The 56324-nt window shown below is 74.5% G+C and carries 50 protein-coding genes and 1 pseudogene (1 of these 51 running past the window's edge); 27 read left to right on the top strand and 24 right to left on the bottom strand.

What is annotated here, in order from left to right:
* A protein-coding gene (lanKC, locus tag ACWENR_RS06860) for a class III lanthionine synthetase LanKC (RefSeq protein WP_452276100.1) crosses the window boundary here: on the bottom strand, positions 1 to 1026 show its beginning. Its footprint begins 1593 nt before the window's first position; 1026 of the gene's 2619 nt are visible here — the first part of the coding sequence; it begins with the start codon at positions 1024 to 1026; the stop codon falls past the left edge of the window.
* A 43-nt stretch (positions 1027 to 1069) separates the two neighbouring features.
* Positions 1070 to 2692, bottom strand: coding sequence for a cytochrome P450 family protein (locus tag ACWENR_RS06855; protein WP_452276099.1), 1623 nt, complete (start codon positions 2690 to 2692; stop codon positions 1070 to 1072).
* Positions 2693 to 3049: 357 nt separating this feature from the next.
* Here ACWENR_RS06855 and ACWENR_RS06850 point away from each other — a divergent pair, with 357 nt between their 5' ends.
* Complete coding sequence (locus ACWENR_RS06850) at positions 3050 to 4168, top strand: methyltransferase (RefSeq protein ID WP_452276098.1); 1119 nt, start codon at positions 3050 to 3052, stop codon at positions 4166 to 4168.
* A 61-nt stretch (positions 4169 to 4229) separates the two neighbouring features.
* On the opposite strand, the gene ACWENR_RS06845 is transcribed toward ACWENR_RS06850, so the two are convergent.
* Positions 4230 to 4631, bottom strand: coding sequence for a RidA family protein (locus ACWENR_RS06845; RefSeq protein WP_452276097.1), 402 nt, complete (start codon positions 4629 to 4631; stop codon positions 4230 to 4232).
* 114 nt (positions 4632 to 4745) lie between these two features.
* Between ACWENR_RS06845 and ACWENR_RS06840 the strand changes: the two genes are divergently transcribed.
* Both ACWENR_RS06840 and ACWENR_RS06835 read left to right on the top strand, forming a co-directional pair.
* Positions 4746 to 5744, top strand: a complete 999-nt coding sequence (locus tag ACWENR_RS06840) for a helix-turn-helix transcriptional regulator (protein WP_452276096.1) — start codon at positions 4746 to 4748, stop codon at positions 5742 to 5744.
* A 3-nt stretch (positions 5745 to 5747) separates the two neighbouring features.
* The gene (locus tag ACWENR_RS06835) at positions 5748 to 6743 is read left to right on the top strand and encodes a DUF1152 domain-containing protein (RefSeq protein WP_452276095.1); all 996 of its coding nucleotides are present in this window, start codon (positions 5748 to 5750) and stop codon (positions 6741 to 6743) included.
* An 85-nt stretch (positions 6744 to 6828) separates the two neighbouring features.
* On the opposite strand, the gene ACWENR_RS06830 is transcribed toward ACWENR_RS06835, so the two are convergent.
* Together ACWENR_RS06830 and ACWENR_RS06825 are read right to left on the bottom strand one after the other, a co-directional pair.
* A complete protein-coding gene (locus ACWENR_RS06830) occupies positions 6829 to 7284 on the bottom strand; it encodes a MarR family winged helix-turn-helix transcriptional regulator (RefSeq protein WP_452276094.1) in 456 nt (151 codons plus the stop codon).
* Position 7285: 1 nt separating this feature from the next.
* Positions 7286 to 8302 (bottom strand): aldo/keto reductase, encoded by a 1017-nt coding sequence (locus ACWENR_RS06825; RefSeq protein ID WP_452276093.1) that lies wholly within the window; start codon positions 8300 to 8302, stop codon positions 7286 to 7288.
* Positions 8303 to 8366: 64 nt separating this feature from the next.
* Between ACWENR_RS06825 and ACWENR_RS06820 the strand changes: the two genes are divergently transcribed.
* Positions 8367 to 8849, top strand: a complete 483-nt coding sequence (locus tag ACWENR_RS06820; RefSeq protein WP_452276092.1) for a cysteine hydrolase family protein — start codon at positions 8367 to 8369, stop codon at positions 8847 to 8849.
* Here the strand turns inward: ACWENR_RS06820 and ACWENR_RS06815 are convergent.
* A complete protein-coding gene (locus ACWENR_RS06815; RefSeq protein ID WP_452276091.1) occupies positions 8838 to 10256 on the bottom strand; it encodes a DJ-1/PfpI family protein in 1419 nt (472 codons plus the stop codon). The genes ACWENR_RS06820 and ACWENR_RS06815 overlap by 12 nt on opposite strands.
* Before the next feature lie 123 nt (positions 10257 to 10379).
* On the opposite strand from ACWENR_RS06815, the gene ACWENR_RS06810 reads away from it, so the two are divergent.
* Positions 10380 to 11372, top strand: a complete 993-nt coding sequence (locus ACWENR_RS06810; RefSeq protein WP_452276090.1) for a GlxA family transcriptional regulator — start codon at positions 10380 to 10382, stop codon at positions 11370 to 11372.
* A gap of 111 nt (positions 11373 to 11483) precedes the next feature.
* On the opposite strand, the gene ACWENR_RS06805 is transcribed toward ACWENR_RS06810, so the two are convergent.
* The gene (locus ACWENR_RS06805) at positions 11484 to 12107 is read right to left on the bottom strand and encodes a dihydrofolate reductase family protein (RefSeq protein WP_452276089.1); all 624 of its coding nucleotides are present in this window, start codon (positions 12105 to 12107) and stop codon (positions 11484 to 11486) included.
* A 223-nt stretch (positions 12108 to 12330) separates the two neighbouring features.
* Positions 12331 to 16065, bottom strand: coding sequence for a S8 family serine peptidase (locus tag ACWENR_RS06800; RefSeq protein WP_452276088.1), 3735 nt, complete (start codon positions 16063 to 16065; stop codon positions 12331 to 12333).
* A 121-nt stretch (positions 16066 to 16186) separates the two neighbouring features.
* Between ACWENR_RS06800 and ACWENR_RS06795 the strand changes: the two genes are divergently transcribed.
* Positions 16187 to 17155, top strand: a complete 969-nt coding sequence (locus ACWENR_RS06795) for a TrmB family transcriptional regulator (protein WP_452276087.1) — start codon at positions 16187 to 16189, stop codon at positions 17153 to 17155.
* Positions 17156 to 17318: 163 nt separating this feature from the next.
* On the opposite strand, the gene ACWENR_RS06790 is transcribed toward ACWENR_RS06795, so the two are convergent.
* The 3 genes from ACWENR_RS06790 to ACWENR_RS06780 all read right to left on the bottom strand — a co-directional run bounded on the left by ACWENR_RS06790 (position 17319) and on the right by ACWENR_RS06780 (position 20744).
* Positions 17319 to 18428 carry an L-dopachrome tautomerase-related protein gene (locus ACWENR_RS06790; protein ID WP_452276086.1) on the bottom strand — a complete coding sequence of 370 codons (1110 nt, stop codon included), beginning with the start codon at positions 18426 to 18428 and terminating at the stop codon, positions 17319 to 17321.
* 240 nt (positions 18429 to 18668) lie between these two features.
* Positions 18669 to 19382, bottom strand: a complete 714-nt coding sequence (locus ACWENR_RS06785) for a hypothetical protein (protein ID WP_452276085.1) — start codon at positions 19380 to 19382, stop codon at positions 18669 to 18671.
* 174 nt (positions 19383 to 19556) lie between these two features.
* Entirely contained in the window at positions 19557 to 20744 is a 1188-nt protein-coding gene (locus ACWENR_RS06780) for a sensor histidine kinase (protein WP_452276084.1), read from the bottom strand.
* Positions 20745 to 20779: 35 nt separating this feature from the next.
* Here ACWENR_RS06780 and ACWENR_RS06775 point away from each other — a divergent pair, with 35 nt between their 5' ends.
* The gene (locus ACWENR_RS06775; protein WP_452276083.1) at positions 20780 to 21460 is read left to right on the top strand and encodes a response regulator; all 681 of its coding nucleotides are present in this window, start codon (positions 20780 to 20782) and stop codon (positions 21458 to 21460) included.
* A 204-nt stretch (positions 21461 to 21664) separates the two neighbouring features.
* Positions 21665 to 22690: a glycerophosphodiester phosphodiesterase family protein gene (locus ACWENR_RS06770; RefSeq protein ID WP_452276082.1), complete on the top strand. Its 1026-nt coding sequence runs from the start codon at positions 21665 to 21667 to the stop codon at positions 22688 to 22690.
* A gap of 69 nt (positions 22691 to 22759) precedes the next feature.
* Here ACWENR_RS06770 and ACWENR_RS06765 read toward each other — a convergent pair whose 3' ends face one another.
* From ACWENR_RS06765 to ACWENR_RS06755, 3 genes are read right to left on the bottom strand one after another with little or no spacing between them, the layout of a single operon-like run.
* Complete coding sequence (locus tag ACWENR_RS06765) at positions 22760 to 23413, bottom strand: response regulator (RefSeq protein ID WP_452276081.1); 654 nt, start codon at positions 23411 to 23413, stop codon at positions 22760 to 22762.
* A complete protein-coding gene (locus tag ACWENR_RS06760) occupies positions 23410 to 24549 on the bottom strand; it encodes a sensor histidine kinase (RefSeq protein WP_452276080.1) in 1140 nt (379 codons plus the stop codon). Before ACWENR_RS06760 ends, ACWENR_RS06765 begins: the two co-directional genes overlap by 4 nt.
* Before the next feature lie 5 nt (positions 24550 to 24554).
* The gene (locus tag ACWENR_RS06755) at positions 24555 to 25049 is read right to left on the bottom strand and encodes a hypothetical protein (RefSeq protein WP_452276079.1); all 495 of its coding nucleotides are present in this window, start codon (positions 25047 to 25049) and stop codon (positions 24555 to 24557) included.
* Between the two features lie 118 nt (positions 25050 to 25167).
* Here ACWENR_RS06755 and ACWENR_RS06750 point away from each other — a divergent pair, with 118 nt between their 5' ends.
* Complete coding sequence (locus ACWENR_RS06750; RefSeq protein ID WP_452276078.1) at positions 25168 to 26034, top strand: ABC transporter ATP-binding protein; 867 nt, start codon at positions 25168 to 25170, stop codon at positions 26032 to 26034.
* On the top strand, positions 26031 to 27002 hold the full coding sequence (locus tag ACWENR_RS06745) for an ABC transporter permease subunit (RefSeq protein WP_452276077.1): 972 nt from the start codon (positions 26031 to 26033) through the stop codon (positions 27000 to 27002). The genes ACWENR_RS06750 and ACWENR_RS06745 overlap by 4 nt, the downstream gene beginning before the upstream one ends.
* Here ACWENR_RS06745 and ACWENR_RS06740 read toward each other — a convergent pair.
* Positions 26999 to 27367: a VOC family protein gene (locus ACWENR_RS06740; RefSeq protein ID WP_452276076.1), complete on the bottom strand. Its 369-nt coding sequence runs from the start codon at positions 27365 to 27367 to the stop codon at positions 26999 to 27001. The two genes, ACWENR_RS06745 and ACWENR_RS06740, sit on opposite strands and share 4 nt — an antisense overlap.
* A gap of 485 nt (positions 27368 to 27852) precedes the next feature.
* Here ACWENR_RS06740 and rph point away from each other — a divergent pair, with 485 nt between their 5' ends.
* A complete protein-coding gene (gene rph / locus ACWENR_RS06735) occupies positions 27853 to 30462 on the top strand; it encodes a rifamycin-inactivating phosphotransferase (RefSeq protein WP_452276075.1) in 2610 nt (869 codons plus the stop codon).
* A 228-nt stretch (positions 30463 to 30690) separates the two neighbouring features.
* On the top strand, positions 30691 to 31062 hold the full coding sequence (locus ACWENR_RS06730; RefSeq protein WP_452276074.1) for an ArsR/SmtB family transcription factor: 372 nt from the start codon (positions 30691 to 30693) through the stop codon (positions 31060 to 31062).
* Positions 31063 to 31209: 147 nt separating this feature from the next.
* Here ACWENR_RS06730 and ACWENR_RS06725 read toward each other — a convergent pair whose 3' ends face one another.
* Positions 31210 to 31827 carry a putative immunity protein gene (locus tag ACWENR_RS06725; RefSeq protein WP_452276073.1) on the bottom strand — a complete coding sequence of 206 codons (618 nt, stop codon included), beginning with the start codon at positions 31825 to 31827 and terminating at the stop codon, positions 31210 to 31212.
* A 236-nt stretch (positions 31828 to 32063) separates the two neighbouring features.
* Between ACWENR_RS06725 and ACWENR_RS06720 the strand changes: the two genes are divergently transcribed.
* From ACWENR_RS06720 to ACWENR_RS06710, 3 genes are all read left to right on the top strand, one after another.
* On the top strand, positions 32064 to 33224 hold the full coding sequence (locus ACWENR_RS06720) for an epoxide hydrolase family protein (protein WP_452276072.1): 1161 nt from the start codon (positions 32064 to 32066) through the stop codon (positions 33222 to 33224).
* Positions 33225 to 33404: 180 nt separating this feature from the next.
* Positions 33405 to 33884: a YcxB family protein gene (locus ACWENR_RS06715; protein WP_452276071.1), complete on the top strand. Its 480-nt coding sequence runs from the start codon at positions 33405 to 33407 to the stop codon at positions 33882 to 33884.
* Positions 33885 to 33996: 112 nt separating this feature from the next.
* Positions 33997 to 34194, top strand: coding sequence for a hypothetical protein (locus ACWENR_RS06710; RefSeq protein ID WP_452276070.1), 198 nt, complete (start codon positions 33997 to 33999; stop codon positions 34192 to 34194).
* 14 nt (positions 34195 to 34208) lie between these two features.
* On the opposite strand, the gene ACWENR_RS06705 is transcribed toward ACWENR_RS06710, so the two are convergent.
* The 3 genes from ACWENR_RS06705 to ACWENR_RS06695 all read right to left on the bottom strand — a co-directional run bounded on the left by ACWENR_RS06705 (position 34209) and on the right by ACWENR_RS06695 (position 38380).
* Complete coding sequence (locus tag ACWENR_RS06705; protein ID WP_452276069.1) at positions 34209 to 35546, bottom strand: nucleotidyl transferase AbiEii/AbiGii toxin family protein; 1338 nt, start codon at positions 35544 to 35546, stop codon at positions 34209 to 34211.
* Positions 35547 to 35850: 304 nt separating this feature from the next.
* A complete protein-coding gene (locus tag ACWENR_RS06700; protein ID WP_091105971.1) occupies positions 35851 to 36945 on the bottom strand; it encodes a winged helix DNA-binding domain-containing protein in 1095 nt (364 codons plus the stop codon).
* 451 nt (positions 36946 to 37396) lie between these two features.
* Positions 37397 to 38380 (bottom strand): NAD(P)-dependent alcohol dehydrogenase, encoded by a 984-nt coding sequence (locus ACWENR_RS06695; RefSeq protein WP_452276068.1) that lies wholly within the window; start codon positions 38378 to 38380, stop codon positions 37397 to 37399.
* A 100-nt stretch (positions 38381 to 38480) separates the two neighbouring features.
* Between ACWENR_RS06695 and ACWENR_RS06690 the strand changes: the two genes are divergently transcribed.
* The 5 genes from ACWENR_RS06690 to ACWENR_RS06670 all read left to right on the top strand — a co-directional run bounded on the left by ACWENR_RS06690 (position 38481) and on the right by ACWENR_RS06670 (position 43382).
* Positions 38481 to 39188, top strand: a complete 708-nt coding sequence (locus tag ACWENR_RS06690) for a TetR/AcrR family transcriptional regulator (RefSeq protein ID WP_452276067.1) — start codon at positions 38481 to 38483, stop codon at positions 39186 to 39188.
* 144 nt (positions 39189 to 39332) lie between these two features.
* Positions 39333 to 40871, top strand: coding sequence for a phenylacetate--CoA ligase family protein (locus tag ACWENR_RS06685; protein WP_452276107.1), 1539 nt, complete (start codon positions 39333 to 39335; stop codon positions 40869 to 40871).
* Positions 40868 to 41314, top strand: a complete 447-nt coding sequence (locus tag ACWENR_RS06680) for a DUF4188 domain-containing protein (RefSeq protein WP_452276066.1) — start codon at positions 40868 to 40870, stop codon at positions 41312 to 41314. The genes ACWENR_RS06685 and ACWENR_RS06680 overlap by 4 nt, the downstream gene beginning before the upstream one ends.
* Positions 41311 to 42471, top strand: a complete 1161-nt coding sequence (locus ACWENR_RS06675) for a hypothetical protein (protein ID WP_452276065.1) — start codon at positions 41311 to 41313, stop codon at positions 42469 to 42471. The genes ACWENR_RS06680 and ACWENR_RS06675 overlap by 4 nt, the downstream gene beginning before the upstream one ends.
* Positions 42468 to 43382, top strand: coding sequence for a hypothetical protein (locus ACWENR_RS06670; protein WP_452276064.1), 915 nt, complete (start codon positions 42468 to 42470; stop codon positions 43380 to 43382). Before ACWENR_RS06675 ends, ACWENR_RS06670 begins: the two co-directional genes overlap by 4 nt.
* Positions 43383 to 43461: 79 nt before the next feature.
* Here ACWENR_RS06670 and ACWENR_RS06665 read toward each other — a convergent pair whose 3' ends face one another.
* Positions 43462 to 45789 carry an FtsX-like permease family protein gene (locus ACWENR_RS06665; protein ID WP_452276063.1) on the bottom strand — a complete coding sequence of 776 codons (2328 nt, stop codon included), beginning with the start codon at positions 45787 to 45789 and terminating at the stop codon, positions 43462 to 43464.
* Between the two features lie 29 nt (positions 45790 to 45818).
* Positions 45819 to 46523: an ABC transporter ATP-binding protein gene (locus ACWENR_RS06660; RefSeq protein ID WP_452276062.1), complete on the bottom strand. Its 705-nt coding sequence runs from the start codon at positions 46521 to 46523 to the stop codon at positions 45819 to 45821.
* A 207-nt stretch (positions 46524 to 46730) separates the two neighbouring features.
* Here ACWENR_RS06660 and ACWENR_RS06655 point away from each other — a divergent pair, with 207 nt between their 5' ends.
* Both ACWENR_RS06655 and ACWENR_RS06650 read left to right on the top strand, forming a co-directional pair.
* The gene (locus ACWENR_RS06655; protein WP_452276061.1) at positions 46731 to 48071 is read left to right on the top strand and encodes a sensor histidine kinase; all 1341 of its coding nucleotides are present in this window, start codon (positions 46731 to 46733) and stop codon (positions 48069 to 48071) included.
* Positions 48068 to 48745, top strand: a complete 678-nt coding sequence (locus ACWENR_RS06650) for a response regulator (protein WP_452276060.1) — start codon at positions 48068 to 48070, stop codon at positions 48743 to 48745. The genes ACWENR_RS06655 and ACWENR_RS06650 overlap by 4 nt, the downstream gene beginning before the upstream one ends.
* Positions 48746 to 48821: 76 nt before the next feature.
* Here ACWENR_RS06650 and ACWENR_RS06645 read toward each other — a convergent pair whose 3' ends face one another.
* Positions 48822 to 49214: a MarR family winged helix-turn-helix transcriptional regulator gene (locus ACWENR_RS06645; RefSeq protein ID WP_452276106.1), complete on the bottom strand. Its 393-nt coding sequence runs from the start codon at positions 49212 to 49214 to the stop codon at positions 48822 to 48824.
* A gap of 113 nt (positions 49215 to 49327) precedes the next feature.
* On the opposite strand from ACWENR_RS06645, the gene ACWENR_RS06640 reads away from it, so the two are divergent.
* The 3 genes from ACWENR_RS06640 to ACWENR_RS06630 all read left to right on the top strand — a co-directional run bounded on the left by ACWENR_RS06640 (position 49328) and on the right by ACWENR_RS06630 (position 52604).
* Positions 49328 to 50431, top strand: coding sequence for a GNAT family N-acetyltransferase (locus tag ACWENR_RS06640; protein ID WP_452276059.1), 1104 nt, complete (start codon positions 49328 to 49330; stop codon positions 50429 to 50431).
* A gap of 254 nt (positions 50432 to 50685) precedes the next feature.
* Positions 50686 to 52062, top strand: coding sequence for a CoA transferase (locus ACWENR_RS06635; protein WP_452276058.1), 1377 nt, complete (start codon positions 50686 to 50688; stop codon positions 52060 to 52062).
* The gene (locus ACWENR_RS06630; protein WP_452276057.1) at positions 52053 to 52604 is read left to right on the top strand and encodes a glycosyl-4,4'-diaponeurosporenoate acyltransferase CrtO family protein; all 552 of its coding nucleotides are present in this window, start codon (positions 52053 to 52055) and stop codon (positions 52602 to 52604) included. Before ACWENR_RS06635 ends, ACWENR_RS06630 begins: the two co-directional genes overlap by 10 nt.
* A 109-nt stretch (positions 52605 to 52713) precedes the next feature.
* Here the strand turns inward: ACWENR_RS06630 and ACWENR_RS06625 are convergent, their stop codons facing one another.
* Complete coding sequence (locus ACWENR_RS06625) at positions 52714 to 53601, bottom strand: TetR/AcrR family transcriptional regulator C-terminal domain-containing protein (RefSeq protein ID WP_452276056.1); 888 nt, start codon at positions 53599 to 53601, stop codon at positions 52714 to 52716.
* A 100-nt stretch (positions 53602 to 53701) separates the two neighbouring features.
* Between ACWENR_RS06625 and ACWENR_RS06620 the strand changes: the two genes are divergently transcribed.
* Together ACWENR_RS06620 and ACWENR_RS06615 are read left to right on the top strand one after the other, a co-directional pair.
* A complete protein-coding gene (locus tag ACWENR_RS06620; RefSeq protein WP_452276055.1) occupies positions 53702 to 54883 on the top strand; it encodes a DUF418 domain-containing protein in 1182 nt (393 codons plus the stop codon).
* 443 nt (positions 54884 to 55326) lie between these two features.
* Positions 55327 to 56109: pseudogene (locus ACWENR_RS06615) on the top strand (AraC-like ligand-binding domain-containing protein); the annotation flags it as partial.
* Positions 56110 to 56200: 91 nt separating this feature from the next.
* On the opposite strand, the gene ACWENR_RS06610 reads toward ACWENR_RS06615, so the two are convergent.
* Positions 56201 to 56299 carry a hypothetical protein gene (locus ACWENR_RS06610; RefSeq protein ID WP_452276105.1) on the bottom strand — a complete coding sequence of 33 codons (99 nt, stop codon included), beginning with the start codon at positions 56297 to 56299 and terminating at the stop codon, positions 56201 to 56203.
* Positions 56300 to 56324: the final 25 nt, after the last annotated feature.

Genomic DNA, 56324 nt, shown 5'->3' with positions numbered 1-56324 from the left:
GGTGTACGCGGCGAGCGCCTCGGCGGTCGGGTCGGGGCCGACGAGCGGATACCGCGCGAACACCTCCTCCATCAGGGTCCTGCCCTCGACGTACTCCTGCACCAGGTAGTGGTGCTCCCACACCACGAGGTGGTCGAGGAGCCGGGGGACGCAGTCGAGGCCCCGCAGTCGCCGCAGGATCTCGCGTTCCCGGCCGAGCCGGGTGACGGCGTCCGCGCCGGTGCCGTCGAGCCCCGCGTGGGGGCGGGCCTCCCGCAGCACGACGTACCCGCCGGCGTCCCGGGTGCGGGCGAGGTAGACCCCGCCGCCGTTGGAGAAGTGCAGCGGGCGCTCGATCTCGAAGGGGAACTCGCCCTCGCCGCCCGCCTCCATCCGCGCCAGCGACGGCAGCAGCACCTCCGGCACGGTCACCCACTCCGGGACGGTGAAGAACGGGCTGCGGTCGTCGGGCACCAGGCGCCCGTCGGGGGCGCGGACGGCGTGCACGAGCTCCCCGTCCGGGGAGGTGTACGTCATCCGGCGGAACGCGCCGTACCGGACGTACACCGGCGAGTCCTCGTACCGCAGGTCGCTGAGCACGTACGGGCCGGTGAAGTCGCGCAGCAGCGCCGCCAGCTCCGGCAGCGCCTCGCCGAACCGGGCCTCGTCCGGCGGGTACACGGTGACGAGCTTGCCGCTGCCGCCCCGGTCGGCGTACTTGCTGTTGAGCAGCTCGTACGCGGCGCGGCTGCGCAGGTACTTCAGCGGGATCCCGCGGTCCAGGCAGAAGCCCACCACCAGGTCGCAGACCTCGTCGGCGGTGTCCAGGGCCGACGAGACGTGGATCTTCCAGCCCTGCTCGGGCAGGCGCGTTCCCGGCGGCTCCAGCACGACCCACAGGTCGCTGTCCCGGGCGCGCCACCCGTCGGGCAGCGGGCGGCGGTTCACCGCGAACCGGCTGCTCCGGTCGTCCATCCGCAGGGGCGACTCGAAGAACAGCGGATCGGCCTGGCAGTAGGCGAACAGTTGGGGAAACGCGGCGTCCATCGGTGCGACTCCTGCGGGGCGAGGGAGGGTGGCGGACCGGGCGTCACGCGGCGGTCGCCGCGACTGGGCCGGCGGGCCGGAGGACGATCGGGAGTTCGAGGAGGTAGCGCATGCGGTTCTGCCGGTAGTGCAGCTCGCGGGTGTCGACCGCGAGCCGCATGCCGGGAAAGCGGCGGGCGAGCGTGCCGAACGCGATCTGCGCCTCGGCCCTGGCCAGCGCCGCCCCGACGCAGTAGTGGTGGCCGTGCCCGAAGGACAGGTGCGGGTTGGCCGCCCGGGTGACGTCGAGGGCGTCCGGGGCGGCGAACCGGGCCGGATCGTGGTTGGCGGCGATCAGCGACGCCGCGACCAGGCTCTCCGCGGCGATCGTCCGGCCGGCCACGTCGATCGGCGCCGAGGCGATGCGGGCCAGTCCCACCGGGAAGGGCGTCACGTACCGCATCAGCTCCTCGACGGCGGTCTCGACCAGGTCGGGGGTGTCCACCAGGCGCCGCCACTGGGCCGGCTCGCCGAGCAGCGCCGCCACGCCGTTGGCCAGCAGCGCCATCGGGGCGCGGTGGCCGCCGACCATGAGCCACCGGGCGGCGGAGACGAGGTCCGCCTCGTCCAGCGCCGGGCCCTCCGCCCGTACGACCGCGCTGATCAGGTCGTCGCCGGGGCGGGCGCGGCGGGCGGCGATCAGTTCGGCGAGGTAGTCGTCGACGTCGGTGTGCGGGTCGGGGGGCCACTCCCGCATGCGGCGGATCAGCCAGTCCTCGACGTACGCCCGGTCCGCCTCGGGGACGCCGAGCAGCTCGCAGAGCACGATGATCGGCAGCGGGCGGGCGAACGACTCGACCAGGTTCGTCACCGAGCCGGGGTCGATCGCGTCCAGGAGCCGGTCGGTCTCCCGCTGGATGCGGGGCCGCAGCGCGTCCACCCGGCGCGGCGTGAGGTGCGCGGCGACCAGCCGCCGCAGGCGGGCGTGCAGGTCCGCGTCGACGGTCACCAGGTCCTGCTCGCCCCGGTGGTCGGTGTCCTCGCCGGGCGGCGACAACCGGAACCCGGCCGTCATCTCCCGCTCTCCGGCCAGCCGCGGGTCGGCCAGCGTCGCCGTGGCGACCTCGTGCCCGGTGAGCACCCAGGTCGGCGTGGTGGCGACCAGCGAGACGCGGTGCACCGGGCCGGCCGCGCGCAGCTGGCCCAGGGTCTCCGGGTCGTTGAGCAGGGCGGGGGTGAGCGCCGGCGGCCTGACCGGGCACGGCGACGCGCCGTCGAGGTCCGCGGCGACCCGGTCCAGGAACGGTCCGAGGGCCGGCAGGTCCGCCTCGGCCGTCGCGGGCGGGAGCAGGAGGGTGGGGCAGGACACCCACTCCGCCTCCGGCGGGGCGGCCGGCAGGTCGAGCGCCACGACGGCGGCGACCCGTTCCGGGTGCCGGTCGGCGACGGTGAGGCCGGCGGCGCCGAGGGGGCCGGCGCCGACGAGCACCGCCCGGTGCGGGCTGTCGGGGCGCGCCAGGAAGTCGACGATCCGGACGGCCGGTTCGGCCGCCCCCGCCGGGAGGGTGACGGTCCGCACCGGCCAGCCGGTCGACCGGCACGCCGCCGCCAGCCGGTCGGCGGCCGGTCCGTGGCCGAACACCACGACGTCGACGCCCCCGGCCGTGCGGTCCTCATCGATCTGCATGCCGGAAGCGTGCCGTCGACGGGCGCGCCTAGCATCGGGGAAACACCGCGAAGCCGGACGGTCACGCTCCGTGAAATCGGTCGGGATCCGCGCCGCGTCCGGGGCCGGCGGCGGCAGTGGCCGGCCGCGCGGCGCGGCCACCGCCGGACGGCCCGCGCCGGCCGGGGCGTGCGTCCGGCACCCGACACGGCGGCGGCCGCCCGCCACCGGGCCCGGCCGGGCCCGCGCCGACGCCCGCTGACCAGCACGTACGTCCGACGCACGCCGTGCCGGCCCGCGCCTCGGACGGCGGCCCGGCCGACGGATAGGGGTCTTCCCCGATGCTAAGGGGGCCGGCCCGCTCCGATGCTGCCTGCCATGGCACCCACCCGTGACGCCGTCGCCGGCGCGCAGACCCGCCCCCCGCACGCCCAGCCGGTGGCCGCCCCGGCCGACGACGAGGCGGACGCGGCGGGTCTCCTCCGGCTCGGCCTGGCGTTCTGCGAGTCGAAAGCGCTGCTGAGCGCGGTGGAGCTCGGCGTGTTCGACGCGCTGCGCGAGGCCGGGCCGTCCGACGTGGACGCGCTCGTCGCCCGGCTCGGCCTACACCCGGGGGCGGCCCGGGACTTCCTGGACCTGCTCGTGCGGCTCGGGCTGCTGACCCGGGTGGCGGGCCGGTACGCGAACGGGCCCGGCGCGGCCCGGCACCTCGTGCGGGGCACCGCGTCGCCGGTCCGGGAGCTGCTCGACCGCGCGAACCGGATGCACTACGCCGCCTGGGGCGGGCTCACCGACGCGCTGCGGACCGGCGGCAGGCGGCCCGAGGCGGACTACTCGGTGATGCCGCGCGACCCGCGACGGCTGCGCCGGTTCCTCAACCTGATGGACGCCCTGACCACGGCGATCGGTCCCCCGCTCGCGGAGGCCGTCGACTGGGCCGGCGTGCGCCGGGTCGCCGACGTCGGCGGCGGGCGCGGCCACCTGCTGTCGTACGTGCTGACGGCCCACCCGCACCTGTCGGGCGTGGTCTTCGACCTGCCGCACAACGCCGGGCCCTTCGCCGAGTACGTGGCGACGCGAGGGCTCGCCGACCGGATGACGTTCCAGCCCGGCGACTTCTTCGCCGATCCGCTGCCCGCCGCCGACGCCCTGATCTTCGGGCACGTGCTGCACGACTGGTCTCCGCAGCGGCGTGCGGTGCTCGTCCGGCACGCGTACGACGCGCTCGCCGACGGCGGGCTCCTGGTGGTCTACGAGGGCCTGCTCGGCGCGGACGCGGGCGACGAGCACCTGCCCCGCCATCCGGCCACGCCCGAGGAGCAGCCCGACGTCAGCGGCGACCCGGTGGCGGCGCTGGACATGCTGTTGTTCGGCGAGGGCAGCTCGGAGTACACCGAGCGGGAGTGCCGCCAGCTGCTCACCGGCGCCGGCTTCGAGCTGCTGGCGGTACGCCCGCTCGGCGAGCGGGACACGCTGGTGGTGGCCCGGAAGCCCTGACCACCGGCGCCGACCGACCGGCCACCCGGGCCGGTCGGTCGGCAGTCCTGGCGGGGTCGCGTCAGGCGACGGCCGTCCCCTCCAGCTCGACCATCAGGGTCGGGATCGCCAGCCGGGTCACCCCGAGCATCGTGGTGCTCGGCGCCACCCCGGCGGCGCCGAGCCTCGACGCCAGCACGCCGTAGTGCGCGAAGAGCCGGTCGACGTCGGTGGTGTAGACGTTGAGCCGGACGAGGTTCGCCAGGGACATGCCGGCCTCGCCGAGGACGGCCTCCAGGTTGTCGAGGCTCAGCGCCAGCTGGGCCGCCATGTCACCGTCGTGCTGGGGCTTGCCGTCACCGCTCATCGCCGTCTGTCCGGCGCAGTACAGGGTCCGGGTGTGCCCGGAGACGACCTCACCCTGGTGGTATCCCAGCTCGGTCGACCAGGTCCACGGGTTGACCGCCGTACGCTCCATTGCCATTGCTGCTCCATCTGTCGACAGTGTGGGCGCCGATGGTTTCCGGCCCCACCTGTCAGTGAGCCTCGCAGGGCAATCACGACATCCTGTGTCGTGTATTTCTGGCATAGTTTCCGGGTGCGCGCCGACCGGTTGGTGTCGCTGGTGCTGCTGCTGCGCCAGCGCGGACGGCTGTCGGCGACCACGCTGGCCCGCGAGCTGGAGGTGTCGACCCGCACCGTGCTGCGCGACATCGAGGCGCTCTCGGCGGCCGGTGTCCCGGTCTACGCCGAACGCGGCCGGCACGGCGGCTTCGCGCTGCTGCCCGGCTTCCAGACCGAGCTCACCGGGCTCAACCACGACGAGGCGCTCGCCCTGCTGGTCGCCGGCTCGCGGCGGGGCGCGCAGGCGTTCGGTCTCGGCTCGGCGCTCGCCTCGGCCATGCTCAAGGTCGTCGACGCGCTGCCCGAGAGCTACCGGGACACCGCGGCGAACGCGGTCGAGCGGCTGCTGATCGACCCGGAGACCGACCTGCTGTCGCGCCGGCTGGTCGCCGACGAGGTGCCCGAGGGCATCGTGGCCGAGGTGCGGCGCGCCGTCTTCGCCGGGCACCGGCTGCGCATCCACTACGCGGCGGTGGGCCGGGCGCCGCGGTGGCGCACGGTGGACCCGGTCGGCCTGGTGACCGTACGCGAGCAGGGCTACCTGCTGGCCACGAGGTCCGGCGCGGACCGCACCTACCGGCTGTCCCGGATCCTGGCCGCCGAGGAGCTGGCCGAACCCGCGCAGCGACCGGACCGGGTCGATCTGGACCGGGCGTGGCAGGAGCGCAGCACCCGGTTCCGCGCCGGCGGCGACCAGGTGACGGTGCTGGTGCGACTCGACCCGCGGCGGCGGGAGGAGCTGGTGGGCACCGCGCTGGCCGTGCTCGCCGAGGAGGCCGACGCGGACGGCTGGCTGCGGCTGGAGGTGAGCTTCCAGGACCGCAGGCACGCCGAATGGGCGCTGTGGCAGCTCGGCACGAACGCGGAGGCCCTGGCCCCGCAGTGGCTGCGCGCCGCCCTGCGCGACCGCGCCGCCTCGATCGTCGCCCGCTACGAGGTGTCGTCCGCGAGCACCGTCGTGGCTGATCATTGAGCGGTGATCGATCCTGTCGCGCCGCCGGTCGCCACCGGTGCGTTCTCGTTGGCCGTTCCGCCGCTGTTCGCCGCGCTGGCTCCCGCGCGGAACATCCTCGTCGCCGGGGCGGGCGGGGGCTTCGACGTGTACGCCGGCCTGCCGCTGGCGTTCGCCCTGTGGCAGGGCGGCGCACGGGTGCACCTGGCCAGCCTGTCCTTCTCCGAGCTCGAGCTGATCGACCGGGACGCGTGGGTGGCGGAGCACGTCGCTGCGGTGCGGCCGGACACCGCCAGTCCGGACTGGTACTTCCCCGAGGGGACGCTCGCCCGGTGGCTGGCGGCGCAGGGTCTGCCGTCGACCGTGTACGCCTTCCCACCGCTCGGGGTCCAGCCGTTACGGGCGGCGTACCGGCACCTGGTCGAACAGCTCGACATCGACGCGGTGGTGCTGGTCGACGGCGGCACCGACGTCCTGCTGCGCGGCGACGAGAGCGACCTCGGCACCCCGGTGGAGGACATCACCAGCCTGGCCGCCGTGGCCGCGCTGGACGTGCCGGTCAAACTGGTGACCAGTCTCGGCTTCGGCATCGACGCCTACGACGGCGTCAACCACGTCCAGGTGCTGGAGAACCTCGCCGCGCTCGAGCGCGACGGCGGTTATCTCGGCGCCCTGTCCATCCCCGGTTCCAGCCGGGAGGCCGCGCTGTACCGCGACGCCGTCGCCGACGCCCAGGCCGCCACCCCGGACCGGCCGAGCATCGTCCACGGACAGATCGCCGCCGCCACCAGCGGCGCGTTCGGGGACGTCCGGTTCACCCGGCGCACCGGCGGCGGCGACCTGTTCGTCAACCCGCTGATGGCGATCTACTTCACCGTCGACCTCGACAAGCTCGCGGCCCGGTGCCTGTATCTCGACCGCATCGAGGACACCGTCGGCAGGCGCCAGGTCATCACGCGGATCCAGGCGTTCCGCGACGAACTCCTCGGCGCACGCGTCCCCCGCGCGTATCCCCACTGACGGCGGCGGAGGATACCCGCGCGCGCCGCGCCAGGAAGGGTCGCGGCCCCGGCGGCGGGCCGGGCCAGGGCCTCGCCGTGCGACGCTACGACCGTTCGCGGCCGGGCTGTCGCGTCGGTGTGTCGTCCCGTGGGGCGAGGGCGGCGACGGCCCGCTCCAGGTGCTCGGTGAACACCCGCCGTTCGTCTGCGCCGAACGCGTCGGCCAGCCGCTGCTCGACGGCGAGGACGGCCGGGTCCGCCCGGCGCACCAGGTCGGCGCCCCTGGCCGTCAGGCGGACGATCCTGACCCGCTGGTGCAGCGGCGACGCCGCCCGTTCGACAAGCCCCTTCTCCTCGAGGTTGGCGAGCACGGTCGCCGTGGTCTGTGGCGTCACCAGGCAGGCGCGGGCGAGCTGCGCGGCGGACGCCTCCGAGTCGTGCAGGAGGACGAGCAGCACCGCGTACTGCGGGACGGTCAGGTGGAACTCCTGCAGCACGCGCGTCTTCTCGGCGATCAGTGCCTGTTCGGCGCGTTTGATGACGAGGCCGAGCCGCTCCATCTCAGTAGCGGGTGCCGACGGCGGTCGGGGCGGCGTCGAGCGCGGCGAGGTCGGCGGCGGTGAGCGTGACGTCGGCGGCGCCGATGTTGTCCGCGAGGTGCCCGAGCCGGCGGGTGCCCGGGATGGGGACGACGTGCGGTCCCTGCGCGAGGACCCAGGCGATCGCGACCTGCGCGGGGGTCGCGCCGTGGCGTTCGGCGACGGCGCGCACGGTGTCGACGATGCGGGTGTTGGACGCGCGGGCCTCGCTGGTGAAGCGCGGGTTGCCGGCCCGCAGGTCGTTCTCCTCGAACCGGGTGGTGGCGTCGATCGCGCCGGTCAGGAAGCCCCGGCCGAGGGGCGCGAACGGCACGAACGCGGCGCCGTTGGCGGCGCACCAGCCGACCACGTCGCCGGCGTCGGACGCGCCGCCGCCGGCGACGGCGGCCGCGGACGAGCCCGTGGTGGGCTGCCCGAGCGCGTCGCGGGTCCACAGCGACAGCTCGGACTGCACGGCGGTCACCGGGTGCACCGCGGCCGCGGCGGCGGCCTGCTCGACGGTGACCTCCGACAGGCCGAGGTGGCGGACCTTGCCCGCGCGGACCATCTCCGCCATGGCGGCCCAGGACTCGGTCAACGGCACGGTGTCGTCGACGCGGTGCAGATACCACAGGTCGATGTGGTCGGTGTTGAGGCGCTTCAGGGACGCGTCGACGGCGGCGCGCAGGTGCTCGGGCGACCCGTCGCGGCGGAGGCTCCTGACCCGCATGTCGTCGACGACGAGCCCGGCCTTGGTGGCCAGGAAGACGGTGTCGCGCAGGCCGGACAACGCCGCACCGACCAGTGTCTCGTTGTGGCCGTCGCCGTAGACGTCGGCGGTGTCGATGAAGGTGACACCGGCGTCGACGGCGGCGCGCACCACATCCCGCGACGCCGCGTCGTCGCGCGTGCTCTCGGCGTATGCCCAGCTCATGCCCATGCAGCCCAAACCGATCTCGCCGACGTGGCGTCCGGTGGCGCCCACCTCGCGTGTCCGCATGTCCCACGATCCTCTCAGTATCAGTACTCTGTCATTCGACAGCATACTGCCGAAGGGAGCGACGTTGACATCGGCACTGATCCTCATCGACCTGCAGGAGTGGGTCGTCGAGCGGTACGCGCCCGACGGCGGGATGGCGGCCGCGCGGGCCGCCGAGCGGGCCCGGCGGTCGTTCCGAAGGTCCGGCGACCTGGTCGTCCACGTGCGGCACCTGGCCCTCGACGGCTCGGACGGCGGCCCGGGCTCGGCGACGACCCGCTTCGTCGACGCGGTGACCGTCGAGGACGGCGAGCCGGTCGTCGACAAGCACGACCGCAGCGCCTTCGCCGGCACCGCGCTGGACGACACGCTGCGCGACCACGCGGTCGACGGCGTCGTGCTGGCCGGACTCGTGACCGAGGGCGGCATCGCCAGCACCGCCGTCGACGCGCTACGGCTGGGCTACGAGGTGTCCGTGCTCCTGCCGGCGATCGCCGCGAACACACCGGAGAGACACCGCCGCACCCTCGACGACCTGCGCGGCCGGGGCGTGACGCTACGCGCGTAGGCGGCGCCGCGACGCGGGACCCGGCGGGGCGGAGGTGTCCGGCGTCGGTCCGGCCGGCACGGTGGCTCCCCCGCCGGGCCGGGCCCGACGCCGCAGCGGCAGGACGCGGCCGGCCAGGATCGCCGCGCCCGCGCCGAGGCCGGCCAGCAGCAGCGGCGACACGGTGAGCAGCCACGGCCATCGAGGTCCGGGCAGTTCCCGGTCGGGCACCGGGTACTGGAGGGACTTGGCGACCCAGCGGGCGGTGGCGACGTCGTAGGTGTCGGCGATGTCGCGCAGCGCCCCGTCGAACGGAAACTCGCCCGACTCGTGCAGCGCCCTGACGGGGACCGTCGTGTCGCCGAGGGCGGTGGACGCGCCGGCGGGCACCAGCACCCGGTCGAATCCCGGGTCCGCCGGGCGCCAGGCGGAGCGGGGCAGGAACGTCAGGCCGTGCCGGGACCGGACGGCCCGGCCGTCGAGGCTGAACGCCCGGAGACGGGCCAGGTAGGAAAGCTCGGTGTAGGGACGGAAGGCGACGGCCAGCTCGATCTCGCCCACGCCGTCGGTCAGCAGCACGCCGGTCGTCGGCCGGTTCCACCGGTACGCGGCGCTCAGCGGCGCCACCAGGTCGCGTGGGCCGGGGTCCTCGTCGGCGACGGCGACCGGACCGCCCGGCCGGTATCCGGACCAGCCCAGGTCCCGGGACACCCGCTCGGCCTCGGCGGGACCGACGAGGCGCTCCACGACCCGCAGCGCGCCGTCGATGCCGGACAGCACGCCCGCGGTGGTGACGATGTCGCCGTCGTCGACGAACCGGACGCCCTCGGTCCAGCCCACGTCCGGATCGCTGCGGCGCAGGCCGATCAGCTTGAGCCAGTGCGAGGTGGCCGGCCGGCCGTCGAGGAGCCCGGCGTCGGCGAGCACCTCCGCGCCGACGCACACGCTCATCAACAGCGGGGCGCCCTCCCGCCGCTGCGCGCGCAGCCACTCGACCACGTCCGAGGTGGAACCGGGCAGCTGCGGCACGACGACGACGTCGGGCGGGCGGGACGTCCGGGCCGCCAGCTCCGCGAAGCTCAGGTCGGAAACGAGGTCGAGGCCGCCGGTCAACGTCACCGGGTCGGACGTCGGCGCCACGGTCACCACGTTGAACCGGCCCGTCGCCGCGAACACCTCGTACGGCGCGAGCGTGTCGGCGACGTTGGCGCCCGCCGAGCCGAGCACGACGGCCACCGTGGGCCGGCCCGGATCCAGGGCGAACGCCGGGCGCTCGGGCGGCGCGACGCCCGAGGCGCGTTGGGGGTAGACCTCGTCGACCGCGCGCCGGACGCCGAGCGTGCCGACGGCGGCCGGCACGCCGAGCGCCGCCACCGTGACGACGACGATGCGTGCGATGCGTCTCCGCATGGTGTCGGTGACTGTCATGGGCTCACCATCCGTGGCGGGTCGTCGTCGCGGCGACCCGCGGACGGACGTCGGTCCGGATTCTTGGGTTGGCTGTCCGACGGACGTCTCGCCCGCCGGCAGCGCGGCTCGTAGCGTGGCACCGTGGGGACCACACGTCGCGTCCTGGTCGTCGGCTATCCCGCGGCCGAGCTGCTCGACATCGCCTGCGTGATGGCGTCGCTGCAGATGGCCAACCACCTGCGGGGCCGCGCGATCTACGGGCTCCGGCTGGCCTCGCCCGGCGGCGCCGCGATCCGCACCGCGACCGGGCTGGTGGTGCACGCCGAGCTGGCGCTGGAGCGGGCCCACGGGCCGTTGGACACGCTCGTCGTCTCCGGCGGGATCGGCTACGTGGCCGCGATGCGGGACGAGCGCCTCGTCGCCCACGTCCGTCGGCTCGGCCGGGAGGCGCGCCGCGTCGCGTCGGTGTGCACCGGCGCCGGCGTGCTCGCCGCGGCGGGCCTGCTCGACGGGCGGCGGGCCGCGACGCACTGGCACCACGCGGCGTACCTCCAGGCGCGGTTTCCGCGGGTGGAGTTCGACAGCGGTCCCATCTTCATCGCCGGGGGCGACGTGTGCACCTCGGCCGGCGTGACGGCGGCGCTGGACCTCACGTTGGCGTTCATCGAGGCCGACGAGGGGCCGGCGCTGGCCAGGGACGTGTCGCGCCACCTGGTGACCTATCTCCAGCGGCCCGGCGACCAGGCGCAGATGAGCATGTTCACGGCGCCACCGGCGGCGGGGCACTCGCTGGTGCACGACACCGTCGCGCACATCTCGTCCCACCTCGACGAGGACCTCTCGGTGGCGGCACTGGCCCGGCTCGCCGGGGTCAGCGAGCGGCACCTCGCCCGGCTGTTCCGCCGGGAGATCGGGGTGGCACCGGGCAGCTTCGTCCGGCGGGCCAGGGTGGAGGCCGCCGCGCACCTGCTCGCCGGCACCGACCTGACGGTGGAGGCGGTGGCGGGGCGCTGCGGCTTCGGCACCGTCGAGGCCCTGCGCCAGGCGTTCCTCGGCGCCCACGGCGTCTCGCCGTCGCACTACCGCGCCGCCCGGTCCGCCTCCGGCGACCGGACGAACGCCACGACGGCGTAGGGCGCCGTCCGCGCCCCGGCCGGCGTGCGCGTCGGCGGCAGTCGGCGCCGGACCCGGCCGTCGGCGGCAGCCGGGCCCGCACGTCGGTCCGCCCCGCCGGACCGACGATGATCAGCGCACGACGGCGTACCGCGTGTGGACGGCGTACGGCGACTGGTGCACCGACAGGATCCTGAGGTCGATGTCCCGGTCGAAGCCCTCGAAGAGCCGCTTCCCGCCGCCGAGCACGACCGGAGCGGTGGTGATGCCGAGCTCGTCGACCACCCCCGCCCCGAGGGCCTGCCGGATGACGTCGGCGCCCCCGCCGATGGCGACGCCGCCGTCGCCGGCCGCCCGTCGGGCCGCCGCCAGCGCCTCGTCGAACCCGTCGACCATCAGGAAACCCGTGCTCGGGTCGGGCTGGTCCGCGGTGCGGTGGGTCAGCACGACCAGGGTGCCCGGGAACGGGTTCCGGCCGCCCCAGGCGCCGGAGCTGTCGTACATGCCCCGGCCACACAGGCCGGCGCCCGTCCCCTCGATCAGGGTGTCGTAGTAGGCGCGGTCCGCGTCGGTCATGCCGCTGCCGGGCTCGTGATCCGTCTCGTAGGTCCACGGGCCGCCCATCACCCAGTAGTGCAGCCGCTCGCCGCCGACGCCGAGGCCCTGGCCCTCGTGATCGTCGGGACCGGTGACGTAGCCGTCCACGGAGACGGTGATGGCGGCCTTGACCGGGCCGCGCCGCTCGGTGCTGCTCATGGTTCCTCCTGTGCGGGATGTCGGAGACGCCTGCCGTAACGGCAGACTGCCCGCCCGCGCCCGACTCGTCGGTCCGCCTCGCCGGAGCGGGCCGAGGATCCCGCGTGGGCGGTGCCGGGCGACGAGGGGTGGGTCGCCCGGCACCGCCGGCCGTGGAGAGCCATTTCTGGACCGCCCTCCACGGTGTCGTCGGGCCGTCGCGGCGGCCCGACGACCTGTCAGGTCAGGGCGTCACCTTCCAGGCGCGGGTGACGGTCTGGTCGATCCGGTTGCCGGCGCGGTCGGTGGCGGTGACCCGCACGGTGGCGAACCGCGCGTCCGCCGGCGCCGCCGGCACGGTCGCCGTCACCGTCCCGGCGCCCCGGGTCGGCACCCTCCGCCAGTGGGCGCCGTCGTCGTAGGACACCCACACGGTGGTCTCGAACCGGCCGGGTCCGGTCGCGCCCGGCTGGTAGCCGGGGCTGAGCGTCAGCGGGTACGGCCGGTCGGCGCGGACCGTGTTGGACAGGTCGGTCCGCACGTCGTACCGGATCTGCGGCAGCGCCAGCACCTGCGGCTGCTCGCCCCTGGGCCGGCTCGACCGGAACGTCCACGTGGTGGACGTCGCCGTCGAGGTGGTCCACCAGACCCGGTCCGGGAACGTGTCCCGGGCGACGTCCAGCGTCAGGTGGTACGTCCCGTTGCCCGGGCCGACCGTGAACTGCTGGGACGATCCGGTGGTGGTGCCGACGACCTGCCCGCCGCGGCGCAGCGTCAACCGCGCCCGGTCGGAGCCGCCGTCGACCCAGCCGTACGACCCGGCGTCACCGTCGGCGTACTGCGGCACGGCCACCCGGATGCTGTCGTGCCACCGGTTGACCGGGGTGCCGTACGCGTAGTTGGGCACGCCGCTCGGGACGGCGGGCCGGGTCAGGGCCGGGAACCACACCTCCCGGGCCCGCTCGCCGGGCCGGTACGACCGCAGGGGGCCGTACATGGTGCCCTGGGTCCTGCCCAGGTTCTCGCCCTCGGCGGTGGCCCGGGCGCGCCAGAGCACCCCGCGGGTGTTGACGTGGTCGGTGCGCCGCTGCGCGGCGGTCACCGGGCGGCTGAACTCGAACGCGACGTTCACCCCGTCCGGGTAGCCCGCCCGCGAGTCCAGCGCCCGCAGCTGCGTCCCGTGCTGGTGGAACTCGCTGTCCACGGTGGCCAGCGCCAACTCCCCCGCCGGGTAGTGCAGGTCTGCCGGGATCCCGCCCGGTTCGGCAAGCAGCAGGTCGTAGTGGTACGGGCTGCGGGCCACGCCGGTCAAAACGAGGCTCGCCGGCCCGGCGGCCAGCCGCTCGCGCAGCCGCACGCCGTCGGCGTACTCGATCTGGTAGGCCGGCACCGCCGATCCGTGGCCGCTCGGGTAGATCCTGCCGGGCTCGGCGGGGGCGAGGAGCACCGCCACGGCACCGGCCTCGGCCGCGGCGCGCAGTTGGCCGGCTACGGCGTCCTCGCCGACGTACCGCAGCAGCAGCGCCGCGCCGCGGGCGCCGGCCAGCCCGCCCGGCGCGCCGTCGCCGCCATCGACCAGCGGCAGCGTACGGGTCCCGTCGAACAGCGGCGCGTCGTCCACCGGCAGCGGGCGCTCCAGGCGGAAGCCGCCGGCGCCGGTCACCTCGGCGGTCAGCTCGGGGGCGCTGAGATCCCACCGGCTGAAGAACCGGAACGTCCCGGTGGCGACCGGCCGGGTCGGTACCGCGTAGACCCGCCGGACGTGCCACGGGTTGAACGCCCAGCCGGACAGGGTCGACCGGCTGCCGGCGGTGCGCTGCCACGACACGGCGCCCCGGCTGACCAGGGTCGGGTCCGCGACGTCGATGCGGATCTCGTTGCCGGCGCGCGCGTCGAGCCGCAGGGTGCGGTCCGCGTCGACGACCAGCTCCGGGTCGCCCGCCAGGGTGAGGTCCTTCTCGACGCCGGCGGCGTCCAGGCTGTGCAGGAGCGCCATCACCGAGTAGCGGCCGGCGGGCAGTTCCACAGTCGCCCGGCCGTCGGCGAAGAACCCGTAGTGCTGCTCGCCCGTGTCGAGGTTCCACAGCTCCGCCCGGTTGGCGAACCCGGTCGCCGGCCGGCCGTCCCGGTCGGTCGCCTCGATGGTGAGGGTGTGCGCCGGCGGGGTCACGCCGAGGCCGACGGGCGTGCGCAGTCGCAGCCCGGCGCCGGTGGCCGTGAGCAGCCCGGCGTACTGGTTCGGCCGGGTCGCCGCCGGGTCGAGCCGTACGGTCGCCGTCGCCCGTCCCCCGGCGGCGATGGTCAGCCGGGCCGGCGTCACGGTCAGCGCGGCGGCGCGGCCGGTCGCGCCGGCGTCGGTGGCGGCCACGGCCAGGTCGAGGGTGACGGGCTTGCGGCCGGTGTTGGTGTACACCACGTCCGCCCGGCGCGGCCCGGATCCGGCCGGCACCGGCCCGAGCACGACGCTGGCGGTGTCGACCCGGACGGTCTGGGCCAGCGCCGCCGGCACGTCCACCCGCCCGGCGCCCTGCTCGGCGACCGGCGCGTCGCCGGTCGGGGTGGCGCTCGCGACGAGCGCCGCCTTGAGTTGTCCGGGCCGCCAGTCGGGGTGGGCCTGCGCGAGCAGCGCCGCCGCGCCCGCCACGTGCGGCGCGGCCATCGAGGTGCCGGACATCGCGGTGTACGACGGGTCGACCACCTGCCCGAGGGAGGTGCCGGCCGCGCGGGCCGCCACGATCTCGACACCCGGTGCGGTGATCTCGGGCTTGACCGCGCCGTCGTCGAGGCGCGGCCCGCGGCTGGAGAAGTCCGCCAGCTCGCCCTCTTCGGACACCGCGCCCACGGTCAGGGCCGCGGTGGCGATGCCCGGCGTGCCGACGGTCTGCGGTCCCGGGCCGGAGTTTCCGGCGCTCACCACGAAGAGCGCGTCCGAGCTGGCGGTCAGCGCGTCGACCGCCTCGCTGACCGGGTCGGTGCTGCCGTACGACGGCCCGCCGAGGCTGACGTTGACCACCCGCGCGCCCTGACGTACCGCCCATTCCATGCCGGCGATGATCCCGGAGACGTCGCCGGAGCCGGAGTCGTCGAGGACCTTGCCGACGAGCAGCCGGGCGCCCGGGGCCACGCCCCTGCCACCGGCCCGCCCGGCCCTGCCGCTGCCGGCGATGGTGGCGGCGACGTGCGTGCCGTGCCCGAACCGGTCGACCGCCGCGCCGCCCTCGGCGGTGAAGTCGGCGGCGGCGGCCACCCGGCCCGCGAGGTCGGGGTGGGTCGGGTCGTAGCCGCTGTCGAGCACCGCGACGGTGACGCCCCGCCCGTCGTATCCGGCCTTCCACGCGGCCGGCGCGCCGATCTGGGGCACGCTGTCGGTCAGGTCGGCGCGGAGCCGCCGGTCCAGCCAGACCCGGCGTTCGCCGGCGGCGAGGGTACGGGGCCCCGACGTCAGCGCCTGCCACAGCGCGCGCAGCTCCGTCTTGCGTTCGGTGACCGCGACCGCGCCGATGCTGGGCAGCACCCTGGTCCGGGTGACGCCGGGCGGCGTCTCCGGGACCGCCGCACGGGCGCCGGCGCGGGCGGGCGCCCCGGCCACGAGCAGGGGAAGGGTCGGGCTGGCCGCGTCGTGGAGGCCCTCGGCGACCAGTTCGGTGACGTTGAACAGCGCCTCGTCCAGCAGGCCGGCGGAGACGTACGGCAGCGCCTCGTCCGGCACCACGTAGACGTCGCCGTCGCGCTGGGACAGGTGGAAGCCGCGCCGGTCGGGCCGGTCCCGGTCGTCGATGGTGGCCTCCTGCCGGCCGTCGGCGAAGCGGGTGAACCGGACGACGTCACCGTTGATCAGCGTGATCCGGTACAGCGAGCCGGGTGCCGCGGTTGACGCAACTGCGTCAGGGGTGACGGCGGTCGCGGCCGGTGGCGCGACGGCGACGACGGCGGCGACGACCACCGCCGCCGCGAGCACTCTGCGTAACGAGCTGAACACGAGACCCCCTATGACGTGCCGGCCGTTCCGCGGGCAGCGTCACACCTCGTCACCGGGGCGGTAAAGGATCTAGAGTCAGCGCAGCTGCGACAAGGCTCAGATGCGCCAGGAGGGGGCGATCATGCTTGGACCGGCGGGGCTGAGCGCGGCGGAGGAGGCGGCCTACCTCGCGCTGGTCCGCCAGGGCGGCGCGACGCTGACGCAGCTGACCGCCCGCACCGGGCTCGCCCCCACCCGGGTGCGTCGCGCGGTGCTCTCCCTGCAGCGCAAGGGCTTCGTGCACCACACCCCGGCCCCCGAGGAGCGGGTCGTTCCGGTTCCCCCCGAGCTGGCGGTGGAGCAGCAGGTCCGCCGCCGCCAGGAGGAGCTGGAGGGGGTACGGGCGGCCGCCCGCCGCCTCGCGCACGAGGCGCGCAGCCGGGCCAGCAACCGGCGCACCGAGGACCTCATCGAGATCGTGTCGGGCCGGGCGGCGGTGGCGCAGGCCTTCGACCGGCTGCAACGTACGGCCCGGCACCAGATGCGGGTGCTGGTCGCGCCGCCGTACGCGGTGCCGAAGGACGTCAACCGCCAGCAGCTCGAACGGCAGGCCGCCGGGATCACCTACCGGGCGGTGTACGACGTCGACGCCCTGACCGACCCCGGCTTCGTGGCGAGCGTCGTCGTCCACGTCGAGGAGGGCGAGCACGCCCGGCTGGCGCACGGCCTGCCGACCAAGCTCGCCGTCGCCGACCGGGAGCTGGCCCTGCTGCCGCTGGCCTGGACGCAGTCGGCCCACGACGCGGCGTTGCTGGTGCACCCGTGCGGCCTGCTCGACGCGTTGATCGCGCTCTTCGAGACCGTCTGGAACCAGGCCACTCCCCTGTCCGTGGCGGACTCCACCGACCTCGCCGCCGCCACGGCGGTCTCGGCCACCGACCGGCGACTGCTGTCCCTGCTGGTCGCCGGCCTGACCGACGATGCGGTCGGCGCGCGGCTGGGGGTGAGCCGCCGCACGGTGGTCCGGCGGGTGCAGCACCTCATGGAGCTGACCAACTCGCGGTCGCGGATGCAGCTGGGTTGGCAGGCCCGCGAGCGCGGTTGGCTCTGAGGCGGGCGGGCGAGGGACCCGAACCGCGCGCGACGAGGACCTGCTCGCGGTCGTGCGGCGCTGCGAGGAGGAGACGGCGATCCAGCTCAAGTGGCTGCGCACCCGGATGAAGGCCGCCGCGCCCCAGGCGCTGGCCGGCGCCGACTGACCGGCCGCGAGGCGGTCAGGCCCGGCGCAGCAGGACCGGCCCCGCGTCGATCCGGGTCCGGAACAGGACGTACGGCTTGCGCCGCAGGTCCTGCCCGCGCTGGTACTTCGCCTGGCGGTGCAGTTGGTTGGCGGTGACGTACAGGTGGCCGTCGGCGGCCACGGACATGGTGTCCGGCCACAGCAGCCGCGGATCGTGGACGACGGTCTCGTACCCGCCGTCGACGTCACGGCGCAGCACCGCGTCGTGCTCGTAGGAGGTCAGGTAGATCCGGCCGGCGTCGTCGGTCTCCAGGCCGTCGGAGCCGCCGCCCTTGTCGCCCTCGTCGCGTACCGTCGCGGCCACCTCGTCGTCGCCGAGCGTCCGGTCGGCCAGCGCGTCGGTGGCGACGCTGTACCAGCGACGCGACGCCAGGGGGCAGTAGTACAGGCGGGAGCCGTCGGCGGCGATGGCGATGCCGTCGCAGCCCATGCCCACCGGTTTCGGGTCGCCGTCGGCGGGGCGCTCCAGGAACGGCCGCCCCTCGACCACCGGACGGAACGTCTCCAGCGGCTCCGCCTTCGTCGACGGGTGCTCGTGCAGCCGCCGCCACGACTCGCCGGTCGCCAGGTCGACCACGACGAGGCCGTTCGGGCCGGAGTCGGAGGAGTCGGTGACGTAGGCCAGCCCGGCTTCGCCGCGACGCAGGTCGAAGCGCACGTCGTTGAGATACGTGCTGGGCAGCGCGACGTCGGCCGGAAAGGTGATCACCTGGGCGACGGAGTCGGTGTCCAGGTCGACCCGGACCAGTTTCGGCCCGCCCGGCCGGGTCGGCTGGAACATGGGGCTGCCGGTGTCGAGCACCCACAGCCGGTCGGCCGGGTCGACGACGACGCTCTGCACGGAGACGAACGCCCGCGCGTCGTCGTCGGCCGACGGGCTGTTCCACTCCTGATCGGGAAACGGCACCTCGATGCCGTCCCGCAGCTCGACCACGGTGGCGGTCACCTCGTCACCCCACTCCGGGAAGTTGACGAAGACACGTCCGGTCCGCGAGACGCTCACGCCCGTCGGCATCGGCCCGGTGAAGGTGTGCACCACCTCCAACTTCCCGACGGGCTCATCGCCCGCCAGGGCGCTCACCACCGCGCCGCCAGGGTGTGGGCGGTCATCGTTCCGCTCGCCGGACGGGGGAAGGGGCAGCCGGCGACCCGGTCCGCCGCTGGCCACGAGCGGGGATCGGTGACCTTCGAGGCGGAGCCGGTCGGGCCGGCGACGAGGAGGATCCTGCTGGTCGGCGTCACCCTCGCCTGCTACCCGTCTGTCCGCCGATGACACCCGTCCCGCCCGACGCGTTCCTCCGCGCACGCGCGCCGACGGCGAGGCTCACCGCTCCGCCTCGGTGGCCGTGGCACGGCCCTGCTCCTCGTCGCGTTGGCGGCTGAGGAAGAACGCGCCGAGCGCGCCGGTGAAGGTGCCGAAGACCGCCACCGAGTACGCGGCGAGGACCAGTTCGAGGCTCTGCGCGAACGTGTCGTCGACGGGCAGCGGCGCGCCGGTGATGGTGGTCAGCGCGACGTCGTGCAGGGCCTGCCCGTGCGTCCGGTAGGAGCCGGTGACGACCAGGAGTTGGCCGGCGGCGAGGATGACCGTCACGGTGACCACCGCGAGCCAGGCCAGCCGGTCGGTCAGCAGCCGGCCCGCCGACCGGGAGCCGCGGACGGCGGCGGCCACCACGCCGGTGCCGCGGGCGGCCCGCAGCGCGGTGGCGGCGCGGGCGAACCGCAGGAAGGGTACGGCGAGGAAGATCACCTGCCACCAGTTGCGCTTCCAGAACTCGCGGGCGCAGTGGCGCGCCAGCCAGGCACGTAACGCGAACTCGGCGACGAAGACGGCCCACAGCACCCAACTGGCGACGGTGAGCACCGTGGCGAGCGGCTGGTCGTCGGTGACGGCCTGGCCGAGCACCAGCAGCAGGAACAGGAGCCCGAGCACGCCCATGGGCTTGTCCAGCCGGCGGGCGAGGCCGTCGAGCAGGGCTTCGTCCTTCCGCTGCGGCGCCGGGCGCGCGGCCTCCCCGCGGGGTGCCTCGTCGGTCATCGTCCCGCCCGGGCGGTCACGCCCGCCGGCTGGTTCGGTTCGGGTGGGTCATGGGCGGTCCGTACCCGCTGGTCCTTGCGCCATGCCGCCCGCGCCCGTCCTGATTCCCGCAGCCACCCGCCTCGTCGAGCGGCCTCGGCGGCGTCCGAGCGAGGTGGTACGGAACGTCGTCGGTCAGGCAGCCCGGTCCACCCCGGCGACGTGCGGAAACGCGGCGGTCACCTGCCACTGGCCGGCGCCCGCCGGGCCGTAGCCGAGTGTGCCGCCGTACGCCTCGACGTCCGCCGCCAGGCTGCGTAACCCGTAACCCGGCGTGCCGCCGGGTGGCTCCGGGCGGGTCGGGCCGTCGTCCGGGGGGCGGACGCTCAACACGGACAGACGGATGTGTTCGGCGTCCCGGTCCACGCGGATCTCCAGCCGGGTGCCGGGGCCGGCGTGGCGCAGCGCGTTGGTGGCCGCCTCGCCGATCAGCCGATGGGCCACCACCAGCACCGGTTCGGCAAGCGCTGCCAGCGTCCGCGGCAGCCCGTCGGGCACGTCCAGGCCGGCCGCACGCAACTGGTCCAGCCGCTCGGCGAGGTCGTCGCTGGTCGCCACCGCGGCTCTACGGTCGAGGGCGGCGACGGTCTGTCGGATCTCGCCAAGGGCCGCCCGCCCCGCGCCGAGCACCCGCTCCACCCGTTCCCGCTGCGGCGCGGCCAGTCCGCCGCCGACCCGCAGCGCCTCGGACTGCACAAGCATCACCGTCAGGGTGTGGGCGAGCGTGTCGTGCAGCCGGCGGGCCAGGTGCTCCCGCTCCTGCGCCGCCCTGCGCTCCTCGGTCGCGATCCGCCGCTCCAGCCGCAGCCGGGTCTGCTCCGCCACCAACGCCGTACGCTGCCCCAGCTGCCTGCCCCGCTCGACGCCGGCCAGCCAGGCGACGGTGAAGGCCACGATCACCAGCAGCGCGCCCTCGACCGGGCCCCGGTGCGGGAGGCTCGCGACCGCCACGCCCACCGTCACCGCCCCGCACAGGCCCCACCGCACCGCCGCCGACCGGCCGTTGGCCGCGGCCGTGTAGAGCGCCAGCATCGCGGGCAGGTAGCCGATCGTGCGGGGCACTCCGACCAGCATGTGCGCCGAGGTGGCCACCCCCACCACGGCAAGCACCGGCCCCGGGGCCGCCCGCCGCACCACCAGCGGAAGGATCTGCCCCGCCGCCAGCACCACCGGAAGCGGCTTACCGGGTACCACCCCGCTGGCCAGGAACAGGCCGGCGGTCAGCGCGGGTAGCGCGAGGTCCACCAGAAGCTGCCAGCGGCGTCGCGCCCACCGGGCCGCCCCGCCCCGGAGCCGGTCGACCATCCGCGCACCTGTCGGCATCACGTCTCCTTCCGCCCGATCGGTACCATCTGCCGGTGATCCGGCTTGCCATCGTCGACGATCAGGCCCTGGTGCGGGAAGGGCTGGCCCTGATCCTCGGTGCCCAGCCGGACATCGAGGTGGTGGCCATGCTGCCGGACGGTCCGGCCCTGCTGGACCTGACGCGGTCGTCCGCCGAGCCCACCGACGTGATCCTGCTGGATCTCTATCTGCCGGGCCTGGACGGCGTCCAGGTGTTGCGCCAGCTCCGCTCGCGCCCCGCCGCGCCGGCCGCGCGGGTGCTGATGCTGACCACCATCGGCCGGGCCACCGACATCCAACGCGCCCTGGCCGCCGGGGCGGACGGCTTCGTGCTGAAGGACGCCACCGGCGAGGAGTTGGCCGCCGCCATCCGAGGCGTGCACGCGGGGGTCACCGCGCTCAGTTCGTCGGTCACCCAGGCGCTCTGGCCGCAGCGCCGCCCCGACGCGGCGGCCGCCACGGACGGTACGGCGGGACGCCGCCTCGAATCGCCCGCCGCCCGGCTCGCCACGCTCACCGCCCGGGAACGCGAGATCCTCGACCTGCTCGGTCAGGGGCTGGCCAACCAGGAGATCGCCCGCGCCCTGCGCCTGGCCGAGCGCACGGTCAAGACGCACGTCAGCAGCGTGCTGGCGAAGCTGGGAGTGAGCAGCCGCACCCAGGCCGCCCTGCTGCTCCGGGACGTGCCCGACTGAGCCACCGGCCGGGGGCACCGCCCGCCGGCCGACCGCCCGGGCCGTCGGGCCCCTGCCGTCCGTGCGGGCTCCGGCCCGAAAGACGTAGACCGACTGCGACCTTCGCCGGTTCCGGGGACCGTCGGGGGACGGAATGCTGACCGGGCCCGTCGCCGAGCCGTGAGGAGAACCGTGTCCCCGTCCGACCCGACCCATCGTCGCCCCGTGTCCCGGCGGCGGCGCGTCCTGCGCGGCCTGCTCGTCGGCGTACTGGTGTTGACCGCCTACTGCTACGTCAACAACACCACCGTGTTCTCCGACGCCGCCGGCGCTCGGCCGTCGTTGCTGGCGCACCGCGGGCTCGCCCAGACCTTCGGGTTCGAGGGGATGACCAACGACACGTGCACGGCGGAGCGCATCCACCCGCCCGAGCACCCGCACCTGGAGAACACGATCGCCTCGATGCGGGCGGCCTTCGACGCGGGCGCCGACATCGTCGAGTTCGACGTGCAACTCACCAGGGACGATCGGCTGGTGGTCTTCCACGACCACATGCTGGAGTGCCGGACCGACGGCACCGGCAAGGTCCGCGACCACACCCTCGCCGAGCTGCGCCGGCTGGACATCGGCTACAACTACACCCACGACGGCGGCGCCACGTTCCCGTTCCGCGGCAGGGGCGTCGACCTGATGCCCACCATCGAGGAGGTCGTCGAGGCCTTCCCCGGCCGGGAACTGCTGATCGACGTCAAGAGCGGCGACCCGGTCGAGGGCGAGCGTCTCGCCGACTACCTGGCCGCCCTCCCCGCCGACCGGCTCAGGACGATCACCGTATACGGCGGCGACGAGCCCGTCGCCGCGCTGGCGGGCCGGCTGCCGCAGGTGCGGGTGCTGTCGAAGGCCACCCTCACCGACTGCCTCTACCGGTATCTCGCGATCGGCTGGACCGGGCATGTGCCGGCGGCCTGCCGGAACCGGCAGCTGCACATCCCCGAGACGTACGCCCCCTGGCTGTGGGGGTGGCCGGACAAGTTCGTCGACCGGATGGCCGAGCACAACAGCCGGGTCGTGATCGTCGCCGGTGACGGCGGCTTCTCGCAGGGATTCGACAGCGCCGACGACTGGGAACGGCTCCCGTCCGGGTACACCGGGGTGGTCTGGACGAACCGGGTCGACCGGGTGGCGCCGCTGCGCGACCGGAGCGCGGCGTTGGAGCAGCCCGGCGGTGGGGCGGGCCAGCAGCGGAGCTGACCGGCGACGGCCGGCCGCCGCGCACCGGCGCCGGCTCCGACGTGGCCGGGAACCGCCCCACGTGGCCGCTCAGGCGGTGTCGACGATCCGGTTCCCCCAGGCCCAGGCGGCGATCTCGACGCGGTTGCGCAGGCCGAGCTTCGTCTGGATGGTCGACACGTGGCTCTTCACCGTGCTGAGGGAGATGAACAGCTCGGCGCCGATCTCCAGGTTGGTGCGGCCACGGGCGATCAGCCGCACCACCTCGACCTCGCGGGCCGACAGGGCCGGCAGGGGCCTGCCGGTGCCCCGCGCCGGTCCGGTGAGTTGGCGGAGCAGCCGCACGGTGATCGACGGGGACACCAGCGCGTCCCCGTTGTGGGCGGCGCGGACCGCCTCGACGAGCAGCGCCGGGCCGGCGTCCTTGAGGATGAAGCCGGCCGCGCCGCCGCGCAGCGCGCCGTAGACGTACTCGTCGAGGTCGAACGTGGTGACCACGACGACCCGCATCGGACGGGGCACGCCGGGCCCGGCGAGCGCCCGGGTCACCTCGATCCCGTCGAGCCGGGGCATGCGGATGTCCACCAGGCAGACGTCGGGACGCAGCCTGCGGGCCTTGGCGACCGCGTCGACCCCGTCCGCCGCCTCGGCGACGACGTCGATGTCGGGCTGGTCCTCGAGGATGAGCTTCAGGCCACCGCGGACCATCGCCTGGTCGTCGGCGAGCAGGACGCGGATCGTCATCGCGGCTGTCCGTTCTGGATCGGCAGCGTGGCCAGGACCGACCAGCCGCGGTCCGGGCGGGGACCGGCGCGGAGCGTGCCGCCGAGCGTCTCGACGCGTTCGCGCATGCCGACGAGACCGTAGCCGCTCCGGTGTGCGGCGCGGGGCGTCGCAGGGGCGTCGTCGGTCACCTCGACGGTGACGGCGGAGGGCGTCTGATCGACGGTGACGGTGACGCCGTGCGCGTCCCGCGCGTGGCGGGCCACGTTCGTCAGCGCCTCCCGGACGATCCGGTAGACGGTGCTGGTCACCTCCGGCGGCCACGTCCCGCTCTCGTCGGGCGCCAGCAGGCGCACCGACGGGCCCTGCCGGCTGAAGCGTTCGACGAGGACGCTGAGCTGCTCCGGCCCGGCCGAGGCGGGTGGCGCGTCCTCGGTGTCGCGCAGCAGCCCGACCACGCGGCGCATCGCGCGCAGCGCCTCCGCTCCGGCGGCCTCGATGCCGGCCAGGGACTCGACGGCCCGCCCGGGGTCCCGCCGGGCGACGAGACGGGCGGCCTGCGTCTGGACGAGCATGCCGGTGATGTGGTGGGCGACCACGTCGTGCAGTTCGCGGGCCAGCTCCAGCCGCTCGTCCCGGCGGACCTTCTCGGCGGCGGCGGCCGCCCGGTCGTCCTGCCACCGCAGCGCGAGCCCGACGGCGACCGCGCCGAGCCAGGCCACAAGGTTCATCCCGAGGACCGCCGAGGGGCCGGCGGGCTGCGCCCGGACGGCGAGCCAGGCGCCGCCGACCACCGCGAGCCCGCCCGCGGCGAGCGCGACAGCCGAAGCCGGAGGCAGCGCGCGCACCGCCGACCCGACGAGGACGGCGAGCGCCAGCGCCATGGCCGGTCCCGGTTCGGTCGGGAGGTGGAACACCCGGGCCGCGACGACGGCCAGCCCGGCGATCCCGAACCCGGCGACCGCCGTCCACGCCCGCTGGCGGTGCCGGAGCAGCGCCAGCCCGCACACCGCGACGGCGGCCGCCCCGCCCGCGAGCCAGTATCGCGGGCCCCACGTCTGGGCGATCGCCACGGCCTGGAGGACGATCGCGACGAGGAAGGCCACGGCGAGCCCTGCCGTGGCCGCGGCCTGCGCCGGCCTGTCCCCGACCCTCATCCGCATCACGGTACGTGCCCACCGTCGACCGCACGCAGCGTGATCCCGACCGCCACGGCGAGCAGCCAGGCGACCGCGTTCACGACGGTCACCGCCGTGAAACCCGCCGCGTCGGGCAGCGCGGTCAGCCAGGTACCGCCCACCACGGTGAGCCCGCCGGCCGCGACGGCCGCGGCGGCCGGCCCGGGCAGCGTCCGGATTCCCGATCCCACGAGCACGGCCAGCGCCAGCGCGGTGACCGGTCCCGGCTCCTGCGGCAGGTCGGCGACCCGGGCGACGACGGCGGCCAGCGCCGCGAGCGCGAGCCCGCCGGCCACCGGCCAGATCCGCCGCGGCCCGCGCAGCAGCGCGAGTGACGCGGCCGCCGCCCCGGCCAGGCAGTCGAACAGCCAGTAGAGCCCTCCCCAGCTCGCCGCGATCAGGTACGCCGTGAGAGCGAGCCCGGCGACGAGGACCAGGCCCAGCACGGTGTCCGTCGCCATTCGGCGCGTCGTGTCCATACCGAGGACGCTAGGAACTCGCCGCTCGACGCGAACCGGCCGAAAGTAGGGTCGTGGGCGTACCGGCCCCCGCTTCGGACCGATGCCCGCCCCCGCCGGCCGCTCGCAGGATGGGCGCATGCAGACACCATTGCTCCTGCACGCCGAGCGGCTGACCAGACGGTACGGCCGCCGTACGGCGCTGACCGACTGCGACCTGAGGATCCCGCGAGGGCACATCGTCGGGCTGGTCGGCCCGAACGGCGCCGGCAAGTCCACGCTCCTCCAGCTGGCCTGCGGCCTGGTCGGGCCGACGTCGGGCACGCTGTCGGTCCTCGGTGCGGCGCCGGCCGCCGACGCGTCGCACCTGGCCCGGGTGGGCTTCGTCGCCCAGGACACCCCGGTGTACGCCTCGTTCACCGTCGCCGACCACCTCAGGATGGGCTCCTGGCTGAACCCGTCCTGGGACCCGGCCCTGGCCGAGCGCCGGATCGCGGAGGCCGGCCTCGACCCGACACAGAAGGCGGGCCGGCTGTCCGGCGGCCAGCGGGCGCAGCTCGCGATGACCATCGCCGCCGCGAAGCGACCCGAGTTGCTCATCTTCGACGAGCCCGCCGCCGCGCTGGACCCTCTCGCGCGCAGGGGCTTCATGCGCAACCTCGTGGAGTTCGTCCGTGAGTTGGGTGCCAGCGCCGTGCTCTCCTCGCACCTGCTCGACGACGTCGAGCAGGTCTGCGACTACCTCGTCGTCCTCTGCGACTCGCGCGTCCAGGTCGCCGGTCCGGTGCCCGATCTGCTCGCGTCGCACCACCGGGTCGCCGGCGGTGCGGCCGCGCCGGCCGGGGCCGAGGTCGTCTGGGCGGAGCCCGGCGGCGCCGTGGTCCGGGGCGACGCGACGACCGGGCACGTCGAGCCGGTCACGCTGGCGGAGCTGGTCCTCGCCTACATGTCGCGGGCTGCGGGATCCGGCGCCAGGCCCGGCGCGGGCGCGGCGGTGACGCGATGATCCGGATGAGCCTGCGGCAGTTCCGGGTCCAGGCGCTCGTCGGAGCGCTCCTGGTGCTGCTGGCCGCCGGCTACCTGTTCCGCCTGGGCCAGGACATCCGGGCGGTGGCCGACACCGCCCAGCTGCCGGGCCGGTACGGGCAGACGATGCTGTTCCTCGCCGCCGGCTTCGGTCTGGTGCCCGCGCTCGTCGGCGCGTTCTGGGGCGCGCCGCTCGTCGCCCGCGAGCTGGAGGCCGGCACCCACCGACTGGTGTGGAGCCAGAGCGTGCCCCGGCGCCGGTGGTTCGCGGTCAAGCTGCTGGTTGTCGGCCTTGCCGGCGTGGCCGTCGCGGCTGCGCTCAGCGCGCTGTTGACCTGGGCGGCGGGCCCGGTCGACCAGGCGGCCGGCGACCGGTTCAGCGGGATCCTGTTCGGCGCGCGAGGCGTCGCGCCCGTCGGTTGTGTCGTCTTCGGTCTCGTCCTCGGCGCCGTCACCGGGCTGCTGGTACGCCGTACCCTGCCGGCGATGGCGCTGGTGTTCCTGGCGATGATCGCGGTGCAGTTCGCCGTGCCGAACCTGCTGCGGCCGCACTACCTGCCCGCCGAGCGGACCACCGTGCCGATGAGCGCCGACGCCATCAACCAGGCCCGCTCGCTGGGCAGCATCACCGGCGGGCCGGTCGTCGGCGGGATGGAGATACCGGGCTCCTGGGTCACGGACACCAGCCCGCTCCTGACGTCCGACGGCCGGCAGCTCTCCGACGCCGCCTTCGACCGGTGCCTCGACGACGCCCCGAAGACCGGCGCCACCGGCAGGTTCGGCGACACCGCGGTATGCCTCGGCGAGCTGGATCTCCACGTCGACGTCGCCTACCAGCCCGACCGGCGGTTCTGGCCGTTCCAGTGGATCGAACTGGCGATCTATCTCGGCCTCGGCGCGCTGCTCGTCGCGGTCGGCCTGTGGCGCGTCCAGCGGCGGGCCGCCTAGAGCTCCTGCACGGGGCGGGACAGCAGGCAGAACTCGTTGCCTTCGGGATCGGCCAGCACGACCCAGCTCGCGTCGGGGCTCTGCCCCACGTCGACGCGTCGCGCGCCGAGGGCGAGCAACCGGTCGAGCTCCTCGGCGGTGGACACGCCGTCGGCGCGCAGGTCGAAGTGCAACCGGTTCTTGCCGGTCTTGCCCGCCGGCACGGCCGCCACGTCGATCATGGGCCAGGATCGGTCGGAGGCCGCGATGGTGATCACCTCGTCCTCCTCGTCGACGACCCGCCAGCCGAGGACCGAGCACCAGAAGTCGGCGATCAGTCGGGGTCGGACGGCGTCGATCGCGATGACGGCAAGGCGGCTCGGCATGCCGTCATTCTCGCTCACCCCCGGCGACGCCGCGGGCTCGGTGTGCGGTACGCACGGACGACGCGTGCGTACCGCACGGTGAGCTGTTCGCCCCTGCTCGGCACCGGCGGAGCGGGGAAAGGCGAGGTGTTGAAGGGGCTGCCGCCGACCTGTTACGCGAAATTGAATTCGCTTTCGCGGTGGTGGACAACAACAGGCTTTCGGTCCCACTTAAACGTATATCCCACCCCGGGGCTTGCCACAAGACCCGGGTCCTGCCGCAGAATCGTCGGCCGGACCCGGAAACGGGGCGAGGAAATGGGCGTCAGGCGGGTGCCGGAAATCGCCGGACGGGTGGAGCGGTCGGCCGACGGCCAGAGGGGCGGCGAGCGGATATGAAGACGCCAGAAGGGCACGACCGGGCTGCGGACGCCGGTCGTCCGGGCGGTCGGCGGGGTGCGGCGGAGGACGGCGGCTCCGGGGGTGCCACGACCGTCGAGCGGTACGTGGCGGACCTCCGGGATGTCGACGAGACGCAGGTCGCGACCGCTGGCGGCAAGGGCGCGCAGTTGGGGGCGTTGTCGCGGATCGACGGCATCCAGGTGCCGGCCGGCTTCTGCGTGACGACGGACGCGTTCCGGCGGATCATGGCCGAGGCGCCGTCGATCGACGAACGGCTCGGCCGGCTGTCCCGCCTGGACCCGGAGGACCGGGAGGCGGTCGGCACGCTCAGCGCGGAGATCCGGCGGATCGTCGAAGACGTCGCCGTCCCGGACGACGTGGCGGCGGCGATCACCGGCGCGCTCGCCCGCCTCGGCGACCAGGCCGCCTACGCCGTGCGGTCCAGCGCGACCGCGGAGGACCTGCCGACGGCCTCCTTCGCCGGCCAGCAGGACACCTACCTCAACGTCGTGGGGCAGGCGGCGATCCTGCGACACGTCAGCCGGTGCTGGGCGTCGCTGTTCACCGAGCGGGCCGTGACCTACCGCCGGCGCAACGGCATCGACCACCGCGCGGTCCACATGGCCGTGGTGGTGCAGCAGATGGTGCTCCCGGACGCGGCCGGCATCCTGTTCACGGCCGACCCCGTCACCGGCAACCGGAGGGTCGCCACCGTCGAGGCGAGCTTCGGCCTCGGCGAGGCCCTGGTCTCCGGCCTGGTCAACCCGGACGTCTACCAGGTGCGCGACGGCGAGATCGTCGCCAGGACGGTCGCCGCCAAGCAGCGTGCCGTCCACGCCCTGCCGGCCGGCGGGACGCGGCAGGTGGCGATCGACCCGCGGCGGCGGGAACAGCTGGCGCTGACGGACGCGCAGGTCGTGCGGCTCGCGCGGCTCGGGCGGCGGATCGAGGCACACTTCGGCCGCCCGCAGGACATCGAGTGGTGCCTGGTCGACGACGACTTCCGGATCGTGCAGAGCCGGCCGATCACCACGCTGTTCCCGGTCCCGGCGGCCCGCGACCGGGAGAACCGCGTCTACGTCTCCGTCGGTCATCAGCAGATGATGACCGACGCCATGCGGCCGCTGGGCGTGTCCATGTGGCAGCTGACGGCCATGACGCCGATGCACGAGGCCGGCGGGCGGCTGTTCGTCGACGTCACCCCGAGCCTGGCCGCACCCGCGAGCCGCCCCGGCCTCCTGGAGATGATGGGAAAGGGTGACCCGCTGATCAGGGACGCGCTGGAGACCGTCCTCGACCGCGACGACTTCGTCCTGACGCCCCCGCAGGCCGGTCCCGGCGGCCCGCCGGTCGGCGGCGCGCCCGCCCCGATCGAGACCGACCCGGCCATCGTCACGGAGCTGATCGAGCGCAGCCGGGCCTCCGTCGACGCCCTGCGGCGCGACATCCGGACGAAGACCGGGCCGGCGCTGTTCGACTTCCTGCTGGAGGCCTTCCAGGAGCACAAGCGGGTCCTCGGCGACCCGCTGAGCATGCGGGCGATCATGGCGGGGATGGAGGCCACCTGGTGGCTCAACGACCGGCTGCGGGAGTGGCTGGGTGAGGAGAACGCGGCCGACACCCTCACGCTCTCCGCCCCCGGCAACGTCACCTCGGAGATGGGGCTGGCGCTGCTCGACGTCGCGGACGCGATCCGCCCGCACCCGGAGGTGGTGGCGTTCCTGGAGGGCGTCGACGACGAGGGCTTCCTCGACGAGCTGCCGAAGCTCGCGGGCGGGACCGAGGCGCGCGACGCCATCGCGGCCTACCTCGACGCGTACGGCATGCGATGCGTGGGCGAGATCGACATCACGCGACCGCGCTGGATCGAGCGTCCCACCACGCTGGTGCCCGCCATCCTCGACAACGTCCGGAACCTCGAGCCGGGCGCTCGCGAGCGACGCTTCGAGCAGGGGCGCCGGCGGGCCGAACAGAAGGCACGGGAGGTGCTGCGCCGCCTGCGGGCCCTGCCGGACGGGGAACGGAAGGCGGCGGAGACGAAGCGGATGATCGATCGCGTCCGCACCTTCATCGGCTACCGGGAGTACCCGAAGTACGCCATCATCTGCCGCTACCTCGTCTACAAGCAGGCCCTGCTGGCGGAGGCCGACCGCCTCGTGCGGGCCGACGTGCTCCGCGAGCGCGAGGACATCTTCTACCTCACGTTCCAGGAACTCCACGACGTGGCGCGCACGCACCGGGCGGACGACCAGCTCATCCGCCGGCGGAAGGACGAGTTCAGGTCCCACCGGTCGCTCACGCCACCCCGGGTGCTCACGTCGGACGGTGAGGGTGTCGCGGGGGCGTACCGGCGCGACGACGTGCCGGCCGGCGCGCTGGTCGGCCTCCCGGTCTCCGGCGGGACCGTCGAGGGGCGGGCCCGGGTCGTGCTGGACATGGCCGAGGCGAACCTCGAACCGGGCGACATCCTGGTCACCGCCTACACCGACCCGAGCTGGTCGCCCCTGTTCGTCGCGATCGCGGGGTTGGTGACGGAGATCGGTGGCCTGATGACCCACGGGGCGGTGATCGCCCGGGAGTACGGGCTGCCCGCCCTCGTCGGCGTGGAGCACGCCACCAGGCTGATCCGGGACGGGCAGCGGATCCGCGTGCACGGCGTCGGCGGGTACGTCGAGATCCTGCCCGACCCGCCGGCCGGGGACGGTCGTTCGTAGCCTCCGGGGCCGACGGCCGGGATACGCGGGGTGGCCGGGACGGGCCCCTCCGGACGGCGGGGGGATGGCCGGGTGCGCCGTCAGCCGGCGTCCGGCCGTCCTACGTCCACGGGTCGCGCGCCGTCACCTCACCCGGTCACCTGCCGGCGATGGCCCGTTCCCGCTGTCCTTGATTGTCACCGGTCACTGATGCGAATCCGCCACTCCGTCGGAGGTATTGGTGGAACGATGCAGGGCGTGGGAACTGCGAGGACATCCATGCCTGCCGTCTCGCCGCTTGCCGGCGAGCCGATCAAACGTGCCGATGCCGAGCGGCTCGCGGGAGTGCTGAAGGCATTCGCCGATCCGGCCCGGCTCCGGCTGCTCAGCCTGATCCAGTCCGCCCCGGAGGGCGAGGCGTCCGTCAGTGACCTCACCGCGCCGCTTGGTCTGTCCCAACCGACCGTGAGTCACCACCTGCGGATCCTCACCGAGGCCGGCCTGCTCGAACGCGAGAAGCGCGGGGTCTGGGCCTACTACCGTCTGGTGCCGTCCACGATCAACGCCGTGGCCGACCTGTTGACGCCGCCCCGCAAGCGGGCGACGAAGAGGTCGCGCTGACCGGCGGTCCCTTCCGGTGCGCCGGCGCGACGAGGAGGAGCCCCCACCGCGACGCCCGCACGGCACGCCCCGCCGCTCCCGCGGCTCGCCCCGTCGATCCCTTCACGAGCCGACGAAGCGCCTCTCTTCGGGGGCGCGAGGACGAGGTCAACGGCTCGCCGGCCGCCGCAACGACGCGTCCAGCCTCCGCAGCAGCTCTCCGGCGCGGCCGCCTCCACCCGGGGCGTCCGGGTAACGCGCCAGCACGCTCACCACGACGAGCCCCGCCAGCCCCGCGGCCCTCTCGATGTGGTCGACCCCGACGTCAGGGTCGTCGCCGGCGTCGAGTTCGAGGGCCCGAGCCGCGTGGGCGGCCGCTCCGAGGATGTGCTTGACCTGGGTGGCTCTCGCCAGGGGATGCAGGAACGCCGCGCTGGCCGCGGCGACGGCCGCGCGCGCGGCGTCGCTCGCGGCGGTCTGGCCCGCGTCGCGCGTCTCCTGGTACGCCCGGTTCGCCGCCCACGCGCTGTCGCGGATCGCCTTGCTCCGCCTGGCTCCGTCCGCGAACGCCTGCGCCGCGTCGATCGCGGCTCGCGGGCGCCGGTCGTCGGGACGGGAGCGTTCGAAGATCACCAGTGCGGGCCGCGCACACCGCGCCGCGTAGCCGGCGACGGCGCGCAGCTCAACCATGTCGAGTTCGACCGTCGCGGTCCCTCCTGCCACCATGCCGTAAACGGTATCGCTGAACCGACGGTTGAAACTTCCTCCGCGATACTGCCGGCGCATGGGCGAAACCCTCAAGGTGGTGACAGGCCAGGCCGACTTGCCCCGCGCGGGCGCACGCATCGCGGGAAGCCGGAGCGTCGGGCGGTCGGCCCACCCGTCGGTCCGGTACTTCTCAGGCGGCCTCGTGCTCGGTAGCATTCAGGTCGCTTCCCTTGCAGCCATCGGGCGAGCCGACACGGCGAGCTGACCTGGGGAATGTGCATTCCATCCGTTCCCAGGTCACGGAGGCACCCTTCATGTCGTCCCTGCCGCGAGCTGTTCCCTTCACCATCGACGTCCCCGACGAGCTGCTGGCCGACCTGGCCGAGCGGCTGGCCCGCACCCGCTTCCCGCGCCCCACCGCGAGCGGGTGGCGTGCCGGCACAGACCCGGGCTACCTTCGCGAGCTGGTGACCTACTGGCGCACGGCCTTCGACTGGCGCGCCCGGGAACGCGAACTCAACGCGCTGCCGCACTACACCGCCACGCTGGACGAGCGGCGCGTGCACTTCGTGCACATCCGGGCGGCCAGCGGCACCCCCGCTCCGCTGCCGCTGGTGCTCACCCACGGCTGGCCCAGCAGCTTCGTGGAGATGTTGCCGCTGGCGGCGCGGCTGGCCGACCCCGCCGCCCACGGCGGCGAGCCGGACGACGCCTTCGACGTCGTCATTCCGTCCCTGCCCGGCTTCGTGTTCTCGGAACTGCCGAACCACGGCCCGGTGACTCCCCCGGTGGTCGCCGACCTTTGGGCCAGGCTGATGACCGACGTCCTGGGCTACCCCGCGTTCGGCGCGTACGGCGGCGACATCGGCTCCCATGTCACCGGCTTCCTCGGCGCCCGACACCCGCGGCGGGTGGTCGGGATCCACACGCACCACCCGAGCCTGCACCCCGTCCTCGACGACGCCCGCCCGCTGTCCGCAGCCGAGCACGCCTATCTGGAGGCGCGATCCACCGAGCACCACGGCGACGACGACGGCTACGCCGCCATCCAGAGCACCCGACCCGACACCCTCGCCGCGGCCCTGCTCGACTCCCCCGCCGGCCTGGCCGCCTGGATCGTGGAGAAGTACCGGGCCTGGAGCGACTGCGACGGGGACCCGGAATCCCGGTTCAGCAAGGATCTGCTCCTCACCATCGTCACCCTCTACTGGGCCACCGGGACGATCGGCTCGTCCTTCCGGCCCTACTACGACGACTCCCGGACCCCGCCCCTGCGCGATGTCGAGGTGCCGGCGGGGGTCCGGCTCACCGCCGAGGACCGGGACTACCCCCGCGAGTACGCCGAGCGGGTCTACCGCGACCTGCGCCAGTGGCGCGGCCCGCGCCGCGGAGGTCACTTCCTTGCCCTGGAGGAACCCGACCTGCTCGCCGGCGACCTGCGGGACTTCTTCCGGCCGCTGCGCGCCAAGGCGTAGGCCCTCGGCGCCCGTGCTCGTGGGCTGTTCGCTGGGCACGGACCTGGCCCTGCAGCACGCCTGCGAGCACCCCGGGAGCGTCGCCGGGCTCATGTCGACGTCGATGGCCGGCGACGGCGGCGGGGGCCGCCCGCGACGGCCGGCCGGCACGGGACCGCCGAGGGATGCAAGCATGCGCCGATGCAGATCTCCATGTCGGTCCCCTACGACGAGAAACAGCTACGGCGCACGCTCCACTTCCTCCTCCGGCCGCAACTGAAGCCCATCCGCGTCATGGGCTGGCTGTTGATCGTCCTCGGCCTCGCCATGGTGGCCCTGAGGTTGCCGGCGCCGGTCTCCTACGGTGCCCTGGTCCTGGGACTGCTGTTCGTCGTGGCGATCGCGCCGATCACGGTGGCTCAGTCGATGCGGATGCAGTCGGAGGTCATCAAGGACGGATTCCACATCACGTTGGACGACGCGTGGATCACCGTCACCTACCCGCTTGCCGAGTCGCGGTTCCGGTGGAGCGGCCTGGGCCGCGTCATCGAGACCTCCGAGGTCTGGTACGTCATGTTCGGCAAGCTTCAGGCGATCATGATTCCGAAGGCCCCGATGACCGAGGAGCAGCGGGCCGAGTTCGCCGCCTTCGTCGACGGCCTGCGCCCCGCCGTGCGGTGACCGGGCCCGGGGCCGCGGTCGGGCGGGACCGGCCGAGGCCCCGGTGCCTACGTGCCGACGGTGGAATCCGATACGCGGCCCCGCGCGCCCGTGGTGTGCGTACCGTCGTCACGTGGAGGTGCTGCTGCGCGGCGGGCCGGGCGACGGCCAGGTCGTGCCCGGCGGCGGGGAGACCGTCGTCTGGCAGACCTGCCTGTACGAGATCACGACCGAGTACGGCCACCGGCACGGCCGCGACCTGCGAATCTATCGCCACCGCCCCGACTGCTGCGAGCCGTACGGCCGGGGCGCCGAGGACCGCTGCGAATGATCCATTCGGCGGGGTCAGGCCCAGGCGCGGTCGAGGGCGAGCGCCAGCCGCCTGGTCCACTGCGCGGCGGTGCCCGTGACGCCGGGATACTCGTCGGTGAAGTTGGTCCAGTCGACCTGCCAGGACAACACGGTCTCGGCGGTGAACGTGTCGGCTTCGGTGCCGAGCTCCGGCGTCAGGAGCTGCCGGACGAGGGCCCGGTCGACGGTCGTGTGCTCGGCGAGCAGGACCGCGTCGTAGAGGTCCTTGCCCTGCGGGTACATGTCGGTGGCCAGCCACATCAGCTTCCACGCCAGCGCCAGCGGGGCGGGCGCGGCCAGCAGTGGTTCGTCGACGTCGGGCAGCACCAGCACCTCCGGCGGGAGCGGGAGCCGTTCGCCGAAGACGATGTCGACCTGCACGTGGCCGTCCGGCGCGTCCGGCGCGCTGAACGGGATGACGGGGCGGCGTCCGTCCGCTCGTTCGTACGTCCAGATGGCGGACTCGGTGATCGCGTCTGGTCGCAGGCCGGCGCCGGGCGTGGCGCGGACGGCGGTCCTGATCTCGTCGAGCAGCGCCCGGGCGTCGGCGCTGTCGCTGGTGATGGTGTGCGGGGTGACGACGAAGTCGAGGTCGCCCGGCTCGCGGGCGGCGTCGCCGACCCAGGCCGCCATCGTGACGCTGCCCCGCAGGACCAGGTGCCGACCCCAGTCGCTCGCGGCGACGGCCGTCAGGACGTGGCGCATGGCGGCGCGCCGGGCGTCGGTCCAGAGCCGGCCGGTGGCCGCCACGAGGAAGTCGGGCTCGCCGGCCCGGTAGGCGTTCGGGTACTGCTTGAGGGCCGGGTCGAAGGCCGCCCGCTGGCGGACCGTCGGGCCGGCGGGCAGCGGCCGGCAGGTCGGCGGGTAGTGCGGGGTGCCGGCCGGCGCGGACCTCATCCGGGTCTCGCGGTCCCGGGCCCAACCGCTCGCCGTCGGCGTGGGCGAGTCGAGCCAGCCATGGTCGTGGTGGCGGTCGCTGTCGAACACGACGTACTCCTGCTCCACCGCCGTGGGCTCGTGGCCCGCGGCGCGGAGGGTGTCGACGAGCTCGTCCAGCCGCTTCCTCGCCGTGGCCAGGCCGACGCCGTGGCAGCGTTGGTTGACGAACCGTTCCTGCGCGCCGTCGGCCAGCTCCCGGCGGGCGTTGCGGGACAGCCGCGCGCCGTGCGCCGCGACCAGGTCGGTGAGGCCAGCAGATCCGCCACCGCCGGGCGGAACAGCAGCAGTTTGACGTGATGCTCGAAGTACCGGTCGCCCGGCTCGGTGGCGGCCTGCTCGTCCGACTGCGGCACGCCGGCGCACCACGGCGCGGCCTCGATCTTCGAGCGGCACGGGTGGATGTCGGCCTCGCGCAGTTCGCCCTGCCAGCGCCGCACCGCGGCGTGCTGCTCGGTCAGGGTGCCTCGCCCGGTCGGGGTGAGCATCGGTTGCGAGACGTACGCGCCGCGGTCGAGCACGATGTGGACGAACTTCATCCCACGATCGGCGGCGAACGCCGACAGCTTGTCGGCCTGTGCAGCGTGAGCCGTGATGTGGATCTCGAAGTCCCCCGACACCTCAGGCATCGGCGGAGTCCATGGCACGGGACGCAGGCGGGAGAACGCCATTTCCGGATCTGCCACGGCGCCCACCTGCGTCAGGCGTCGGCGATCAGGACGCGGTCGCCGCGGCGCGGCTCCGGCTGGAACATGCCCAGCATGTCCTCGCCCTCGGCGACGACGGCGTCGCGCTCGCCCGTCGTCAGCGCGCGCAGCGGCGTGATCCGCAACGTCGCGGCGCCGTCGTCGGCGGTGACCGCCCAGGTGCCCGCGACCCGGCCGTCGACCAGCAGGAAGCGGGCGCCCGTGACGCTCAGCCCGCGATGCTCGTCGTCGATGACGCGACTGCGGTCGTCGTAGCCGAGCACCGCGTTGTCGAACGCCGGCAGGAATCGCGGCGGCGCCGGGGTCTCGGGGTCGGGCAGCGCGCCGTCGGGCACGTCGAGCAGCTCGCGGCCGCGTTCGTCGCGGAAGGTCCGCAGCCGCGGGCGCAACCGTTGGACGGACTCCCGCAGCCCGCTCAGCCCCGACCAGGCACGGATGTCGGCGGCGGCCGCCGGGCCGTGAGCGGCGAGGTAGCGCAGGACCAGCGCGTCGACGGTGGCCGGCGACTCGGGTTCCAACGGGCGGCCCAACCACGCCTCGACCGTCGTGTTGTGCGCGGCGCCGCGCTGGCCCCAGACGCCGCGGGGTGGCACCTGCACGAGCGGCACCAGTGTGCTGAGCGCGTCGCCGAGCCAGCGCGGCTCCACTCCCGGCCAGCGGTCGGCGATCTCGCGGGCCGCCTCGGTCAGCATCCGCGGCCGCTCCTCGAACACCGGCCGGCCCAGTTTCGCCAGCTCGTCGAGGTCGACGCCGGGCAGCATCCGACGCAGCGTGGACCACATGCGTTTGACCAGCATCGCCTGGTGCACCGGCCGCAGGGCGAGACAGTCGCGGGCGGTGACCAGGTGAAGGGTGCGACGCATCAGCAGCGTGCGGACCGCCCGCCGGCTCACCAGCAGCTCGGCCAGTGCCGGCGGCTGGAAGCCGGCCAGACGGCTCCACAACCCGACGTACGGCTCCAGCGGCTCCTGCGCCTGCAACCCCACGAGGTGCTCGAGGGCGTCGGTGACCGGCATGTCGTGCCGCCGCAGCAGGAGCTGGCGGGCCAGGAGCGCCCGGTTGAGGGCGCGGCGGTCGAGCGTGCTCATGGCGGCGACGATATCGCCCACCCCGGACACTCTCCCCGAGGTAGTCCGGTGGATCCGCCAGACCGGCGGGGTGCTGACGCAGCCGGCGGCGGACGGTCTGCGGATGGAGGTGCAGCTCGACCGCGTCGGCGTCGGCGTCGGCGTTCATGTTCTCCTGCAGCAGGGCGAGCGGGGTGCCGGCCGGCGGTTCCCGCTGGCTGTCGCGCACCTTCGACAGCGGGCGCAGGCGACGCCGCACCAGCGCGGCGAGCATCTCCTCGTCCTGGAGAGGGTCAGGGTGGCGAGGTGGTCGCCGCCGCACCACGCGGTTCCGGCGGGCCGCCCCACGACCCGGGGCGGGCAGGGTGGCTCCGGCGCGGGCGCCGGAGCCGGCCGGCCGGCCCGCGCACGCTCCGGCCAGCGCCGTCCGTGTCGCGCCGCAGCGGGCCGGCCGGCGGGCGTGGCCGCGACGTCAGACGGTGATGACCACCTTCGCCCGTGCGTGTTCGGCTTCGAGGTAGCGGATGGCCCGAGGCACCTCGTGGAGCGGATAGGTCCGGTCGATGACCGGGGTGAGCCGGCCGGCCTCGGCGTGGGCGCGGAGCGCGTCGAGGTGCCGCCGGTCGGGTGTCGCCGTGAGGGTGACGACGCGGTGCCGGGCGAGGGGCGCCAGCAGCCGGCCGCGCGCGAGCAGCCAGACCGGCCCGACGAGGCTGCCGCCGCGGTAGACGCCGCCGCCGGAGAGCACCAGCGTCCCGGTCGGGGTCAGCGCCCGCCGCAGCGCGGCGAGGGAACGGTTGCCGACGAGGTCGAACACGACGTCGTGGCGGCGCGGCTCGCGGGCGAAGTCCGCGCGGGTGTAGTCGACGACGTGGTCGGCGCCGAGGGAGCGGACCAGGTCGACGTTGCGGGTGCTGCACACCCCGGTCACGGTCGCGCCGAGCGCCTTGGCCAGTTGCACCGCCAGGGTGCCGACGCCGCCCGAGGCGCCGTTGACGAGGACGCGGTCCCCGGCCTCGACCCGCCCGACGTCGCACAGTCCTGTGAGGGCGGTGGTGCCGGCCAGCGGCAGGGCGGCGGCCTGCTGCGGTGTCAGGTTCGCCGGCATCGGCGCGACCGTGGTCTCGGGGACGCACACGTACTCGGCGAACGCGCCGTTGGCGTCGCCGAGGTCGCCGAAGACGGGGTCGCCGGGGCGCAGCCGTCGCACGTGGGCGCCGACGGCCTCGACCCGGCCGGCGAAGTCGCGGCCACGGATGCGGGCCCGGGGCCTCGACAGGCCCATCGTCAGCCGGGCCAGTCGCGGGTCGCCCCGCATGGCATGCCAGTCGTACGCGTTCAGCGCCGCCGCCTCGACCCGGACGAGCACCTCGTCGGCGGCGGGCGCCGGCGTGGGGACGTCCGCGAGCGTGAGTGTCTCCGGCGGGCCGTATCGGTCCTGGACGATCGCCTTCATGTCCCCTCCCCTGGTGTACGCCGTACACCTGAGGATAGGTGTACGGCGTACACCCGTCAAGGCGGATAGGGTCGACCCGCTGCCGAGAGACGGGGACGAGATGGCCGAGACGCTGCGCCGGGCACCGCTGAGCAGGGACCGGATCCTGCTCGCGGCCGTGGCGCTCGCCGACGAGGCCGGGATCGAGTCCCTCAGCATGCGCAACCTCGCCCAGGATCTGGGCGTCGTGCCGATGGCCCTCTACAAGCACGTGGCCAACAAGGACGAGCTGCTCGACGGCATGATCGACGTGGTCGTCGGCGAGATCGACCCGCCCGAGCCGGACGCCGACTGGAAGCACGCCCTCCGCCGGCGCGTCCTCTCGGCGCGGCAGGCGCTGCGGCGCCACCCCTGGGCGCCGCTCGCGATCGAGTCGCGGAACATGGCGACGCCGGCCGTCCTCGCCTACCTCGACTCGACGGTCGGCACGCTCCTGGCCGGCGGGTTCTCCACCGATCTCGCCCACCACGTGATGCACGCGCTGGGCAGTCGGATCCTGGGCTTCAGTCAGGAGCTGTTCGACGCGTCCCGGCGCGCCGGTCGCTCCGGCGCGACCGATCCCGATCCACCGGCCGCCCTGCCGCCGGAGGCCGCCGCCCGGTTCCCGCACCTCGCCGAGATCGCCGCCGCGGCGTCCCACGACGACGGGTCGGTCGTGGGGCAGGGCTGCGACGACCAGTTCGAGTTCGAGTTCGCGCTGGACCTGCTGCTGGACGGCATCGAACGGCTGCACCGCCAGGGCTGGACCTCGTCGCACCGGCCCCGCTGAGCCGGTCGCACCGGCTCCGGCCGATGGCGGACCGCGGCCGTCGCCCTACCCCGGCGGGAGGCCGGCGGGTCGGGACACCCAGGGCCGCTGAGTATCCGTGCCCAGGTGCATGGTGGCGGACGTTCCTACCCTTGACGCGTGGTGATGACCTTCCTGCGCCAGTGGACGCTGCGGTTCGCGAGCTTCTCGCTGACCGGCCTCTATTCGCTGCACCAGGTCCATCCGGCGGTGTGGCGGTTCATGGCGCGCAACTACCGGCCGTACATGAGCCGCTTCGCCCGTCTGCACGCGTGGATGACCTGCCAGTTCGCCGCGATCGACGTGCCCGCGTACGGCGACTTCCTGCGGCGCAACGGATGGCGGTTCCGCTGGTTCGACCTGTCGTCGTACCCGCCGACGGACAAGCAGTCGTACGTGACGGCGTACCCGGAGGCCCAGCGCTGCTGGCACGGCGAGATCGAGATCGCCGGCAGCGTCGTCGACGAGTCCTCGGGCTCGTCCGGCCAGCCGTTCAACTGGATCCGCAGCCGCCGCGAGCTGCGCTCGGTGCACAAGAACCTGGCCGGCTACGCGACGATGGTGTTCCCGTCGAAGCGGCGCTTCGTCATCAACGCGTACTCGATGGGCGCCTGGGCCACGGGCACCAACACCGGCATCGCGATGGCCAAGATCGCCATGGTGAAGAACACCGGCCCGGACCTGCAGAAGATCGCCGACACGCTGCGCTACTTCGGGCCCGGCTTCGAGTACATCGTCACCGCGTACCCGCCGTTCCTCAAGCACCTGCGCGACAAGCTCGACGCCGAGGACTTCCCCTGGGGCGAGTACCGGATCAGCGGTCTGGTCGGCGGCGAGGGGATGACCGAGGCGCTGCGCGACTACCTGGAGGAACGCTTCCTGAAGGTACGCTCCGGCTACGGCGCCAGCGACCTCACCATCGGCATCGCCGGGGAGACCGACCTCACCGTCTGGGTCCGCCGCCGGCTGCGCACCGACGCCGACGTGCGGGCCGCCCTGCTCGGCCCCGACGAGCACCGGCTGCCGATGGTGTTCCAGTACAACCCGCTCGAGACGTACCTGGAGACCAACGCCGAGCACGAGGTGATCTGCACGATCAACTCGACGGCGGTGCTCAACCCCAAGGTCCGCTACAACATCGGCGACGAGGGCCGACTGGTCGCGTACCCCGACGTGCTGGCCGCGATCGGCGACCCGGCCGCGCGGCGCGACGCCGAACGCGCCGCGCGGACCGACCGGATGCGGCTGCCGCTGCTGTTCCTGTTCGGCCGCAAGGACAGCACGATCTCCTACATGGGCGCCAACATCTACCCGCAGGACGTCGAGTACGGCCTCTACGCCGGCAATCCCCTCGCGCACCTGCTGCAGAGCTTCTGCCTGGAGCTGGCGGAGCACGCCGACCTGGAGAGCCGGCCGGTGGTCAACCTGCAACTGCGCGAGGACGCCGCGCTCGGCCCCGACGAGCGGCTGGCCCTCGCCGAGACCTGCCGGGACGGGGTGCTGCGCCACCTCTCCCAGGCCAGCCGGGACTTCGCCGAGTCCCTCGCCGAGGACCCGTCCGCGGCCGACCTGCGGGTCCGGGTCCACGACCACGGCACCGGGCCGTTCGCCGGCACGGCATCCAAGATCAAGAATGTGTACCTGGTGAGGGGTGCGACGACGTGAGGACCTCCGACTTCTCCGCCGCGCCGCCCGTCGGCCAGGCGACCGCCATGTTCGTCGGCGCCACCCGCTACCGGGGGCCGCGCTCGATCCTCACCCTCACCCGCACCTGGTTCCGGATGGTGCGGCAGATGAGGCGGATGGACGGATACCGGTGGCACACCGTGTACTACCAGTTCCCGTTCACGCTCGGCACCATCGCGTTCTTCAGCGACCGCGACGCGCTGCTCAAGTTCGCCCGCAGCCGCCACCACCGCGACCTGATGTGCTGGGTCACCGACCACGGCACGCGCAACGCGACCGGCGGCTACATCCGGCTGTACAACGCCGAGCCCGAGGGCTACAGCAACGGCGTCTGGCGCGCCGAGGGCGACGCGATGGCGCACATCCCGACCTTCACCCCGCTGTCCACCGAGACGGCCGGCCCGCCGGTGCACCGCGGATGAGGGTGACCCCGGTGCGGTCGCGGGCCGACCTGCGGGCGTTCGTCGACTTCCCGCTCCGCCTGCACCCGACCGACCGGTACGTGCCGCTGCTGTCGTCGGTGATCGCCGCGCACCGCCGTACCGCCGAGCTGTTCCTGGTCCGCGACGCGCGCGGCGCGGTGGTGGGGCGGACCAGCGTGCACCGCAGCGCCGCGTTCGACGCCAGGGTCGGGCCGCGGCAACTGTTCGGGCACACCGAGTTCGTCGACGACGACGCGGTCTTCGCCGCCATCCTGGACACGGTCGAGGCCAGGTCGGACGGTCGGCCGCTGTTCGGCCCGGTCGCGTTGCTGCCCAACCAGACCGGCGGGGTGATCACCTCCGGCTTCGCCGAGCGCGGCTTCGTCGACTCGGCCTGGAACCCCGCCTACTACCCCACCACGTACGAGCGGCACGGCTTCCGGCGCCGCTTCGAGGCCGACACCTGGCTGGTCGACCTGCGTGGCGGGGCTTCCGCGCCCGCCCCGACCGCCGCCCCGGTCTCGTCTCCGGTCCCCGTCCCGGTCTCGTCCCCGCTCCCCACCCCGGTCGCCGCCCACCCGGATCACGGGTTCCGCTTCGACGACGCCCGCATCGCCACGGAACGGCTCGTCGTCCGGCACGGCTCGCGGCGGCACTTCCGCCGGCAGCTGCCGATCCTGCGGGAGCTGCTCAACGCCAGCTTCGCGCAGCTCGGCTACTACACCGAGATCTCCGCCGCGCAGCTGGCCGAGCAGACCGACGGCCTCGCGTACCTGCTCGACGAGGGGTTGCTGCTCTGGCTGGAGAAGGCCGGCCGGCCGATCGCGTTCGTCGTGGCGGTGCCGGACATCTCCGAGTTCCTCATGGCGGTCGGTGGCCGGCTCGGCCCGCTCAACCAGCTCCGCCTGCTGGCCACCCGCGCCCGGTACCGCCGCGACGCGGTGCTCATCGTCAAGGGCACCGTGCCCGAGGAGCAGGGCAGGGGGTATCTGACCCTGCTGTCGCGGCAGTTGCACCGCAACCTCGCCGCCGGTGGCTACCGGATGCTGCGCAGCACCTTCGTCGAGCGCGGGAACGCCGCCTCGGCCGCCCAGTACCGGCGCGCCGGCGGACGGCCGCTGCACGGGTACACGTTCTACGAGCGGGCATCGGCATGACCTGGGTCGAGCGGCTACGGGCGCACGAGGCGGTCTGCCGCCGGGCGCCGAGCGCGCACAACACGCAGCCGTGGCGCCCCGGGTACGAGGCCGACCAGATCGTCATCGACGTCGACCCGGCCCGCTCGCTGCCCGACTCCGACCCGACCGGCCGCGACCTCGGCCTCGGGATCGGCGCGTTCGTCGAGACGTGCCTCGTCGTCGCCGCCGACCTCGGCCTCGACGTCACGGCGGTGCCCGGTCCCCGCCTGGTCGCCGCGACGCACCGGTACCCGACCCCGTTCACGATCGCCGACATCGAGGCCCGGCGGGTCGCCCGCGGCCCGTACGCGGCCGGGCCGCTCGACGCGGCCGCGCTCGCCGACCTCGAACCCGGCTTCGTCCACCTGCCGGCCCGGGAGCTCGCGCGCGACCTCGCGGTCGCCGACCGCTGGCAGTTCGACACCCCGGCCGTCGCGGTCGAGCTGCGCGACTGGCTGCGCCTGGACCCGCGCCATCCGCGCTACCACCTCGACGGTCTCACCGACCGGGCCCTCGTCCTGTCCCGGTTCGAGGCGCGGTTCCTGGCCGCCGCGCTGCGCGCGTATCCGGTCGCCCGACGGCTGGGGCTCGCGGCGCTGCTGGCCGCAAGCGGCCGCAACCTCCTGCGGTACGACGGCAGCGTCCTGGTCATGCTGGCGGAGGGCGAGGACCACGTCACCGCGGGACGGCGCCTCCTGCGCGCCTGGCTGACCCTCGCCCGGCACGGCCTGGCGGTCCATCCGCTCAGCCAGCTCATCGACTGCCCGGTGACCGCCGCCCGGCTCGCCGAGCGGGTGGGCGGCCAGCCGCTCGCGGTGTTCCGGGTCGGCCGGCCCCGCACCGAGCCGCCCCGCTCGGCCCGGCTTCCCGCGCGCGGCCGGGCCGCTTAGCGCGACCGGCGGCGGCGGAAGGGCGCCCTCGACGCGGGAGCCGTACCCGCGTTCCCCCTCCGCCGCCGCGTCGGGGCGGCTACTCGGTGCGCAGGGCGACGGCGGTGCGGGTACGGGCGGCCCAACCGGCCGGCAGGAGCGCGCCGGCGACGGCGATGAGCAGGCCGCCGAGACCGAGGAGCAGCAGCGTGGTCGGCCGGTGGACGTCGGTGACGGAGGCGGGCAGATTGATGCCGGCGCGGTGGCCCATCGCGGGGATGACCGCCCGGTGCACGGCGATGCCGGCCGCGACCCCGATCGCGCCGCCGGCCAGCCCGGTCACGGCCACCGACGCGACGACCATCGCGACGGTCTGCCGGGGTGTCATGCCCAGCGCCTTGTGGATACCGAGGTCGCGGACCCGTTCGCGGGTGTCGAGCACGACCATGTTCAGCACGCCCATGGCGGCGACCGCGACCAGCATCAGGGTGAGCAGGGCGGCCAACGCGTCGAGGAGCACGATGGTGCCGTTGCTGCCCGTGGGCCCTTCCGGCGCCGCCGTGAAGCCCGAGGTCGCCAGCGCCTCGTTCAGGCCGGCGACGTACCCGGTCACGTCGGCGCCGTCGGCCAGGCGGATGTGGTAGCTCGCGGCGGTCAGGTTCGGCTTCGTGGCGGCGAACGTCGCGGCGTCGGCGAACATCAGCAGGTTGTTGGTCGGGTGGAACACCTCGCCGACGATCCGGACCGACACCGCCCTGCCGTGGTCGGTCACCACGACGCTGTCGCCGATCCGGGTGCCGGTCGCGGTCAGGAACGTGCTGGGCACCGCCGCCTCCCCGGGGCGCGCGAACCACCGGCCGGAGACGATCTCGTAGCCGCCCCAGGAGGCGTCGCCGGTGAAGGCGTCGAGGCGGGCGAAGCCGGTCGTCCCGGCGACGGCGACCTGGGTGGTGGCGACGCTGTAGTAGCCGCCCGTCCCGGGTTGCGCCTCGATCGCCGCGGCGATCGTCGCGGCCTCGTCGGCGCTCAACGCGCGCGGCCCGGCGTTGGGGGCAGGTGCGGTTCCGGGCGGCGGCGCGAAGGTGTCGATGACGACGTCGGCGGCGGCGTGGTCCTTGGCGGTCTGCACCCGGTCCAGTGAGGCCGCCGCGCCGACGGCGAAGGTGACCGTGGTGGCGCCGAACGTGATCGCGGCGAGCACCGCGGCGGCGCGGCCGGGCCGGGCGAACGGGTGGGCCAGTCCGAGGCTGACCGGTCGCGGCAGCGGGAGTCGGGCGGTCAACCGGGCGGCCCACTGCCCACGGCCGGGACGGGGCGTACGCCCGACGGCGATCGCGTCGACGGTGCGGAGCCGGCCGGCCCGCAGCGCCGCGACCCACGCGGTCAGCGCCACCATGCCCAGCGCGCCGACGACCACGACGGCGTCGACCCACCAGGTGACGCCGGTGTCGGTCGTGCCGTAGAGCTGGTCGGTGTCGGCCAGCACCGGGACGGCCAGGAGATTCCCGGCCAGGACCCCGGCCGCGACACCCGCCGCGGCCGGAACGAGCGCCTGGGCCACGTACGCCCGCACGACCTGCGCGGGGGTGAACCCGACGGCCTTGAGGATGCCGATCCGTCGCGTCGCGGTGCCGACGGCGCCGGCGATCACGGTGCCGACGACGAGCACGGACATCACCAGCCCCAGTGCCCCGAACGCGACCAGGAACGGCACGAACAGCGCGATCTCGCGCTCGTTGGCGTCCTTGACGGTGAGCCACGACTGCGCGCCGACCAGCGCCTGCGGTCCGACGACCGCGACCACCGCCGCCCGGCCCCGGTCGACGTGCGCGGCGGTGTCCGCCTCGGCGAAGCGGTAGAGCATCTGGTGGCCGCCGGCCGCGCCGGGCGCGGTCAACGTGGCGACGTCGGACGGCGACACCCAGGCGTCGGCGGTACGGCTGACCGACCGGGCGACGCCGACCACCGTCAGCGTCGGCTGCCCCGGCAGGTCAGGGAAGCGCAGGGCGGTGTCCAGCGGGGACGCCGCGGCAGGATGGTCGGCGGAGAGCACGATCTGGCCGGGGCCGCTGACCCAGCGTCCCTGGCTCAGCGGCACCCGGTCGACGGCCCCGTCGGGCGTCGCGCGCCCGACGACCGTCAGCGGCGGCAGGTCGATCCCGGCGGCGTCGCGCGGCGTGGCGGTCACGGTCGGGAACGGGCCGGCGGACGCGACGACGCCGTCGGCCCGCGCGGAGGCGGCCAGCCGCGCGGCCGTCGTCTCGTCGGCGTCGAACCGCGCCGCGAGGTGCGCGCCGTCCTGCTGGGCGAACGCGCGGTCGAACGGCCCCGTGGAGGCGGCCACCAGTGACCCGCCGAGCACCGACGCGGTCACCGCCATCATCGTGGCCAGCCCGATCACCACGGTCTGCACCCGTCGGCGTGTCACGCCCGAGCGCACCACGCGGCCCGTCGCGCTCATCGGGCCCGCCCCGCCGCGACGGCTCGGGTGTCGTCGGCGACGACCCGGCCGTCGACGAGCCGGATCGTGCGGGTCGCGCACGCCTGCGCCAGGGCGAGGTCGTGGGTGACCAGCACGATGGTCTGGCCGCCGGCGTGCAGGTCGTTGAGCAGCCGCCTGACCTCCGCGCCGGAGGCGGTGTCCAGCGCGCCGGTCGGCTCGTCGGCCAGCAACAGCGCCGGCCGGTTCATCAGCGCCCTGGCCACCGCCACGCGTTGCCGTTCGCCGCCGGAGAGCCGGCCGGGATAGGCGGCGGCGTGCCGGGCGACGCCGAGCGAGTCCAGCAACTGCCCGGCGCGGCGGCGGGCCGCGCCGCGCGCCGTGCCGGAGAGCTGCGCGGGCAGGACGACGTTGTCGATGACGGTCAGGTCGTCGAGCAGGTTGAAGAACTGGAACACCATGCCGATCTTGTCGCGTCGGTAGCGGGCCGAGCCGGCCTCGCTGAGCTTGTCGACGCGTACGCCGTCCACCGTCACGGTGCCGCCGCTGGGCCGGTCCAGGCCCGCGATCAGGTTGAGCAGGGTGGACTTGCCGCTGCCGGACGGCCCGAGGATGGCGACGGCCTCGCCGGGCGCGATGCTCAGCGTCGTGTCGTGCAGCGCCGGCGGCCCCTCGTCGTACCGGCGCGTCACGCTGCGCAGCTCGATGGCTGGCACGGTCATCGTCGTCCCCCTCGGCGTGCTGTCTTCGCTGGTGGACGACGCTAGGCGCGGGCGGTGGCCGGACGCGTCGGCCCGGTGGGCGATCTTCGGCGGCCCGGCAGGGACGAGGGGGACCGGCGTCATCCTTGCGGCCTACGCTTCCGGCGTGAGCCCGATGGATCTTCAGACCGATGCCGTCGGCCTCGGGACGCGGCCAGAATGAGCCGGGTGACCGACGCGGCGACGACGACGCATCCGCGGCCGTGGCCGGGCCGGCTGCTGCGGCCGTCGGGTCCGTTGCCCCGGCCCGCCCGGCGCAGCCTCGTCCTCGACGCGATCCTCGCGCTCGGCCTCGCCCTCGTCGCGATCCAGGCCGGCTACGGCGTCCCCTTCCCCGCTCCGGCCGGCGACGTCGCGGTGCCGCACCGGCCGGACCCTCCGCAACCGCCCGTGTCGTCGGGGCCGGCGGAGACCGTCGAGACGTTCGCTCCGGCGCTGGCCCAACACCACCTCGTCTGGGCGGTCGTCATGCTGATCGTCGCGGCGCCACTGGCGGTACGGCGCCGTTATCCGTTGGCGGCGCTGTGGATCGTCATCGGCACGGCCGCGGCGGTGGCCGTGGTGACCGACGACCGGGCCACGCTGCGGTTCTCGTTCTATGCCTGCGTCCTCGCCGCGTACAGCGCCGCGGTCTACAGCCCGTACCGGCTGCCCGCGCTGGCGAGCCAGGCCGCGGCGGCCCTGCTGTACGGCAGGCTCCAGTCGTCGTCGCCACTGCCCACCGTCTCCTCCGACGCCGTACCGTTCCTGGTGCTGATCCCCATCGCCATCGCGACGGACGGACTGCGCAGGTGGCGACGCCGGGCGGAGGAGGAACGCGCGCGGACGGCCGCGCTGCGACGCGAACGGCGGGAGGCGCTACGCCGCGCCGCCGAACAGGAACGCGCCCGCATCGCGCGGGAACTGCACGACGTGGTGACCCACAACGTGAGCATGATGGTCATCCAGGCCGGCGCCGCCCGCCGGGTGATGGCCGCCGACCAGGAGCAGGCCCGCGAGGCGTTGCTCGCGGTCGAGGCCGGCGGCCGGGCGGCGATGTCCGAGCTGCGCCACGTGATGGGGCTGCTGACGATGAGCGCCGACGGCCCCGACCCGGCCGGCGCCGCCGACCTCGCGCCGCAACCCGGCCTCGATGGGCTGGACGCACTCGTCGCCGGCGTACGGGCCGGCGGCGTGCCGGTCGAGCTGCGCGTGACCGGGCGGCCGGGTGCCGTGCCGTCGGGGATCCAGCTGGCGGCCTACCGGGTGGTGCAGGAGGCGCTGACGAACGTCGTCAAGCACGCGCCGGGCGCGTCCGCGACCGTCGTCGTCGACCAGCACGCCGGGCACCTGCGCGTGGAGGTGGTCGACACCGGCGGCGCGGAGCGGGCGCCAGCGGCGACGGGCAGCGGACGCGGGCTGGTCGGGCTCCGGGAACGGCTCGCCGTCTACGGTGGAACCCTGCACAGCGGGCCGTGTCCCACCGGCGGCTACCGCGTCCACGCGCAGATCCCCCTGGAGGCCTCGTGACCCCGCCGTTGCGCGTCGTGATCGCCGACGATCAGGCGTTGGTCCGGGCCGGCTTCCGGATGATCCTGAACAGCGACGGCATCGACGTGGTCGCCGAGGTCACCAACGGCAGCGAGGCGGTCGACGCCGTCGGGCGCACCCGCCCCGACGTGGTCCTCATGGACGTCCGGATGCCCGAACTCGACGGCCTGGAGGCCACCCGGCGCATCCTCTCCGCCGCCGCCACCGACCGGCCGAGCGTGATCATGCTGACCACCTTCGACCTCGACGAGTACGTGTACGCGGCGCTGGCCGCCGGCGCCAGCGGATTCCTCCTCAAGGACGTCAGCCCCGAACACCTGCTCGCCGCCGTCCGGCTGGTCCGCACCGGCGACGCGCTCCTCGCTCCCGCGATCACCCGCCGCCTCGTCGAGCGGTTCGCCCGCCGGCATCACGGCGGGACGACCACGACCCCGCACGACCTGGCCGCCCTGACCGCACGCGAGCTCGAGGTGCTGCGCCTGCTGGCCGAGGGTCTCAACAACGCCGAGGTCGCCGGTCGACTCACCGTCTCCGAGGCGACGGTGAAGACCCACGTGGCCCACATCCTCGCCAAACTCGGGCTCCGCGACCGCGTCCAGGCAGTCGTCCTCGCCTATCGGACGGGGCTGGTCGGCCCGGCGGCGTCGCCCTAGCCCCGCCGGTCGTGGTCGAGGCACGCGGCGGTCGGAGGCCGAGCGGAGGGCAGGGGCGCGGGAGCGTCGGGCGGCGTCAGTCGGGCAGGTCGGCGATCCGCGTCGATATCGTGCGCAGCACCGCTAGTTCGTCCGGACTCAGGTGGTCGAGGAAGCGCGCCCGTACGGAGACGACGTGGTGCGGGGCGGCTTCGGCCAGCACCCTGAAGCCGTCGTCGGTCAGGCGCAGGATGCAGCCGCGCGCGTCCTGCGGATCGGGCTCCTTGTCGACCAGGCCCCGCGCCTGCATGCGGGTGGCGTGGTGGGACAGCCGGCTGCGTGACCACTCCATCTTGGCGGCGAGGTCCTTGAGCGCCCACCGCCGGTTCGGCTTCTCCGACAGCGTGCTCAGCACCTCGTAGTCGGCCGGCGACAGCCCCGAGTCGCGGGCCAGGTCCCGGCTGAACCGGGCCGGCAGCGCGATCAGCATGCGCCGGAACGCACGCCACGCGTGTTCCTCGTCCTCACTCAACCATGCGGTGTTCACCCGGTCACTCTAACGCTCATTGACACGTCACAGAAGCCTCGTCTAAAGTATGTGACATGTCATCGAACGCATCGACCGCGCCACTGAACGTGCTCGTCATCGTCGCAAGCACCCGCCCCGGACGACTCGGGCCGGCCATCGCCGACTGGTTCGCCCAGGCGACCCTCCCGGCAGCCGCGACCGCCGGGGTCACCCTCGACGTCGCGGACCTCGCCGACATCGGGCTGCCGCTGCTCGACGAGCCCGAGCACCCCTCCAGCGGCGTCTACGCACACGAGCACACCCGTGCGTGGAGCCGACGCGTCGCCGCGGCCGACGCCTTCGTCGTGGTGACCCCCGAGTACAACTTCGGCATGCCGGCGACGTTGAAGAACGCCTTCGACTTCCTCTACCACGAGTGGGCGTGGAAGCCGGTGGCGTTCGTCAGCTACGGCAACACCTCGGCCGGCACCCGCGCCGTGCAGATGGCCAAGCAGGTCGTCACCACCCTGAAGATGATGCCCATCGGCGCCACCGTCGCCCTGCGCCTCGCCGACAGCGTCCAGGACGGGCAGGTGCTGCGGTCCGACAGGCTCGACGACACCGCCCGCGGCGTGCTGTCCGAGCTGGCCCGGGTGGCCACGGCGATGCGGCCCCTGCGCGCCGCGCCCGACAGCGCAGCCGCCGTGACGACCGGGCCGGTCGACGGGCTCAGGCTGGCCGCGGCCCAGCCCGACGACCTCGCCGAGCTGCTCGTGCTCCAGCGGTGCTGCTGGGTGCAGGAGGCCCTCGCCAACGACACCCTCGACCTGCCGCCGCTGCGGGAGACGCTCGACGAGCTGCGCGAGTCGCTGTCGACCTGGCAGGTGTGGTGCGTACGCCGGCACGGGCGCCTCGTGGCGGCGGTCCGCGCCCGGGTGCACGAGGGCGCGTGGCTGATCGGCCGCCTCATGGTGGCCCCCGACCAGGCCGGGCAGGGCATCGGCGGCTGGCTCCTCTCCCACGTCGAGCAGCAGGCCCCCGGGGAGACCACGCGGTACGAACTGTTCACCGGCGAGGGCAGCACCGACAACATCAAGCGGTACCAGCGCGCCGGCTACGCCCTCGCCAACGACGAGAGCACCCCGCAGGGCAGCGTCCGCCTGACCAAGCGGCGGCAGCCGGCCGGCGACGCCGGGTGACGCGGCGGAGTGGGTGACCGGGCGGCGGCCGGGCTGACCGGCACGGGTCACGACACGCGGGACCGGGCGGGCGGACGACCGAGCGTCGTCGGTCCGCCCGAGCCGTCGCCGGGCGGGGCGCAGACCCGCCTCGGTCGGGCCCACGCACGGGTCGGCCCGGTGCGGTGGCGCCCGCGCCGGGTGGGTGCGCCGCCGCCGTACCCTGCCCGCCGGGCGGGTCGACGCGGACCGGCAGGGGCGGGCAGGATGCGGGCATGACGACTATGTCGGACGGCGTACTGGCGGACCTCGGGCTGGTGGGCGTCGCCGGGCCCCGGCTGGTCGGAGACCCACAGCCGGCGGTGCTGGCGTCGCCGCTCGCGGTCGCCGACTGCGCGATCGGGTCCGTGGCCGCCTGTCTCGCGGCCGCCGCCGATCTGGCTCTCGTGCGCACCGGCCGCCGGCCCGACATCGCACTCGACACGGACCACGTGGCGGCGGCGATGCGCAGCGAGGTCTGGCTTCGCGACGCGGACGGGCGGGGAATCGACGGCTTCGCTCCGCTGTCCCGACTGTGGCGGGCCGCAGACGGTTGGGTACGCACGCACGCGAACTACCCGTGGCACCGGGCGGCCCTGCTGGCGGCTCTCGGCGTCGACGACGACCGGGACGCCGCCGTCCAGGGGCGGGTGGCCAACGCGATCGCCGCACGGCCGGCGGTGGAGGTCGAGCGCGACGTGTACGCCGCGGGCGGGCTGGCCGTGGCGGCTCGCACCCGGGCCCGGTGGCGGGCGGACGGCCAGTCCGGTGCGACGGTGACGTCTCCACTCGTGGGCATGGCGCCGCTCGGCCGTGGGTCCCTGCCGCTTGGCGGACCGGGGCCGCTTCCGGCGTCGGGAGTGCGGGTGCTCGACCTGACACGGGTCATCGCCGGCCCGGTCGGCACCCGCATGCTGGGCGCGCTCGGCGCCGACGTGCTACGCCTCGACGATCCGCGCCGCCCGGAGTTGCCGCTGCACGCCGTCGACGGAGTGATCGGCAAGGCGAGCGCCGCTCTGGACGCCAGCACGGAGAGCGGCCGTCAGGTGCTGCATCGCCTCCTCGACCAGGCCGATGTCCTCGTCACCGGCTACCGGCCCGGAGCGCTGCGCCGTCTCGGCCTGGAGCCCGACCAGGTTGCCGACCGGCACCCCGGCACCGTCGTCGTCATGCTCTCGGCCTGGGGAACGGAGGGAACCTGGGGCGCCCGGCGCGGTTTCGACAGCCTGGTGCAGGTCGCCACCGGCATCGGCTGGGCCACGAGCACGGATGGCAGCAGACCCGGCGCGCTGCCGTGCCAGTTGCTCGACCACGCCACCGGCTACCTCGTCGCCGCCGGCGCACTGGCCGCGCTGGGCCGACGCGCCCGCACCGGCGAGGCCACCCATGTCTCCGTGTCCCTCGCCCGGACGGCACAGTGGCTGCTCGACCAGGAGGGCACGCCGGCCGGGCCCGGCGCGGACGACGACCCGAAGCGCAGCGCCGACACCTACCGGACGGCCCTCGGTAACGGGTGGAGCGCGATCAGCCCACCGGGCCGGCTCGACGGCCACCCGCTGAGCTGGCCTCACCTGCCGCCCGCCTACGCACAATCCCCGCCCGTGTGGAGCTGAACGCCCGCCGCGATCGTCGCGCGAGGCTGGTCCCGCTGCTGGGGGCGGTGGCCGTGATCGGGGCCGGCGCGGCCACGGGCGCCCTCTTCGGCTACGGGTTCACGTTCGCCTGGGTCGTGCACTTCGCGCTGATGGCCTGGATCACCGGATGGATGCGGCAGGCGCAGCCCGCGCTCTCGGGCGGCTACTGGCGGGCTCGCCCCTGGGAGCCCGCTCTGCACCGACGGCTCGGCGTCTGGTGGTACGCCCGCCTGCTACGCCGACTGGGCTGGGAACGGGTCGTCCGCGGCCAGCGCTCCTTCGACGGCAGCCGCTCCGGTCTCGCGGCGCTGGCGCGCGACACCCGGCGTTCCGAGTTCGCCCACCTGGTGCTCGCCTCGATCGGGCTGGGACTGGCCGGGGCCGCCCTGCTGTCGGGGGCCCGGGGCGCGGCGGGCTGGCTCGCGGTACTCACCGTGTTGTTGCACGTCTACCCGGTCCTGCTCCAGCGGGCGGTGCGGGCCCGGGTCGAGCGGGTCGCCACCGCCGCCGAGCGGGTCTGACGGCGCGTGGACCAGGTCGTACGCCCGCGACCACTCGTCGTCGACGCGGCACCGGTGCCGGTGGCCCGGATCCCGGTGGTCGTCGTGGCCGCACGCGAGGCGGGGGCCGTCACCGCAGGAGCGGGGCGAGACCGTCGAGGAGGCGCTGGAGGCCGAACTCGAAGAGTGTGTCCAGGTTCCAGACCCCGTCGTCGGCGGCGATGAAGCGGGCCAGCAGCGGGAGCCGCCCGTCGGCCAGGACCGCGCCGATGCGTCCTTCCTGGGCCTCCAACCACTGGGCGTCGGTCAGGCCGCTGTCCTGCTCGGCCTGCGCCTCCTCGGCCCGGTTCACCGCCGTGCCGCGCACGTGGTTGGCCACCGTGACCGCCGCCGTGAACTGTGCGTTCAGGTCGAGCCCGCGTCCGTCCAGGGCCCGCATCATCCATTCGGTGTGGACCATCGCGTGCGGGGCCGGCAGCGGCCGGGTGAAGGAGACCGCCTGGGCCAGCCAGGTGTGCCGACGGTACATCGCCCAGTGCAGCCGGGCGATGGCCTCGAGGCAGGCCCGCCAGCCGTCGCGCTCCGGGGTGAGGGCCGGGGGCGGATTGTTGGCCATGACCTTGTCGATCATGAACATCACCAGCTCGTCCCGGTCGGCCACGTACCGGTAGATCGCCATCGTCGGGATGCCGAGCTGACCGGCGAGCCGGCGCATCGACAGGCCGTGCAGCCCCTCGGCGTCGGCGGTGGCCACGGCGGTGGCGACCACCTGCGCACGGTCCGGGCCGGGTGCTCTACCCGCACCGGCGGCGGCCACCACGGTGCCGACGCCCCGCACGGGCTCGACGAGACCTCGCTCGCGCAGGGTCGCCAGGACCTTCGTCGCGGTCGCCATCGCCACCCCGTACTCGGCTATGAGCTGCCTCGTCGACGGGATCCTCGTCCCCGGAGGGAACTCGCCGGACGCGATCCGGTCGGCGAGATCGGCGGCGATCCGGCGGTACGGCGGTTCCTCCACAGCGACCTCCCGTGCACTAGTGCAGTGACGATACCCCGAGAGCGAATACGGGGGACAGCCTCACTGTTGCCCCGAATAGTGCACTCGTACGGTGTACAGCATGACTGATTTCGCGCAGCTGGATCCGCCGCGTAGGACCGCCCACCACGACGACGCCCGGATCAACGTCGTGGACGCGTTGCGCGGGATCGCGCTGCTGTTCATCCTGCTGGCCAACGTGTGGTATTTCAGCTCCGGATTCGAGTTCCACCTGGTCGACGATCCGGCGCACGGCACGGTCGACCGGCTGGTCGCGGGTGCGGCGGAACTGCTGTTCGCGATGAAGGCGTACCTGCTGTTCTCATTCCTGTTCGGCTACAGCTTCACCCTGCAACTCGACTCGGCGGCCCGACGTGGGGTGGCCTTCGGCCCGTCGTTCCTGCGCCGACTGTCCGGGCTGTTCGTGCTCGGGGCGCTGCACGCGGTGCTGCTGTACCACGGCGACATCCTCACCACGTACGCGTTGCTCGGTCTCGTGCTGCTCGCCGTTCGGCGGACCGAACCGCGCGGCGCCCTGCTCGCAGCGGCGGTCATCGTGGGCGTGGTCGCGACGGTGATCGGTCTGGCGGCGGTCCTCGGCGCCACGGTGGTCCCGGACGAGGCCGCCGCGGTCGCCGCCGGCGCGCGTTCGACGGAGGCCCTACGCGGCGGGCTCGGTGATGTCGTCCTGGAACACCTGCGCTCGTTGCCGGCGATGCTCGGCGCACTCGCCGTGCAGGGGCCGTTGGCCTTCGCCGCGTTCCTGGTCGGCCTCGCCGCCGGCAGGCACCGGATGCTCGCCGCCGTGCCCAGCCACGAGAACCTGCTGCGCGGATGCGAGCGGGTCGGCTATCCGGTCGGTCTCGCCGGCGCCGCCGTGTTCGCGGTCGGCGGCGGATCGGCGAGCATGACCGGGCTGATGGTCAGCGCCGTCACCGCGCCGTTCCTCGCCGCGGCCTACGCCGCGACCCTGCTGCGCCTGTTCGCCCGGCGACCGCGCGTCGCGGACGCCTTGGCGCCCGCCGGACGCATGGCGTTGACGAACTATCTGGGCCAGTCACTCCTCTGCGTGCTCGTGTTCACCGGCGTCGGGCTGGGCCTGGCCGGCCACACCTCGCCGGCGCAGACGCTGCTGATCGCACTGGCGATCTTCGCGGTGCAGGTGGCGACCAGCGCGTGGTGGATGCGGCGGTTCCGGTACGGCCCCGTCGAGTGGGTGTTGCGCGCATGGACCCACCGCCGCTGGCCCGACCTGCGGCGATAGCCACTCCGGCCGCCGAGCGGGTCGACGGGCCCGGCCGCGCGCCGCGTGGCCGGGCTCGTCGTGCGGTCACGGTGCTGGAGACCCGCGTCGGCCCCCGGTACGAGCACCGTTCGGTCCTGCCCGAAGAGTTCGCGTCGGGGCCCACCTGGACCGCCGGCTTTTCGTAGGGTCAGGGCGACGCGCGGCGGCGCGGGGAGGGCGCACGTTCCGAGCCGCAGGTCGGGACCGGGCCCGTGGCCGGTCGGAGCCGCACCGGACGCAGGTCGTCCCCGGGTGATCGTGGTCGCTCCGGCACCGCGCCCCGTCCGCCGGGCGTCACCGTTCCCGACCCGAGTCAGGGAGGCCTGTCAGTGCTGACGGTCATCAGAACCGCGGATACACCGGCAGCCGAGCGACGCGAACGTTGGCGGTCCATCGTCTGCGACACCCTCGGCCCGCTGGACATGCGGATCAGCCCGGACGTGCCGTTGCACGGCGAGATCACGACCGGCCGGCTGAGCGACGTGGGCGTGGCCAACGTCCGCACCAGCACGCCCCACGGCGTCCACCGGACTCCCGGCCTCATCCGCAAGGGTGACGCGGACCTGTACCGGCTGGTGCTGCCGATCAGCGGTCACCCGCGCCTGGCCCAGGACGGCCGGGAGGTGGTGCTCTCCCCCGACACGTTCGGCGTCTACGACTTCAGCCGCCCGTACGACCTGGTCTACACCGACGCGGTGGAGCTGGCGGTGTTCGGGTTTCCGCGCGGGCTGCTCCCGGTCCCGCCGGGCGCGGTGGACAGGCTGACGGCGACGGCGATTCCCACCACCGGGGTCGGCGGGCTGCTCGCTCCGATGCTGGGCCGCGTCGCCCGGGAGATCGGCCAGTACGATCCGGCCACCGCGGCGCGGCTGGCGCCGATCATGCTCGACCTGCTGGGCACCGCGCTCGCCGAGCACGCCGGGCGCCCCGGCCCGGCCGAGTCGTCGGAGCAGACGCTGCTGTTCCGGGTGGAAGCCTTCATCGAGCAGCACCTGCGGGACCCCGACCTCACGCCGGCGACGATCGCCGCGGCGCACCACGTCTCGCTACGCCAGTTGCAGCGGCTGTTCGCCGCGGAGCAGACCTCGGTCAGCGCCTGGATCCGCCGGCGGCGCCTCGAGCGCTGCCGCAGGGACCTCGCCGATCCGGCGCGGAGCGGCCTGACGGTCGGCGCCGTCGGGGCCCGCTGGGGGCTGCCCGACGCCGCGCACTTCAGCCGGCTGTTCCGGACCGCCTTCGGCGTGCCGCCCGTCGACTACCGGCGCATGTCGCTCACGTCTGCCGCCGCCGGGGGGGTCAGCCCGGCGGTCGACCGGCGGCGGGGGCGAGCACCTGCGGCGTCCAGCGCGGGTCCGGTCCGTCGTCGAAGGTCAGCGCGACGGTCCGGTCGGGCATCGTCCGGCTGGCCGGCCGGTCCCGG

It is taken from the genome of Micromonospora sp. NPDC004336, assembly GCF_053602615.1.
The sequence above is the reverse complement of the archived record's forward strand: the minus strand, read 5'-3'. Positions and strand labels throughout refer to the sequence as shown.

Excerpts from the sequence above, each read along its gene's own strand:
- ACWENR_RS06750 (WP_452276078.1), top strand. The coding sequence starts at position 25,168 with ATGCAGACACCATTGCTCCTGCACGCCGAGCGGCTGACCAGACGGTAC.
- ACWENR_RS06675 (WP_452276065.1), top strand. The coding sequence starts at position 41,311 with ATGAGGGTGACCCCGGTGCGGTCGCGGGCCGACCTGCGGGCGTTCGTC.
- ACWENR_RS06700 (WP_091105971.1), bottom strand. The coding sequence starts at position 36,945 with ATGAGCACGCTCGACCGCCGCGCCCTCAACCGGGCGCTCCTGGCCCGC.
- ACWENR_RS06825 (WP_452276093.1), bottom strand. The coding sequence starts at position 8,302 with ATGCGGACACGCGAGGTGGGCGCCACCGGACGCCACGTCGGCGAGATC.
- ACWENR_RS06815 (WP_452276091.1), bottom strand. The coding sequence starts at position 10,256 with ATGACAGTCACCGACACCATGCGGAGACGCATCGCACGCATCGTCGTC.
- ACWENR_RS06830 (WP_452276094.1), bottom strand. The coding sequence starts at position 7,284 with ATGGAGCGGCTCGGCCTCGTCATCAAACGCGCCGAACAGGCACTGATC.
- ACWENR_RS06845 (WP_452276097.1), bottom strand. The coding sequence starts at position 4,631 with ATGGCAATGGAGCGTACGGCGGTCAACCCGTGGACCTGGTCGACCGAG.
- ACWENR_RS06690 (WP_452276067.1), top strand. The coding sequence starts at position 38,481 with ATGGCCGAGACGCTGCGCCGGGCACCGCTGAGCAGGGACCGGATCCTG.
- ACWENR_RS06685 (WP_452276107.1), top strand. The coding sequence starts at position 39,333 with ATGACCTTCCTGCGCCAGTGGACGCTGCGGTTCGCGAGCTTCTCGCTG.
- ACWENR_RS06855 (WP_452276099.1), bottom strand. The coding sequence starts at position 2,692 with ATGCAGATCGATGAGGACCGCACGGCCGGGGGCGTCGACGTCGTGGTG.
- ACWENR_RS06720 (WP_452276072.1), top strand. The coding sequence starts at position 32,064 with ATGTCGTCCCTGCCGCGAGCTGTTCCCTTCACCATCGACGTCCCCGAC.
- ACWENR_RS06740 (WP_452276076.1), bottom strand. The coding sequence starts at position 27,367 with ATGCCGAGCCGCCTTGCCGTCATCGCGATCGACGCCGTCCGACCCCGA.
- ACWENR_RS06725 (WP_452276073.1), bottom strand. The coding sequence starts at position 31,827 with ATGCGCCGGCAGTATCGCGGAGGAAGTTTCAACCGTCGGTTCAGCGAT.
- ACWENR_RS06730 (WP_452276074.1), top strand. The coding sequence starts at position 30,691 with ATGCAGGGCGTGGGAACTGCGAGGACATCCATGCCTGCCGTCTCGCCG.
- ACWENR_RS06620 (WP_452276055.1), top strand. The coding sequence starts at position 53,702 with ATGACTGATTTCGCGCAGCTGGATCCGCCGCGTAGGACCGCCCACCAC.
- ACWENR_RS06745 (WP_452276077.1), top strand. The coding sequence starts at position 26,031 with ATGATCCGGATGAGCCTGCGGCAGTTCCGGGTCCAGGCGCTCGTCGGA.
- ACWENR_RS06765 (WP_452276081.1), bottom strand. The coding sequence starts at position 23,413 with ATGACGATCCGCGTCCTGCTCGCCGACGACCAGGCGATGGTCCGCGGT.
- ACWENR_RS06610 (WP_452276105.1), bottom strand. The coding sequence starts at position 56,299 with ATGCCCGACCGGACCGTCGCGCTGACCTTCGACGACGGACCGGACCCG.
- ACWENR_RS06785 (WP_452276085.1), bottom strand. The coding sequence starts at position 19,382 with ATGACCGACGAGGCACCCCGCGGGGAGGCCGCGCGCCCGGCGCCGCAG.
- ACWENR_RS06715 (WP_452276071.1), top strand. The coding sequence starts at position 33,405 with ATGCAGATCTCCATGTCGGTCCCCTACGACGAGAAACAGCTACGGCGC.
- ACWENR_RS06645 (WP_452276106.1), bottom strand. The coding sequence starts at position 49,214 with ATGCTGATCGCGCTGCCGGCCCGGTTCAGCCGGGACCTGGCCCGCGAC.
- ACWENR_RS06780 (WP_452276084.1), bottom strand. The coding sequence starts at position 20,744 with ATGCCGACAGGTGCGCGGATGGTCGACCGGCTCCGGGGCGGGGCGGCC.
- ACWENR_RS06755 (WP_452276079.1), bottom strand. The coding sequence starts at position 25,049 with ATGGACACGACGCGCCGAATGGCGACGGACACCGTGCTGGGCCTGGTC.
- ACWENR_RS06635 (WP_452276058.1), top strand. The coding sequence starts at position 50,686 with ATGACGACTATGTCGGACGGCGTACTGGCGGACCTCGGGCTGGTGGGC.
- ACWENR_RS06660 (WP_452276062.1), bottom strand. The coding sequence starts at position 46,523 with ATGACCGTGCCAGCCATCGAGCTGCGCAGCGTGACGCGCCGGTACGAC.
- ACWENR_RS06805 (WP_452276089.1), bottom strand. The coding sequence starts at position 12,107 with ATGAGCAGCACCGAGCGGCGCGGCCCGGTCAAGGCCGCCATCACCGTC.
- ACWENR_RS06850 (WP_452276098.1), top strand. The coding sequence starts at position 3,050 with ATGGCACCCACCCGTGACGCCGTCGCCGGCGCGCAGACCCGCCCCCCG.
- ACWENR_RS06640 (WP_452276059.1), top strand. The coding sequence starts at position 49,328 with ATGTCATCGAACGCATCGACCGCGCCACTGAACGTGCTCGTCATCGTC.
- ACWENR_RS06760 (WP_452276080.1), bottom strand. The coding sequence starts at position 24,549 with ATGAGGGTCGGGGACAGGCCGGCGCAGGCCGCGGCCACGGCAGGGCTC.
- ACWENR_RS06695 (WP_452276068.1), bottom strand. The coding sequence starts at position 38,380 with ATGAAGGCGATCGTCCAGGACCGATACGGCCCGCCGGAGACACTCACG.
- ACWENR_RS06670 (WP_452276064.1), top strand. The coding sequence starts at position 42,468 with ATGACCTGGGTCGAGCGGCTACGGGCGCACGAGGCGGTCTGCCGCCGG.
- ACWENR_RS06795 (WP_452276087.1), top strand. The coding sequence starts at position 16,187 with ATGCTTGGACCGGCGGGGCTGAGCGCGGCGGAGGAGGCGGCCTACCTC.